A 57,671-nucleotide genomic window follows, 5' to 3' on the forward strand; every position below is an offset into this window, starting at 1 on the left:
AACTGATGGAAAATTAAAATTAGCTAAGAAAGCTAAAGAATTAGGATTAGATGCTATACATGATACAGTTCATGAAATGTGTAAAGATGAAGCTAGACACGGTAAAGCATTCTTAGGATTATTAAATAGACATTTTGGAAAATAATATATAAAGGAAGAAATCTAAATAGGTTTCTTCCTTATTTATTTTCAATATATTAAAGTAAATAGAAAGTATAAATTGCATTATCCAACGACTAAATAGGTAATTTTAGTCGTTGGATGATGTATAAGAAATTAAATTAGTAGATATATTTAAAGGAATAAATATCTTTATATTGTAATAATACTAGTTTAAATATAATATGATTAGAATATAAGGATTTAAATTTAAATAAAGGAATGTTAATATTTTTATAGAATATTGTTAAATATGATGAAAATTTAATATTTTAATATTATAGGTTTTGTTTATAAAATTAATAGGGAAAGAGGTTAAAATCCTCTGCAGCCCCCGCTACTGTTATGCTGATGAAACTTTTGATACCACTGTGACTTAATATAAGTTATGGGAAGGGAAAGTAGTAAGATGAAGCTAAGCCAGGATACCTGCCTATAATATATAAATTAATTTCTTCGGGGTGAAGGAAAATAGTTTAAAGATTATGTACGTAAGTCGACCATGACTATTTTGTATATTAATTATTAAGTTATATTAATCCTAATCCCAATATTAGGATTTTTTTATTTTAAATTCTAATATATAATTAAGCCCCTAATCTTATTAGATTAATATAAATAAAAAAATTATATTTTAGCCTAACTTTAACTCCTTAGATAAAATCTAAGGAGTTTTTATTTAATTATAAAGTGGGTATGATTTTAAATATTACAAATTATGGATATCATTAATATGTAGTATTAATAAATTTGAATTAATATAGATAATAGATTAAAATATACATATAACATTGACTGTAGGAGGTAATTAATGGATATAGATTCACTAAACCCCGCCCAAAAAGAAGCGGTACTTAAAACAGAAGGACCAGTACTTATATTAGCAGGAGCTGGATCTGGAAAAACGAGAGTTTTAACAACTAGAATAGCTCATCTTATGAAAAATAAAGGAGTACATCCTAGTAATATATTAGCAATAACATTTACAAATAAAGCAGCAAATGAAATGAAGGAAAGAGTTGAAGAAACTATAGATTCAGATGTAAAAGATATGTGGATAACAACTTTCCATTCATGCTGTGTTAGAATTCTTAGAAAAGATATAAATAGAATAGGATATAATAGATCTTTTGTTATATATGATAGTTCAGACCAAGTAACTTTAGTTAAAGATTGTTTAAAAGAACTTAATTTAAGTGATAAGGCATTTGAGCCTAAGGTTGTTATAAGTTATATATCTGGAGCAAAAGATAAATTACTAACTCCTAAAGAGTATAAGGATATGCATAGACATGATGCTAGGATGAGTAAAATTGCTGATGTATATACACTTTATCAAGATAGATTAAAAAGAAATAGTGCACTTGACTTTGATGACTTAATAATAAAAACAGTAGAATTATTAAAGACTGAAGAAAGTGTACTAGCTTATTATAGAAATAAATTTAAATATATAATGGTTGATGAGTATCAAGATACAAGCAAAGCTCAATATGAGTTTATAAAATTATTAGCTAAAGAGCATCAAAATATATGTGTTGTTGGAGACGATGATCAAAGTATATATGGTTGGAGAGGTGCAGATATAAGAAATATACTTGAATTTGAAAGAGATTATGAAGATGTTCATGTTGTAAAATTAGAACAAAATTATAGATCAACTCAAGTTATATTAGATGCTGCAAATACAGTTATATCTAACAATATAGAAAGAAAAAGAAAAAAACTGTGGAGTGAGCAAAAAGAAGGAGAAAAAATAAAGATACAAGTTGCAAATGATGAAATGGAAGAAGCTGATTTTGTAGCTGATAATATATGGAGAATCCATAGAAAAGAAAATAAACCTTTCAAAGATTTTGCAGTACTATACAGAGCAAATGCACAGGCACGTGCTATAGAAGATGCTTTAAATAGAAGTCAAATACCTTATAATATATATGGTGGTACTAAATTCTATGAAAGAAAAGAGATAAAGGATTTAGTTGCTTATTTAAGAGTTCTTCAAAATGTACAAGATGATATATCTTTAAAAAGAATAATAAATGTACCTAAAAGAGGAATTGGACTTAGAACTATAGAAAAAATAGAAGATAGAGCAAGTTTAAGACAAGAAAGTATATTCTCTGTACTTTTAGATGTAGATACTAATTCAGATATATCTACAAAGGCTAGAGCGAATATAAATGGATTTGTAGATTTAATAGGAACACTTAGAGTAATAAAGGATGCTTATTCTGTAAGTAAGCTTATAGAAAAGGTACTTGATGTTACAGGGTATTTAGATGAACTTGAAAAAGATAAAAGTGAAGAATCTCAAGATAGAATAGATAACTTAAAAGAGTTTATATCTATAGCTATAGAATTTGAAAATACTAGTGAAGAAAAAGACTTAGAAACTTTCTTAACTAATGTAGCTCTTACTTCTTCAGAAAGTGATGATGAAGAAGACGATAGAGTATCTCTTATGACTATACATACATCTAAAGGACTAGAGTTTCCTGTAGTTTATTTAGTTGGTATGGAAGAAGGATTATTCCCAATATCAAGAGCTGTAAGATCTATGAGTGAGTCAGATATAGAAGAGGAAAGAAGACTTTGTTACGTTGGTATAACAAGAGCTAAAAAAGAGTTATATATGACACTTACAAAGAAAAGAACTCTTTATGGAAAAACTAATCCATCTATACAATCAAGATTTATGGAGGAATTACCAGAAGAATGTATAGAGAAATTAAATAAAGATGAGCATGAGTTAAGTTATTCTAAAGCAAATTACAATATATTAGATAAGTATAAGCAAAAATATATGAAGTCTATGAATAAGGCGAATGTTGCAAGTAAAGTTAATGCTACTATAAAAGAAAGTAAAACTGAATCAAATGTTGATGATATAAAATTAGGTTCTAAGGTTCATCATCCTAAGTTTGGGGTAGGAACTGTAGTGGCAGCTTCTGGTTCTGATTTAACAATAGCTTTTAATAATCAAGGTATAAAGAAAATAAATAAAGAATACACTACATTAGATTTACTATAAAATTTAATATAATTAAGGGGGATTTAATATGAATTCAAAAGAATTTGCTAGAAATTTAATCGGGTTTATAGAGAAAAGTCCAACAGCTTTTCATTCAGTAGAAACCTCAGAGGAATTATTAAGATTGAATGGATTTAAAAAACTTGATGCTAGAGACAAGTGGACTATAGAAAAAGGCGGAAAGTATTACACAACTAAAAATTCATCAGCTATAATAGCTTTTACTGTTGATACTGATAATTTAAAAGAAGATGGATTTAGAATAATAGGTTCTCATTCAGATTCACCTTCATTTAGAATTAAACCAAATCCAGAGATGGAAGTTGAAAAAACTTATTTAAAATTAAATACAGAATGCTATGGAGGACCTATATTAAACACTTGGTTAGATAGACCACTAGCTATAGCAGGTAGAGTTATATTAAAAGGAGAAGATATACTAAGACCTGTTGAAACTTTAATAAATATAAATAGACCTATATGTATAATACCTAATTTAGCTATACACATGAATAGACAAGTAAATGAAGGCGTAGCTTTAAATAAGCAAAAGGATATGTTGCCATTAGTAGGATTATTAAATGATACATTAGAAAAAGATAATTTCTTAATAAAAACTATAGCTAATGAGTTAGGAAGAAAAGTAGAGGAAATACTTGATTTTGATTTATTTTTATATGAATATGAAAAAGGGATGCTAATAGGACCAAATGAAGAAATGATATCTTGTGGAAGACTAGATAATTTATCTATGGCACATGCTAGTTTACATGCATTAATAGATTCTAAACCTTCAAGAGGCGTTAATGTAGTATCGGTATTTGACAATGAAGAAGTAGGAAGTTCAACTAAGCAAGGAGCAGATTCTAATATGCTAATAAATGTATTAGAAAGAATATCTTTATGTTTAGGGCAAAGTAGAGAAGAATTCTTTAGAAGTTTATATTCTTCATTTATAATATCTGCTGATCTTGCACATGCTGTTCATCCTAATGTTTCAGAAAAACATGATCCAACAAATAGACCAGTTATGGGTAAAGGACCAGTTATAAAAATAAATGCAAATCAAGCATATACAAGTGATAGTCAATCTACAGCTGTTTATAAATCTATATGTAAAGAAGCTGGAGTTAACTGCCAAGAATTTGTTAATAGATCTGATGTAAGAGGTGGAAGTACAATAGGACCTATATCATCAACACATATAGATATACCATCAGTAGATGTAGGAAGTCCGATACTTGCTATGCATTCTATAAGAGAACTAGGATGTGTAGAAGATCATATAGATATATATAAGACTTTTAAAACATTTTATGAATTATAAAATTAATAAAAAAAGTTAAAGTTAGGGGATGTATAAAAAGTATTTTACTTTTAGACATCCCCTATAATCATTAATGAAAATAAATATAGGAAAAAGAATAGGAGTGATTTTAGATGAAGACAGGGTTATGCCTAGCAGGCGGAGGGGCTAAAGGAGCATTTCAAGCTGGAGTTATATATGGATTATATGAAAAAGGAATAAAATTTGATGCTATAGCTGGAACATCTATAGGGGCTATAAATGGATATTATATATACACAGAAAATGTTAACAAGTTGAAGGAAATGTGGATAAACATTCAGAAAATTGGTGAAAACGGTGTCAAAATAGTTGATAACACTGTGGATAACTCTTTAGCAATTGATGAATTAAGAGGATTAATCAATAACTCAAGTTATTCAAAACCTTGCTATATCAATTATGTAGAAGTTGAAAATTCAAAATTAGAAGAAAAAATAGTAGATATATCTGAACTAAGTTATGAAGATGCATTATTAAGTATAAAATATAGTTCATTACTTCCATTTAGACCGTCAAAAGAGTTAAAGCCTTTTGAACAATTTGGCAAAGATTTAATAGAGGGGTTATATGATGGATATAAATTAGATGGAGGTATATTAAATAATGTTTTAATAAAGCCCTTAATAGAAGCTAAAATGGATAAAATAATAGTTATAACTATGAAACATGATTATGAATTACCAGAAGATATAAAGAACATATATAAAGAGGAAGATATAATTATTATAAGACCAAATACTATATTTGAAAAAAATGCTACTCTAAGATTTGAAGGTGAGTTTTGTAAGAAGATATTTAATGAAGGTTATGAAATTGTAAAAAATATGGATATTAATTTGTAAATAACTACAATTATATTAAAAACATTGAATAAATTGTTGTATATTAGTATAATAAAAAAGTTCTAATTTTGAAATATAAAATATGGAGTTGATATAAAATATGGCAACTAAAAGAATTGCTGTACTAGGTGGACCTAGATGCGGAAAGACAACATTAATACAACACTTATATGTAGAAATGAAGATATCTGGAGTAGATGTAGGATATGCTTTAGAATACTCTACAGAGTATTTAAGAGATAAAGGCATGATAGAAACTATATCTGAACAGTATGGTATATATTTAGGACAAAAGAAAATAGAAGACGATTTATCAGGATTTGATTATGCACTTACAGATTATGCTACATTTGTACCTTACATATACGCTAGATTTATGCTAGGAGACAGAAAAAGAACTCAAAAAGAGATTCAAATTTTAAAGGATTTATATTGTTTAGCATTAGAAGATATACAAAACTATGATATGATAATATACGTTCCTAGAGAATTTGGATATGTTAAAGATGGCGTAAGATGGCAAGATGAAAGTATAGCTATTAAAATTGATGAAGCTATATTAAGTTTCTTAAAAGCTGAGAATATAAATTATATAGAAGTTTCAGGATCTACAAAAGATAGAGCTAAGCAAATATTAAATTTATTAGATATAAATTATGAAGAAACTGCATTACTAAATGAAAAGTAAGCTACTAAAATAAGTAGCTTATTTTTGTGATTTTTTAGTGTTATTGGTATATAATATAAAATGAGAATATAAAACTCATAAGAAAGGAAGTACATAAAATGGAAAATAAAAATCCTATAGTAACTATAGAAATGGAAAATGGAAAGCAAATAAAAGTTGAGTTATATCCACATATAGCTCCAAATACAGTTAAAAACTTTGTATCTTTAGTAGAGTCAGGATACTATGATGGAGTTACATTCCACAGAGTTATACCTGGATTTATGATACAAGGAGGATGCCCTAATGGAAATGGAATGGGTGGACCAGGATACTCTATAAAAGGAGAATTTACTCAAAATGGACATACTAACAACTTAAAGCATGAAAGAGGAGTTATATCAATGGCTAGAACAATGGCTCCAAACTCTGCTGGTTCACAATTTTTCTTAATGCATGCAAATTCTCCACACTTAGACGGGCAATATGCATCATTTGGTAGAATAATAGAAGGTATTGATGTTGTAGATGAAATAGCTTCTGTTAAAACTGATAGAATGGATAAACCACAAACTCCACAAGTAATGAAAAAAGTTACTGTTGAAACATTTGGTAAAGATTATTCTGACGTAGAAAAAATGTAATTCTATACTAGAATTTATTTGTATAAAAAAGAGATTCTTAAATTTAAGAATCTCTTTTTTTATTTTGTATGTTTAAAAAAATTATATATTTTTCTTAACTGCATCTGTTAAATTTGGAACTAATTGTTTCTTTCTTGAAACAGCACCTTCAACAAATACTCCTTGAGAAGCATTAACTTTAAATGCATCAGATATTATTTTATCTTCAGCTTTGTATATTAAATATGAACCTTCTTTTATTATATCTGTTACTGCTAATAATAACATATCAAAGTCAGTTCCATTTATATAACTTAAAAATTCATCTTGCTTATTAAGAACTGCATCTATATCTAAAGTGAATACTTGTCCTATTCCTACCTTTTTACCTTCCATATCAAATGGTTTAAAGTCCATGTTTACTATTTCTTCAACAGTAAATCCATCTAATGATGTACCAGCTTTAAACATATCCATAGCGTACTTTTCAACATCTACTTTAACTATGTTATTTAATTCTTCAACAGCTTTTTTATCCATATCTGTAGTTGTTGGAGATTTAAATAATAATGTATCTGATAATATAGCAGACATTAAAAGACCAGCTATTTCATAAGGTATTTCAACATTATTTTCTTTAAACATTTGAGTTATTATTGTACAAGTACATCCAACTGGCATTAATCTCATTGATAAAGGAGTATCTGTTTTTAATCCTCCTAATTTATGATGATCAACAACTTCTATTAAATCAGCATCTTCTAGTCCATCTATGCTTTGTCCGTACTCATTGTGGTCAACTAATATAACTTGAGGTTTACCTTCTAGTACTAAGTTAGCATCATCATTGCATATATTTGATATAGAAGTTAATACAGTTGGGGCATCAACTTTGAAGTAGTCTAAAACGAATTGAGCTTCTTTTCTAACTTCTCCTAAAGCATAAGCCTTAGCTGATTGTCCTAATTTATTTTTTAAGTATGCTAAAGATATTGCTGAACAGATTGAATCTGTATCAGGATTTTTATGACCAAAAACTAATAAAGTCATTTTAAGTCTCCTTTCATATTTGAAAAAAATTATGTATTAATTTTTATTTAAGTATACAAATTTAAAACTTTTTAATCGTAACTTATATTATATCAAAAGGAGGGGAAATTTTGTTACAAAAACGTAAAAAAATTAATAACAATAAAGTTTTATTAATATTTATAATTATAGGAATCATATTGGGAATAACACTATCTTTAAAATTAATCTTTTCCGAAAAAGCTCCAAAAGATACATCGAAAGTATTAAATACTATAGAACAAGTATTAGAACTATCAACATCTAAATATAATTACAGCAATATAGTAACTATTAAGAAAGACAGAAGCTTTAAAAATATCAAGATACCTTTCACAGAAAAATCATTTATTATAAAGTACAATGGAGTAGTAAAGGGTGGTGTAAATTCAAAGGATATTACTATAGATAATGTAAAAAAAGACTCTATAACTGTAAATGTAGCAAAGTGTAGTATTATAGATCACTACATAGATGAAGAAAATATATTTATTTATGATGTAAAAAATGCATTATTTAATAGAGTAAAAACAAATGAAGTTATAGATGAATTGGCAAATAGTAAAAAAGAATATGAGAAAAAAATTATAAAAGAAGGCTTTATGAATGATATAAGTCGTAGTGTAAAAAAGAGTTTGGAAAATAGCTTGAAGAATTTAGGTTATGAAGAAGTAATAATTAATTTTAAGTAATAAATATAATATAAAATAAAAAAATCCATCTGATTTTCAATAAATCAGATGGATTTTTTTATTTTAAAATTATAAATTTAATATAAAAAATAATTAGAGTATTATATATTTTGCAATATTAAAAAATGGATAAAAAATTAACAAGAAATGGTTGACATTCTTTTTTGGTAGGTATATTATATAAACATAAAGATTGTTAAATAACTAACATTAAAATAAATAAACAACATCTTGGGAGGATTTTAAAATGAGTAAAGAAGCTAAAAAGGTAGTAAATATGGGAACTAAGAAAGAATTAACAGCAGAAGAAAGAGTAAATGTTTTAGTTGAAAAAGCTAATAAAGCGAAACAAGAAATGTTAAAATTAGACCAAAAAGCTGTAGATAAAATTGTTAAAGAAATGGCAAAGTGTGGTCTTGATAAACATATAGAACTTGCTCAATTAGCTGTAGATGAAACTCAAAGAGGAGTTTTTGAAGATAAAGTAACTAAAAACATATTTGCAACAGAGTATATTTACAATAGTATAAAATACAATAAAACTGTTGGAGTTATAGAAGAAAATGAAGAAGAAAATTATAAATTAATAGCAGAGCCTATAGGGGTTATAGCAGGAGTAACGCCAGTTACTAATCCAACTTCAACAACAATGTTTAAATCTATAATAGCTATGAAAAGTAGAAACCCAATAATATTTAGCTTCCATCCATCAGCTCAAAAGTCTTCATCTGAAGCTGCGAAAGTAGTAAGAGATGCTGCAATAGCTGCTGGAGCTCCAAAAGATTGTATCCAATGGATAGAAGAACCTTCAATAGAAGCTTCAAATGCATTAATGAAAAATGATGGGGTATCATTAATATTAGCAACAGGGGGACCTGGTATGGTAAAAGCTGCATACTCTTCTGGGAAACCAGCACTAGGCGTTGGAGCAGGTAACGTACCTTGTTACATAGAAAAAAGTGCTGACATTAAACAAGCAGTAAATGATTTAATATTATCAAAAACATTTGATAATGGAATGATATGTGCTTCAGAACAAGCAGTAATAATAGATGAAGAAATATATGATGACGTAGTAGCTTTGATGAAATCATATGATTGCTACTTTGTAAATAAAGAAGAAAAGAAATTACTAGAAGGACTAGTTATAAATAAAGAAACTTGCACAATAAATGCTAATATAGTAGGTCAAAGTGCATATAAAATCGCTGAAATGGCGGGAATAAAAAATGCTCCTAAAAATTCTAAAATACTAGTTGCAGAATTAGAAGGTGTAGGACATGATTATCCTTTATCTAGAGAAAAATTAAGCCCAGTTCTAGCTTGCTATAAAGTAAAAGGATATAAAGAAGGAATACAAAGATGTGTTGAAATGACAGAATTTGGAGGGCTTGGACATTCTGCAGTTATTCATTCAAATAACGATGATATAATATTAGAATTTGGAGAGAAAGTTAGAACAGGTAGATTACTTGTTAATGCACCATCAACTCACGGTGCTATAGGAGATATATATAATGTAAATATGCCATCATTAACGTTAGGATGTGGATCTATGGGTAACAACTCAACAACAGACAATGTATCAGCGGTAAATTTAATAAATGTTAAAAAAGTTACTATGAGAAGAAACAATATGCAATGGTTTAGAATACCTGAAAGAGTTTACCATGAATTTGGTTCAGTAAGTTACCTAGAAAAGATGGCAAACACTAATAGAGTAATGATAGTTACAGATAGAATGATGGTTCAATTAGGATATGTAGATAAGTTAACTTACCATTTAAGAAAAAGAAATAATCCAGTGATGATAGAAGTATTTGCAGATGTTGAGCCAGATCCATCAGTAGAAACTGTATTAAATGGTGCAAATGTTATGAGACAATTTAAACCAGATACAATAATAGCTTTAGGTGGAGGTTCATCAATGGATGCAGCTAAAGGTATGTGGTTATTCTATGAAAACCCTGAAGTTGACTTTGATGACTTAAGATTAAGATTTATGGATATAAGAAAAAGAGTATTTAAATTCCCTAAACTAGGAAGACAAGCTAAATTAGTAGCTATACCAACTACATCAGGAACAGGTTCAGAGGTTACATCTTTTGCAGTTGTAACTGACAAAGTTAATAATGTTAAATATCCTTTAGCAGATTATGAGTTAACTCCAGATATAGCAATAATCGATCCAAACTTTGTAATGACTGTACCAAAATCTGTTACTGCAGATACAGGAGTAGATGTATTAACACATGCTATAGAAGCTTATGTTTCTGTAATGGCAACTGATTACACAGATGCATTAGCTATAAAAGCAATAGAAATGGTATTTGAATATCTTCCAAGAGCATATAAAGATGGAAGTGACAGAGAAGCAAGAGAAAAAATGCACAATGCGTCATGTATGGCAGGAATGGCATTTGCAAATGCATTCTTAGGAATAAATCACTCACTAGCACATAAGTTAGGATCAGAGTTCCATATACCACATGGTAGAGCTAATGCAATATTACTACCATATGTTATAAGATATAATGCTACTAAACCAACTAAGTTCTCTGCATTCCCTAAATACAAATCATTTGTAGCAGATAAAAAATATGCAGAAATAGCTAAATATATAGGTCTTAAAGCTAATACAACTGAAGAAGGTGTAAATAATTTAATAGATGCTATAAATAAATTATTAGTTGAATTAAATATACCTAAAACTATAGCTGAATGCGGAGTAAGTGAAAAAGATTTTATGGCATCAGTTGATAAATTAGCATTAGATGCATTTGATGATCAATGTACTCCAGCTAACCCAAGATATCCATTAGTATCTGAATTAAAAGATATATATTTAACTGCTTTTGGAAAAGTTAAAAATAAATAAAGGCTATATAAGAAAATTAGAGTTTTAGAGAAGATAAATTTATTAATTTAAATTATTGAATTTAATTTTATTAACAACATATAAAATTAAAAGGGGCCTATTAAGGCCCCCTTATTATTTTATAGTAAACTTTTATAAAGATAGTTTCTTTTTACTAAATATTACTTTTTCATGATTATTTTTAATACATATACTAGAATCAGCACAATTGATTTCAAAATTTGCAAATGCAGAGAACAAATCTATATCTCTCATAAAGTGAACAGTCATTGTATTGCTAGACTTATTAAATCTTAGTATTATGGACCTAACAAAAGGAAATTGAACTCTAGATGAAAAGAAGCTATTATCAGAGCAATCTATATCTACACTTCTATAATTAACATCAATGAATAAATCAATATCATCATTTTCTTCTCTTATAATTCTATAATCAAAATCTGTATCTAAGTTTAAGTTATATATTTTTATCATAAACAACAGCTCCTTTTTAATAATTACTTAGTAAATTATTATATATTATATATTAAAAATAACAATAGATATAACAAAAAAAGAGCTTTCACAGGGGAATGAAAGCTCATAATTGGGGGAGATTGAGTTAAATATTGTTTATATACTAGTATTATTAACAATATTTATAGTTTTATACATAAAAAATAAAAAAAGTATAAAAATATCCCTAACAAATTGTTAGGGATATAAAACTATCTTTTATTAACAAATTTAGGACCTAAATACTTTCTTATTTCTTCTTCTGGAGAGAAGTCATCTATTAAAATTTCTCTTCCACTATCTTCTAATATAACTAAAACTTCACAGTCACCTTGTAAGAAGAATTTTCTAACAGTTTCTTCTCTTACTTCTCTGATTTTAGTTACATTTTTTTTCTTTTTCTCGTAGTCTTTTGTATAGTAACTTTCCATCATATTTATAACCTTAGTATATCTATTCATATAAAGTACCTCCTATAAAATTCAAAAAAATGTGTTATAATAATTGTTTGTATTAACCTAATAATTATAACAAGGAGTAATAATAATGGCTAGTCTAAAAAAGATTGATATAGAGAAAAGCATAGAGTTTGCTAAAAACAATAATTTAATCAGAGAATTAAATAAAATATATGAAACTGTACCGAGTGGAAATTGTACTGGATGTGGAAAGTGTTGTATGGAATCTGTAGGCATAAACTTAGTAGAGTTTATAAATATATATAATTACTTAAAAGACAATAAAGAACTAAGAAAAAGATGTTTAGATAAGGTAATAGATTATTACTTCTTAGAGTATATAAAAAAGAGTCCATGTCCTTTTAAAGATGAAAACAATAGATGTTTAATATATGAAGTTAGACCTTTAAATTGTAGGATTTATGGACACTGGATTAAAAGTGATTACAATTTAAATTTAGACAATATAAATAAGAGAAATAAAGATTATGCAAATTTAATAAAATCTAAATATGGTTTTGATATTAATGATGATGTTGTAAATTATAAAATAAACTACTGTGAAGATTTTAAACCAAGTGAGAGATACTTAGAAAAACATGAAAGATTAAACTTTTCTGATTTATTAATGATTTTAGATTCTAAGATATATTCAAGCGGAGTTATTGATATAGAATTCAAAGATAGAGGTATCGTTGAATATTTTATAGAGTCTTTATTATATGAAGATGTGGCATATAAAATAAAGATAAAGGTATCAAAAGATGAAAATATTAGAAGTAGGGCATTAAGAAGATTAAAAAAAATAGTATTGTAAGGTGATTCTAATGAGGTTAATAAATATAAAGGGAAACTCTTTTTATATAAAAGGTGGAACTAATACAGGTGTTTATATATTTGACGATAAAAGTGCATTAATTATAGATCCAGGATTACCAGGAGCTAGACCAAGAAATATAATAAGAGACCTTGAAAGAGATGGCATAGAAGTAAAATGGATAATAAATACACATGAACATAATGATCATTATGGTGCAGGTTATCAATTCAAAGATAAATACAAAGATCTGATTAACATGTCTAGTAAAGATAGTAAACCTTATATTGATAATCCAATTTTATTTTCAGCATATATAATGGGTGGAAATACTAATGAATTCTTAAATACTATATTAACAAATAAAAATATGGAAACAGTTAGTATAGATAAAACAATAGAACCAGGTACAATTATAATAAATAATGAATATATAGAGATAATAGATTTAAAAGGACATACACTAGGCTCCATAGGTGTTCTTACTAAAGATAAAGTATTTTTTATAGGTGATACATTAGTAAGTGAAGAGCTGCTAAGTAAATTTGAATTGTTATTTCTATTTGATATACAAGCTTATTTAAAATCATTAAGTATATTAGAAACTATAGATTTTGAGTATGTTGTATTAGGTCATGGGAAAAAAGTATTAAGCAGAAAAGAAGCTTTAGAGTTAGCTAAGAAACATGAACTTTGTGTAACAAAATATTTAAATCAATTAAGAGAATTAACTAAAGAACCTAAAAATTTGGAGTCTATATTAAAAATTATATTAAATGAAAATAAATTAAGTTATAATTATAAAGAATATCATTTTTTTAAGTCAACATTAGTAAGCATGATAAGTCACTTAACAAAATTAGGAGAACTAAATTATGTTTTAAAAGATGGAGATGTTCTTTATTATACAAAATGATTATAAATTATGTTAAAATATAGAAGTTGGTAAATTTGAAAATAAAGGGTGAGAAATAATGGAATACGAAAAGTGGGATAAGATACTTGTTCCTTATGAACACGCTGTTGAAGAACTTAAAGTTAAGTTTAAGAATATAAGAAAAGAGCTTTTAAAAAAAGGAGAATATTCTCCTATAGAGTTTGTCACAGGTAGAACCAAAAAGATAGCATCAATAATATCTAAAGCAAAAAGATTAGATATTTCAGACATAGAGGAAATGGAAGATATAGCTGGTATAAGAATAATGTGCCAGTTTGTTGAAGATATATATACAATAGTTGAACTTATAAGATCAAGAAATGATATGAAAATAGTTTATGAAAAAGACTATATAGAGAATTTTAAAGATAGCGGATATAGAAGTTATCATGTAATAATAAAATATCCTATAAACACAGCACAAGGATATAAGGAAATTTTATGTGAAATACAAATAAGAACATTAGCTATGAACTTTTGGGCAACTATAGAACATTCATTAAAATATAAGTATGAACATTACATACCAGAAGACTTAGCAATGAGATTAAGAAGAGCAGCTGATGCAGCATTTTTACTAGATCAAGAAATGAGTGAAATTAGAGAACATATAATGAAAGCTCAAGTAATGTATCAAGTAAAATCTATAACAGTAAGAGATGTATTAGGTAAGATACAAGAGTTATACGAACTAGGAGAAACTCAAAAGGCTATAATATATCAAAGAAGATTAGATAAAATTGATAGTGAAAAAGATATAACTGAAATAATAGCCCTAAAAAGTGAGATAGATACTTTATTAGAAGGGTATAATAAAAAAAGAAGAGGGTAGAAATCTCGCTTCTTTTTTTAATTTTTAAATAAAGAAAGGACATTAATATGAGTTTATATGCAATAGGAGATTTACATTTTTCAACTGCAGTTAATAAACCTATGAATATATTCGGAGATAATTGGAATAACCACGAAGAAAAAATAATTAATAGTTGGAAAAGTCAAGTTAAAGAAGATGATATAGTATTAGTTGTAGGAGATACATCTTGGGGTATAAATATGAATGAAGCTAAACAAGATTTAGACATAATACATAAACTTCCTGGGAAAAAGATATTTGTAAAAGGAAATCATGACTATTGGTGGACTACTGTAACTAAATTAAATAAGCTTTACGAAGATATGAATTTTTTGCAAAATAACTTTTACTCCTATAAAGATTATGCTATTTGTGGAACTAGAGGATGGATATGCCCAAATGATTTTAAATTTACACAAGAAGATGAAAAAATTTATAAAAGAGAAGCTCATAGATTAAAACTTTCTTTAGATGGAGCGAAAAAAGCAGGATTTAAAAAAATAATTGTAATAACTCATTATCCACCTACTAATGATAAATTACAACAATCATTGTTTACAGACATATATGAAGAGTATTGTGTTGAAAAAGTTATATATGGACATCTTCATGGGAAAGAATCTTTTAAGATGGGATTAGAAGGAATACGAAATGAAGTTGAATATAAATTAGTATCATGTGATTATACAGATTTTAATATAATAAAAATTATGGATTAATTAATATAATCTGGTAAATACTATAAGATATAGTTAACCTAATATATAAAATTTAGGTAAAGGAGTTGTTAATGTGAGATGGGCATTAGTAATTTTAATCTTGTATATATTACCATTATGGACTTTATTTAAGTATAGAGGAGATTTTAAAAGGGCTAGTATGTACGGGAGTATATATATAGTTGTTGCCAGTGTTATAGTAATTAGTAATATATATATAAGTGCTTTAAATAAAATGGAAGATATGTTAGATTATAAAACATATGCATCGGATGAAAAATATATAAATGTAGCAAAAGAAAAAGTTTTAAAAAAAGCAAATGAGAACAAACCTAAAGACAATAAAACAATTTTAGAAAAAGATTTAGAAAATAACAAAATAAATAAAGATGAAAATAAGTTAAAAGATGATATAACAAAAGAAAAAAGTGATAAAGAGCTTGTAAATGAATTTAAAGAAAATATTTACTCTGTAGAAAGAAAAGCTTTAGTTCCTATGAGAGAATGCATGCCAGATATGAAGCATTTAAAAATTAACTCTGAAACTATAAAACATGCAAAAGAAGATGTATCTTATGCTAAAGATATGTGTGCACAAGTAGTTAAAACGTATGAGGGCATGAAGGTTCCAAAGCTTTCAAATGATGAAGGTACTAAGAAATTAGAACAATCAAAGATGTATGTACAAAAAGCATATATCTTAAGAGGAAAGGCTATGGATTCGGCTCAAAATTTATTAAAGAGTAAAAATTTGAAATATGTAGGAGAAATAAAGGAATATTTAAGGTTATCTGATATAGAAATAAAGAGGTTTGTAGATACTATTAAAGAGCTGAAAAATAATTAAAAAATAATGTTGAACGTGAAACATTTTTTGGAAAAACTTGTGGATGCACAAGTTTTTTCTTTTATATACATATACTAATAGTACGGTTTTGATTTATAATATGTATTGTGATATAATGTCTTAACCATAAAAATAAGGTATCAACTGGAGGTAGAAATGGGAAAGTTAAATATATGTATAGATATAGATGGAACAATAACTAATCCATATCATTTTATTCCGTATTTAAATGATATGTATAATAAACAAATAACAGAAGCTGAATGTGTAACTCATAGATTAGAAGAATTATATGAGGTTAAATTAGATGATTTATTAAAGGCTTTTCATACAGATTATATTTACGCATATAAAGAAGCTAATGTGGTAGAAGGAGCAAAAGAAGTAATAAAAGATTTAAATGAAAATCATAATTTATATTTTGTAACAGCTAGAGATGAAATGTTAAAAGATATAACACAAGGATGGCTAAATGATAATGATTTAGGATATATAGATGTACATTTACTAGGAAGCGATTATAAGGTTAATAAAGCTAAAGAATTAGAATGCAATATTTTCATAGAAGACAATCCAAGTAATGCGATACAATTAGCCGAAGAAGGATTGACGGTATTGTTAATAGATAATAATTACAATAAAGATATCGAGAATGAAAATATAATAAGAGTGAGTAGTTGGAATGATATAAAAGACTTTATACTTAATATAAAGTAAATATATAGATTGGGGGGAGGTAAATAATTGTTAGAAGTAAAATTAAAACAAAATCAAGAAACTCTAAATATAAAAAGTATAGATATAAAAGAAATGTTAAATCAACGTGAAGACTTTGCTAGTGTGCAAGATATATCGACTAATATAAAAGAAGATAATATAATGGCATTTGACTGTAAGTTAGATGATACTATATTTTCAGTAGACGAGATAAATGAATTATTAGAAGAATTAGGTGAAGATGCTAATATAGAAGATATCCAAATTTTATTTGAAGATGTAAGAGCTTTTGTAAAAGACGTAACAGACGAAATTGAATCTGATTTGAGAGAGCGATACTTAGATGATAATATAAGATGTTTTTTTAATGTTTATAGTATAGATGAGACATTTACTGATTTTAAATTGGTATTTGTAATAAGTTTTAAGAAAATAAGTATAGCATCACTTACAAGTTTAGCTGATTTGTTAGGTAGAAAACAGTTAAATGGAGCATCTAAATTTTATAGTTAATAAATTAAAATTTAAAAAGGGATGTCTCAAAATGAATAATATTTGAGATAGCCCTATTTTTATGCAATAGTATTTATAGATAAATTGTAATAATGAAAATTTAAAAGTATAATAATATCTATATAAATAAGCAACTAATTAAAGAAAGGATGATAGTTATGCCACAAATTAAAATAAGAGGAATACATGAAAATGATATATGCAAAATAAGTGAAAAAATGATAGATGATTTAGTTGAGGCTGTTAAATGTCCAAGAGATTATTTTGAGATAGAATGCATAAAATCAGTAGCTATAAGAGATGGAAAAATAGCAGATGTTTATCCATTTGTAGAAGTAGCTTGGTTTGATAGAGGACAAGAAGTTCAAGATACAGTAGCCAAAATAATAACTGATAGTATAAGAAAGAATCTAGACGTAGAAAGTATGGATTTAGCATTTACAGTATTTGAGAAAGAAAAGTACTATGAAAATGGAGAACACTTTTAAAAGGAAGGTATAACTTATGGCTAAAAAGCAACGTTTAGATAAGGTACTTTCAAACCTAGGATATGGAAGTAGAGCAGAAATAAAAAGAGATTGTAAAAAAGGATTAGTAAGTGTCAATGGGAAAATTGAAAATAATCCTGGAATTCAAGTAGATACAGATAAAGATACTATAGTATTTGATGGAGAAACTATTGAATATAAAGAATTTATATACTTGATGTTAAATAAACCAGATGGATATATATCAGCAACTTTTGATAAACATGACCCGATAGTTCTTGATTTAATAGATGATAAATCCTTAGTATTTGAACCATTTCCAGTAGGAAGATTAGATAAAGATACAGAAGGTTTATTAGTATTAACTAATGATGGTCAATTAGCACACAGGGTATTGTCTCCAAAGAGTCATGTTCCAAAAACTTATTATGCTAAAATTGATGGAATAGTAACTGATGAAGATATAAATGCTTTTAAAGAAGGTGTAATATTAGATGACGGCTACAAGACTATGCCCGCACATCTTGTAATACTTAAAAGTGATGAAATATCAGAAATTGAACTTACTATAAATGAAGGTAAATTTCACCAGGTTAAGAGAATGTTTGAGAGCGTAGGTAAAAAAGTAATTTATTTAAAAAGGCTATCTATGGGCAAATTGAAATTAGATGAAAATTTAGAGTTAGGAGAATATAGGGAACTAACAGAAGAAGAAATAAAACTTATAGAACAAAGATAGTTTTTAATAACGGAGGATAAAAGCGTGAAGAGAAGAGATATAATAGAATTTGAAGTAGATAAAATGGAGTTTGGTGGTACATCTGTAAGTCGTTTAGGAAATAGAGACATATATATGAAAGGTGGAATAAGTGGACAAAAGGTGAAAGCTTCAGTTAAAAAAACTAGAAGTGGAAAAGCTGAAGTTAAAATGTTAGAGCTATTAGAAAACTCACCTATTGAAACAGAAACTCCATGTAAGCATTTTAATGTATGTGGTGGATGTAGTATATTATCAGTACCATATGAAAAACAACTTGAAATAAAAGAAAGACAAGTAATGGATTTATTTTTAGCACAAGATATATTTGGATTTAAATTTGAAGGAATAGAAAGAAGTCCTCAAGCTAAAGAATACAGAAATAAAATGGAATATACTTTTGGAGATGAGATGAAGGATGGACCTTTAACTTTAGGTCTACATAAAAAAGGAAAACATATAGATATATTAACGGTAGATGGATGTTTTTTAGTAGACGATGATTTTATAAAAGTATTAACTTCAACGGTTGAATATTTCAATGAGAAGAAAGTTCCTTATTATAGAAATATGAGTCATAAAGGATACTTAAGAAATCTTGTAGTAAGAAAAGGTATAAACACAAATGAAATGATGGTAAATATAGTAACTTCATCTCAAGAAGATTTTGATATGACAAAGTATAAGGATATGTTATTAAATCTTGATTTAAAAGCTGATTTAGTAAGTATATTACATACTATAAATGATGGGTTAGCAGATGCTGTTAATTGTGATGAATTAAGAGTTTTACATGGAAGAGATTATATACAGGAAGAACTTTTAGGACTAAAATTTAAAATATCTCCTTTCTCATTTTTCCAAACTAACACTAAGGGAGCTGAAGAATTATACAAAATAGCTAGAGAATTTGTTGGAGAGCACAATAATAAAGTTGTATTTGACTTATACAGTGGTACAGGAACTATAGGTCAAGTAATGGCAGAAAAAGCTAAAAAGGTATATGGGATAGAGATAATAGAAGAAGCAGTAGAAGCAGCTAATAAAAATGCTAAATTAAATGGATTAACTAACTGTGAATTCATAGCAGGAGATGTTGCTAAGACAGTTAATAAACTAAAAGCTAAACCAGATATAATAATAGTTGATCCACCAAGACCAGGAGTTCATAAAGATGCTATAAGAGATATAGCTGGATTTAATTCTAAAGAAATAGTTTATATATCTTGTAACCCCAAGACATTAGTTTTAGATTTAGTAGAATTTAAAAAGTATGGATATGAAGTTGAACGAGTTAAGTGTATGGATATGTTCCCTAATACACCTCATGTTGAAACAGTAGTTAAGATATGTAAAAAGCATTAATAAATTAAGGACTATCTAAAACTAGATAGTCCTTTTATTTTACATAACTATTAATATATTTGATATAAACAGTGTTATATATAAATTTTAAAAATTATTTATATTATTAAGCTTTGTTTATAGAACCAAATAACTCCATTTTTTCTTTTACAGTTTCTTTTATAGCTTCAAATCCTGGAGCAAGAAGTTTACGAGGATCGAAACCTTTACCTTGTAGGTCTTTACCTTCTTCTATATATTTACGAGTTGCAGCAGCAAAAGCTAATTGACACTCAGTATTAACGTTTATTTTAGACACACCTAAAGATATAGCTTTTTTTATCATATCAGCTGGTATACCAGTTCCACCATGTAAAACTAAAGGCATATCTCCTGTAGCTTTATTTATAGAATCTAAAGCATCAAAGTTTAATCCAGCCCAATTTTCTGGATATTGACCATGTATATTACCTATACCAGCAGCTAACATATCAACACCTAAATCAGCTATTAATTTACATTCGTTAGGATCTGCTATTTCACCAGCACCTATAACACCATCTTCTTCTCCACCTATAGAACCAACTTCTGCTTCTACAGATATTCCTTTAGCATTAGCTATTTTTATTATTTCTTTTGTTTTTGCTATGTTTTCTTCTATAGAATAGTGAGAACCATCAAACATAACAGAAGAGAATCCTGCTTCTATTACCTTTAAAGCTCCTTCATAGCTACCGTGGTCTAGATGTAGTGCAACTGGAACAGTTATATTTAATTCTTCTAACATTCCATTAACCATACCAACTACAGTTTTATATCCTCCCATATATTTCCCAGCACCTTCAGATACCCCTAATATAACTGGAGAATTGTTTTCCTGAGCAGTAAGTAATATTGCTTTAGTCCACTCTAAGTTATTTATGTTGAATTGACCAACAGCGTACTTACCTTCTCTAGCTTTGTTTAACATTTCTTTAGCTGAAACTAACATATTAAAAACCTCCATAAGAAAATTAACCCTTAACTAGATTGTTAAAAAGTTATGTATTATCTAATGCATATTATACCCTAAAAAAAGGAAAATGAAAATAAAATATTAAATTACATTTATATGAAAATTAAAATGGTCTTTATAAAAATATTTAATATTGTAGAAAAATAGTAGCTAATATCAATAAACAGGTATACTTAAATTATGAAATATTGTATATTAATAAAGTAAAATAATATTTAAGCAGATTCTCATGTAATTTATAAATAAGGAGGGAATATGTATAAAATTATAAAAAGCTTTAACAATAATGTTATTCTATGTATAGAAGAAAATAAAAATAAGGAGTATATTTTAGTTGGGAATGGAATTGGATTTAAAGCATCTGCAAATTCAATTTTTAAAGATGTAGATAAAATTGAAAAAATATTTGTTATAAATGAAGATAGATATAAAAGTTTAGAGGAATTATACGATACAATTAATCCAAATTATATTGGGGTAGTAACTGAGAGTTTATCTACAATAGATAATAGAATAGATTTAGATATAAATAATAAATCACATATGGCACTACTAGATCATTTGGTATTTGCAATAGAAAGATATTATGATAATATGTGTTTGAAAAATCAATTCAAAGCAGAATTAAAGACTTTGTATGAATATGAATGGGAATTAGCAAAGAAAATCATTGATTTTATAAATAAATCTTTAGATATAACATTAAATGAAGATGAAATAGCATTTGTAACTATGCATATAAATGGAATATTAAATAAAACCAAAGCAGTAGATAGTGCTAAACAAGCTGTAATAATTAAAGAAGCTATCGACTTTTTAGAAAAAGAATTAGACATAAGTATATATAAAGATTCAATATATTACAACAGACTTATAATACATTTAAGACTTGCTATTAACAGATCTATTAAAGGAATTTCTGAAGAAAATAGGTTGTTAGATCATATAAAAGAGAAGCTATATAAATCATATAGTATATCTGAAGTATTATGCAAATATCTAAAATTAAACCACAATATAAATTTAAATGAAGGTGAAGTTGGATTTATAGCACTTCATATAGACAGATTAATGACAAATTATAATAGATAGTACAAAAAAACGATAAGGAAATTGTTTACAAAGTACAATTTACATGTTATACTTAGTTTATAATAAATAGCGTGTTACTGGTAAAGCAGGCAAGAGCTAAATTATTTATATTTATGTGATTATTTTATAGTACGCATAAATATGAATATTTTAGCTCTTTTTTATTTATTATAGTAATAATACATGAAAACTTAACTAAAATTAAATTTAATTACACATATTATAATCAGTAAGGAGGAATTATAAAATGCTTCAATTTTTACAAAGAATCGGTAAAGCTATAATGCTTCCAATAGCAGCATTACCGGTTGCTGGTATTTTACTAGGAGTTGGAGGAGCTTTACTTAATATAGCTGCACTAGATAATGCTCCAGCTATATACCAACCACTTATAAGCTTTGTATCTATTCCAGCAATTACAGTAATATTAAAAATAATGCAAGGTGTAGGGGATATAGTATTTGGTAATTTACCATTACTATTTGCAGTAGGTACTGCAGTTGGTCTTGCTAAAGAAGATAAAGGTACATCTGCACTTGCTTCAGTATTTGGATTTTTAATTATGAATAAAGTTATAAGTGTATTACTAGCTTTAGGAGTTACTAGATTAGGTGTTGTAACAGATGCAAATACACCAGCTCAATATGCAACATATGTAACTTCAACACTAGGAATATTTACTCTTAATATGTCAGTGTTTGGAGGTATTATAACTGGTATAGTAACATCTACATTACATAATAAATACTATAATATACAATTGCCACAGGTTATAGGATTCTTCTCTGGTTCAAGATTTGTTCCAATAGTAGTTTCAGTAGTTATGGCAATTGTTGGTGCAATACTTGCATTTATATGGCCATTTGTTCAAGATGGAATAGCTTATATAGCATTAGGAGTTAACAATGCAGGTATAATAGGAACATTTTTCTATGGATTAATAGAAAGATCTTTAATACCATTTGGATTACATCACGTATTTTATACACCATTTTGGTTTGGTTCTTTTGTAGATGGACATGTTTTAATAGATGGAGCATGGAAAACAGTTCAAGGTGCAAACTATGCGTATTTTGCACAATTAGGTAGTATGCAAGATTTAGTAGGAGCTTCACCAGAAACTATGTCTAAAATAGTTGCAGGAACTACTAGATTTATGGCTGGTAAATTCCCATTCATGATGTTTGGATTACCTGCAGCAGCATTAGCAATGTATCATACAGCTGCTCCAAGTAAGAAAAAAGTAGTAGGAAGTTTATTATTATCAGCAGCAGTAACATCTTTCTTAACTGGTATAACTGAACCATTAGAATTTACATTCTTATTTGTTGCACCAGTATTATATGCAGTTCACTGTGTACTTGCAGGACTTTCATTCTTATTAATGGATTTATTAAATGTATTTATAGGAATGACGTTCTCTGGAGGATTTATAGATTTCTCATTATTTGGTATACTTCCAGCAGGAGCAGGAGTACCAACTAATTGGTTAAGAGCTATAATGGTTGGAATTGTATATGCAGTAGTTTACTACTTCTTATTCAAATTCTTAATAATTAAATTTAACTTAAAAACTCCAGGTAGAGATGAAAACGAACAAGAAACTAAGTTATATACAAAAGCTGATTATCAAGCAGGAAAAGCTGATAAATCAGGAAGTAGTGAAATAGAAGAAAATGCACCGTATGTATTAGAAGCATTAGGTGGAGAAGAAAATATAGTTTCAGTTGATGCTTGTATAACTAGATTAAGAGTAGAGGTTAAAGATAAATCTAAGGTAGAAAAAGATAAGTTTAAGTCATTAGGTGCTGTTGGGGTTATGGAAGTCGGCAATGGCATCCAAGTTATATATGGAGCTAAAGCAGATGCATATAAAAATCAAATAAATAAAATATTAAAAAAATAATAAAAAAGTCTTGAAGAATATTCTTCAAGGCTTTTTTTATTTAAATAAAAATATTTCCAAAATATTAATATAATATTTTTAGGATATAATCAAAAAATAATATATATTACAGATTAGGAGGAATATATATTATGATTTATAGAAAAAGATTTATATTCTTGACAACACTTATTACAATAGTATTATCTATTTTTTATATAAATTTAAGAATTAAAGGAGAAATTGATTTTAATACCTTAAAAACATCTATAATACAAGGATTTAAGAATGTAAAAGTAATAGAAGATAAATCAGTTATAGAATACGATGGAATTAAATTTATAGTAAATATGCCTATAGTAAGTTATGAAAATAAGGATGTAGAAAGGTATATAAATACATATATAAGGAAAAATATAAATCAATTTATAAACTCAAAGAAACAACAAAAAGATATTTCTTCAAACAATAAAGATTTAGAAATAAAGATAAATCACCATATAGCATTTGAAGATAAAAATGTACTAAACATTATAATTTATAAAGATATAATCATAAAAGGTAAAAATTATGAAAGAATTAAAGATAGTTATGTATTTGACTTAAAAACTGGACAAAGAATATATATAGATAATTTTTTAAAAAGCAATAAAGATTACGACTATGTACTAGAAAATTATGTTTTAAACAAAATAGATAAAGAAAATCTTAAAATAAATAAAGAAAAAATTCAAATAAATAAACATACTAATTACTATATAACAGATGAAGGAATAGCTATATATTTTAATCCTTATCAAATTAGTAATAGGAAAGAACTTTATGAATTTAAAATACCTGTTACGGCATTTAACAAAAAGATAAAGACATTAGATACTAATCCAATAGTAGCTCAAATAGATACACAGACTATAACTAAAAATACTGAATATATAAATAGTATAATTAATATTCCTATGATAATAATTGAAAACAAAGAAATTGAAAAAAATATAAATGAGAAAATAAAAAATGAAATAATGAAATCTTATTATAGTGTAGAAGAAGATGCTAAATCATATCTTTCGAATACACCTAAAGAATATATAAAACCATATATATATAATGTTAATTTTGATGTTAAAAAAAATAGTGATAATATGCTAAGTATTTTAATTAAATATTATCAGCATAGTGGAGGAGCTCATGGATTTTATGAAAATAAATCTTACAACATATATATAGAAGATGGAAAAAACCTAAGCTTAAAAGATTTATTTAAGGAAAGTTCAGATTATGTAAAAGTAATAAATGAGATAATAAGAAAAAAAATAAAAGATGGTCAAGATGGAGCATACAGCTTTAAAAGCATTTCTGATAATCAAAAGTTTTATATAGAAGATGATAAGTTAGTTATATATTTTGATTTATATGAAATTGCGCCTTTTGCAGCAGGTATACCTGAATTTAATATAGATATAAATGATATAAGCCATATATTAAATGAAAAATATATAGATATATTTAAATAGTGTAGTAATTTTACTACACTATTTAAATGAATAAATTAGATTGTGGGATTTAGTGAAGCTATCTTTGTAACAGCTACATAAACTCTAGATATCTCATACCATGTTTTAAAATCTACAACTCCTGATTTAGGAAGACCAAATATACGTTGAAACTCTTTGACTGAATTAGCAGTAGCACTACCATATATACCATCTTCTTTAACCTTAGGAATAGCAGGATATCCTCTTGATATTGAATTTAATTGATTTTGAATAGTTCTTACATCCTTTCCTTTAGAACCTATTTGTAAAACTTCACCAGGAAAAGATACAGGAACACCACTTACTATAGGTGCTTTTTCAAACACAACATTATTACCATAAAAAGATCTTATAATTTCCTCATAGCTAAGCCCTTGATCACCTAGATTTTTACTTCCCCATTGAGTCATTTGACCAGGACATTGAGTTTGAACTCCATCACAGTATTGAGCCAATAAAGGTTGTCTAGCTGTAGGAGGTCTTTTTATATACGTATTAAATATTTCATCAACTGCGATGCTTATAGTATCAAATACATTTCTTTCATGAATATATTTATGATCAAATGCTGTAGTTGAAGTTATAGTAAAACTATATCCCTTACTTCTATACCATTCAGTAAACACCCTATTTAAAGTAAATGATATTATAGCTACAACATTAGCTAAAATAGTTTCTCTAGACCATGTAGAGTAAATTTCTGAAGATGCTACATTTTTTATATAATCTTTGAAATAAATCCAATAATCAGGAGCACTCTTATCCTCAGGTCTACCATCGTGAACTACTATAAATTCAGGAACAACAGGGTTATCTAAAACGACAAATCCAGTTGGAGGTGGTATTGGTTTTAAATCACTTTCTGGAATCTTTGGAGGATAATTACCCCATAAAGTATGTTCTCCTATATCAATTATTATTTCATTTTGTCTAGAGTATAAGCGTCTGCTTCTTTGAAGAGGTTGCATTCTAATACCTTGCTCAGCTATAACAGTAGCTAAAATTTGAGTTCCATTTATTAATGTTGTCTCGTAACCATCTTTTATAACCTCTATAGTATACTGACTGTAAGGTCTAACATCGCTTGGCTGTTGAGAATAAATCAAATCAGGAGCTTCTAGATTTAAACCTACAATTTGGCCTGATATATCTGTTTTTAAATTTTGAAATACAGGCCTAGATACTTGATCTTCAGTATCCATAGAGTAAACATTAACAGTAGCATCAACAATTGGAAAATTGTTAGTACTATCAACTACACTCACAGTTAAAAAACCATCTTGCATAAAAAAACTCCTTTCTTACTTAAAATGATGTTATCAATACATAGTATGAATAAATAGATTATTTTGTTAAGAGATTTGGAAATAATATATTAGAAAGCTATTTAATCAGAAAGGTAATGAGTATATGAAATTAAATTTATTAATTATATCTATAGCACCTAGTTTAGCATTTTTAATGTGGATATACTTTAAAGATAAATATGAAAAGGAACCCATAAAATTGTTAGCAAAGCTATTTTTTATTGGAGTTTTAATAAGTATTCCAGCAATAGCAATAGAAGATTTATTACTTGAAGTTAATATTAATAATGAATATTTAAATTTATCTTATGTATCATTTATAGTAGCTGCATCGACTGAAGAAATTTTAAAATATATTGTATTAATAGCTTACGCATTAAAAAGCAAATATTATACAGAAAAACTAGATGGAATAGTATATAGCATATTTATAACACTTGGATTTGCGACAGTTGAAAATATAATATATATATTTTATGAAAATTATTTAAGTTTACTTGAAATTGGATTAAGTAGAGCAATTATAGCTATACCAGGGCATATAATGTTTGCTATAGCTATGGGATATTATTTATCTATGTATAAATTTAATAGCAAAAACAAGAATGAAAAGAAAATTAATTTACTTAAAATCATATTTATTCCGATAATACTTCATGGAGTTTTCGATTTTATATTAATGATAAAAACAACTTGGGCTACGATATTATTTCTTTTATATTTGATATATTTGTGGAAAATAAGTTTAGACAAAGTAGATATTTATACTGATTATGCAAGAAAAAGATTTATAAGATTAAGAAAAAACAACAAAAGAAAATGATTAATAGGAGTGGTTATATGAGATATATAAATAAAAGTCAAGAATTAGTTATATGTAAGTTCTTACAAAGATATGACTATGATGGAGTTTTAGATATATTAATTGAGACAGGTATAGAAAGTGGAGATTTATATAATTTGTTAAATTCATGCAAATACGCTACTAATTTTGATTTTAAGACAGCACTTAGCATTGCTAAAAATTTAAGCGAACCTATGCTAGAAAGAAAAGAAATTAAAAATCTTATATCTAATTTAGAAAACTTAAATGATGGAGATCCAGAGGATATATTATCAGAGTTAATAGAGAATATAAAAATTCAGATAGTCAATGAAGAATACATAGATTTTTTAGGTAGACTTTATAGATTAAAAGAAGCTTTATTTAAATATATATTTGTTAATTCTAAAGAAGATAAAAAATATGTAGTTTCAATGCATGGACATATGGTATCTAAGAAAAATATACTATATACTCTTAAAAAGAAGTATAATATATATAATGGTAATCTAATACATGGTGTAACTCAATATATAAAGAGATATCTTAAACAAACTAAGCGTATGGATAAAGTTTTAGAAATATTAAATGGAGAAAAACTTGAAAACTTAATAAAATTAAGAAATGAAAGTCCAGTAGGTCATGGATTCAGAGGTGTTAGTAGGGAAGATATAGAAGCTATATATGGAAGTCCTATGGAAGTTGTACATGATTTAATTAAGGCATGTGAACTTTTAGATTTGGGCATAAATATTAAAAAGTATGAACATATAAACGATATAATTATAGAGCTTTTATCTAAGTATGTAGAGCATGAAGGAGATGAAGAATTTGAGCAAAAACATTAAAAAAGAGATAATTGAGTGGATTAAAATAATAGCTGTATCATTAGTTATTGCTTTTATAATAACTCACTTTGTTAGACCAACATTAGTGCAAGGATCATCTATGTATCCTACACTAGAAGAAAAGGATTATTTAATAATAAATAGAGTTGCATATGACCATAAAGAACCTAAAAGAGGAGATATAATTGTTTTTAAGACAGATTTATTACAAGATAATGGAAAAGAAAAGGATTTAGTAAAAAGAGTTATAGCAGTTCCTGGAGATCATATAAAGATAACTGATGATAAAGTATATATAAATGGAAAGCTTCAGAATGAAAAATACATACATGGGGCAAAAACAGAAGGAGATATAGACATGACTATTCCAAAAGGATATGTATTTGCTATGGGTGATAATAGAGAAAATAGTATGGATAGTAGAGATCCGCAAGTAGGAATAGTAAAAGAAAGTGATATAATGGGAAAAGTTATGGTTAGATTGCTACCATTTAATAAAATAGGAAAGATTTCATAGAGGTATAAATATGAGAATAGGTATACCAGCATTAGTTCATGAAATAAGTAAAGCTATTGATATATGCAAGTGTAATAAATACATAAATCATATAGAGATAGGAATTGACAATTTAGATGAATGTAAGCAAGTTATTAAATATGCTAAAGAATTTGAAGAAAATAATATAAGTATAGGTATACATATTCCTATGGAACTTAATACTTGTGAAAATATAGATTATATAAGAGGGTCTTGGATAAAATTTATATTAGAACTAAACAAGAACTTAAGTAATATAGACGTAAAATATTTTAATATGCATATAGGGTATGTGATAACAAATAGGTTTAAAAAAAATAAAGAAAAATACTTAAATAATAGTATTAAGTTTTTCAAAAACTTAGATATAGATACAAAAATATACATTGAAAACACTTATACAAAAGGTGGAGATATATGTAATGTAGGAACAACATCGTATGAATTTGAATATATATTTAATAGCATACCTAAGATTGGATTTTGTTATGATACAGGACATAACTTAATAAATAAAGATGATTTTATATCAAATTTAAAAGATAAATTAAACTTAATTCATCTAAGTGATAATGATGGTATAAAAGATTTACACATTGGACTTGGAAAAGGAATATTAAGTATTGATAGCATAAAAGATTTAATAAAATTAAATCCTCAATTTATTATATTAGAAATAAATTACAATGATATAAATGAATCTGTTAAATTATTAGAACGATTTATATAATATAAATCGTTCTAATAATAGTATAAGGATTAAAAAGACAGGGAGGATTCTATGTGTAATATAAATGTCAAAATTGGTGAATCTAATTATAAATATAAAAAAGGCGTAATCTTAGAAAATATAGCTAAAGATTTAAGCAGTAAGTATAAAGGGATAATAACATTAGGAAAAATAGATAATAAATTGAAAGATTTAAGTACTGAGTTAAATAAAGATTGTAACCTTGAATTTATAGATACTACAATTGCTGATGGTATGAGGGTTTATACAAGAACATTATCTTTCATTTTTATAAAAGCATGTGAGGAGTTATATCCTAATTGTAAAGTTACTATAGAACACTCTTTATCTAATGGTTTATATTGTGAGGTTAAAATTGGAAAACAAAATCTAAATGATGAAATTTTAGATAAAATAAAAGCACAAGTTAAGTCTATAATAGATAGAAATGAAAATATAGAAAAGATAGTTACTAATAGGGAAAACGCTATAAAAATCTTTGAAGAAAGACATGATTATATAAAAGCTGAGCTTTTAAAATATAAAGAATACGATGACGTGAAAATATATAAATGTGGAAGTTATATAAATCATTTTTATGGACATATGTTACCATCGACAGGTTGTGTAACTGTATTTGATATAAAAAAATGGAAATCTGGCGTTGTTATACTAGGACCTAGTAAACTTGATAAAACTAAAGCTCAAGAATTTATACCTCAGCATAAATTATCAAATATATATAAAGAATCTGAATTATGGTCAGATCTTATAGGTGTAGGTGAAGTTGTAAGTCTTAACAAAGCTATAACAGAAAATAAATATAGTGAGATAATTAGAATAGTAGAAGCTTTACATGAAAAAAAGATATCTCAAATTGCAGATATAATAAAAGAAAATAATAAAAGAGTTATATTAATAGCAGCTCCATCATCATCAGGAAAAACAAGTTTTGCTCATAGATTGTCAATTCAATTAAAAGTAAATAATTTACATCCAGTACCTATATCTCTAGACGACTATTTTGTTAATAGAGAAGATACACCATTAGATGAATTTGGTAACTATGATTTTGAATCTATATATGCTATAGACTTAGATTTGTTTAATAGTGATTTAGAAAAATTACTTAAAGGAGAAGAAATAAAGCTTCCTAAATTTAATTTTAAAACAGGTAAAAGAGAATTTAGCGGGAAAACATTAAAAATAGATAAGGATCAACCAATTATTTTAGAAGGTATACACGCTTTAAATCCTATGCTTACTAAAAGTATAGATGAAAAAGATAAGTTTAAGATATATATAAGTGTTCTTACTCAAATAAATCTAGATAATCATAATAGAATACCTACGACTGATTTAAGGTTAATAAGACGAATAGTTAGAGATTACAACTTTAGAGGTTATAGTGCGGAGAAAACTATTTTAAATTGGGATTCTGTAAGAAGAGGAGAAGATAAAAATATATTCCCTTATCAAGAAGAAGCGGATATAATGTTTAACTCAGCTTGTTTATACGAACTAGCTATACTAAAAAAATATGCTAAGCCACTTTTAGAAGAGATAAAAGATGATAATGAAGCTTTTATAGAAGCTAATAGGGTTCTTAAATTTTTACAATACTTTGTAGAATTAGATGATGAACTAGATATACCACCTACGTCTATAATAAGAGAATTTATTGGAGGTAGTAGAATCGTTGATTAAGATTGAAATCCTGGGAAGTTGACATAATCCCAGGATTTTTTGTATTATATTTAAAAGAGTATTGAAGCGTTATAAAAAAATAAGGAGGAATGCGTATGGAAAATGTATTAGAAAAAATACTTGAAGATAACAGAAAATATGCAAATTATGGACAGGTAGCATCATATATACCTGAGCTTAAAAAAGCAAGACAAGATGATTTAGGAATATGTATGATAGATATGAACAATGTTGTTCATACGGCTGGAAACTATGATAAAAAATTCACTATACAGAGTATATCTAAACCTATTGTTTTAGCTTTAGTACTTAGTGAAAGTGATTGGGAACATGTATTTTCTAAGGTGGGAATGGAGCCTAGCGGAGATCCATTTAACTCAATAATGAAATTAGAAACTAATAACACTAAAAAGCCATGTAATCCAATGATAAATGCAGGGGCTATAGTTACAACTTCTATGATAAAAGGTAAAGACCTTAAAGAAAAAGAAGAAAAAATGTTAAATTTCTTTAGAAAATTAGCTAAAAACGATAATTTAAAAATAAATTATGATGTATATGAGTCTGAAAAGGCTACGGGAGATAGAAATAGAGCTATGGCATATCTTTTAAAAAATGATGGATTTATAGAAGGTGATGTGGAAGAAGTATTAGACTTATATTTTAAACAATGTTCAATAGAAGTAGATTGTGTAGATTTAGCTAGAATGGGAGTTAATCTAGCATCATATGGATTAGATATTGAAACTGGAAATAGACTTATAGATGAGAGAATATCACGTATAGTTAAAACTTTTATGGTTACATGTGGTATGTATGATGCATCAGGAGAATTTGCAATAAAAGTAGGAATACCTGCAAAATCTGGTGTTGGAGGCGGTATAATGGCTTCTGTACCTAAGAAGATGGGGATAGGTATATATGGTCCTGCTCTTGACAAAAAAGGCAATAGTATTGCTGGTATAAAAATACTACAAAACTTGAGTGAAAAATATAAAATAAACATATTCTAAAATAGAGAATTTTTTGACAATTACTGCTTGGTAATATATAATTATTTATATAATTAAATATTTTTATGGGTGGTGGGGGAATGAAAGAAGTATTAGTACTAAGAGATTTAGAGTGTATAAAAGCTATTGCACATCCAAGAAGAATAGATATATTAAAAGCATTCAAGGCAACTCCATTATCAGCAAAACAATTATCTCAATTATTAGACGAACCACATGCAAAGATAAATTACCATATAAAAACTTTATATAAAGTTGGAGTTTTAGATTTAGTAGAAGAAAAAGTTAAATCTGGAATTGTGGAGAAATATTACTATCCTACAGCTAAACATATTGTAATAGGTAAAAAAGCTTTGGATTTTAATGATGACCTAGAAGAAATGGATATGGGGGATATCTGTATATCTAAGTTTGAAAATATGAGTAATTCTTTTTATAAAGCTATTGAAGAAAATACTATAGAGGATGAAAATATAGCTAGCTACAACCAAGTATCTTTAAATAAAGATGAGATTAAAGAACTAGTAGAAACCATGGATTTAAAAATAAAAGAAATTATATTAAATAGAAAACATGAAGAATCGGAAACTAAATATAATTTATCTTTAATTACTATACCCGTAGAAGAAAAATGTAGAGTATAAAGTATCAACAAACTTGTTGATACTTATTTTTTTGGGTATATTAATAAAAATGAATATAAATTAGTAGGAGGAAAATTAGTGATAGTAATAGGACCACATATATCAATAGCAAAAGGATTTTCAAAAGCAGCTCAAAGTGCTGTAGACATGGGAGCTAATACTTTTCAATTTTTTAGCAGAAATCCAAGAGGAGGAAATGCTAAAGCTTTTGATGAAAGAGATATAATGAAATTTCAAGAAATAAGAAAAGATAATAAATTTGGGCCACTACTAGCGCATGCACCATATACTATGAACTTAGCAGGGGTTAAAGAAGAAGTATATGAATTTGGGAGAAAGGTAATTAAAGAAGATATACAAAGAATGGATTTACTAGGAATAGAATTTTTATGCTTTCATCCAGGAAGTCATGTAGGTTCAGGTGTAGAAGTTGGAATAGATAAGATAGCTAGTGCATTAAATGAAGCGATAACAGGAAATGAAAATATAACTGTTTTACTTGAAACTATGTCTGGTAAAGGCAGTGAAATAGGATTTACTTTTGAACAAATAAGAGAAATTATAGATAAGGTAGAACATGATGAAAAAATAGGAGTATGCTTAGATACTTGTCATATATTCTCTGCAGGGTATGATATAGTAAATGATTTAGATTCAGTGATAGATAAATTTGATAAAATAATAGGTTTAGAAAGGTTAAAAGCAGTACATCTTAATGATAGTATGATGCCTTTTAAATCTAAAAAAGATAGACATGCATGTATTGGTGAAGGAGAAATAGGATTAGATGCAATTATAAGATTTATAACACATCCAAAATTAAAACATTTACCATTTTATCTAGAAACACCATTAGAAGATGAAGGGCACAAAAGAGAGATTTTAATGATAAAAGATATTGTTAAACAAATACAATAAATTAATATATAATATATGTAGGGAATAAGACGATATTTTAATTAAAATATCGTCTTAATTTATAATATGAAAAATTAATAATGGGGTGAATATGTGAGAAAGTTAGGAAATACTGAAATAAAAATTAATAGAGTTGGATTTGGGGGGATTCCTATACAAAGAATAACTCAAGAAGATACCAATTTAGTTATAAATGAGTTGATAAATCAAGGAGTTAATTTTATAGATACAGCTAGAGGGTATACTATAAGTGAAGAATATATAGGTAACGCTATAGATGGAAAACGAGATAAGTTTATATTAGCAACAAAAAGTATGGCTAGAACTTATGATGCTATGGTGGAAGATGTAAAAAAAAGTTTAAAAAATCTTAAAGCTGATTATATAGACTTATATCAATTTCATAATGTTAAGCCAGAAGAATATGATAAAATATTTAATGATGATATGGCTTATAAAGCACTTTTAGATTTTAAGAAGAAAGGTCAAATAAGATATATAGGAATAACAAGTCATAGTATAGATACTATAAAGAAAGCTGTATATAGTGGAAAGTTTGATACAATACAATTTCCATACAATATAATAGAAGATCAGGCAGATGAAATATTTAAGGAAGCTAATAAAAGGAATATAGGTATAATTGTTATGAAACCTTTAGCTGGAGGAGCTATAGATAATGCTAAACTGGCTATAAAATATATTTTATCTAAGGATTATATAGATGTTGTAATTCCAGGTATGGATAGTGTAAATCAAGTTATAGAGAATACATCTGTGCTTAAGGATTTAAATATAACAAAAGAAGAAGAAACACTTATTGAAGAAATAAGAAATAATCTAGGAGATAAATTTTGTAGAAGATGTGAATATTGTATGCCTTGTCCAATAGGAATAAATATTCCACTAAACTTTTTATTAGAAGGATATTATAGTAGATATGGTTTAAAAGAGTGGTCAAAAGGTAGATATAAAGGTTTAGAAATAAAAGCATCTGATTGTATTGAGTGTGGTAAATGTGAAAGTAAATGTCCGTACAATTTACCAATTAGAGAAATGTTAAAGGATGTATCTAATAAATTAGATTAAAAGTAAATCCACCTAATGATTTTTAGGTGGATTTAACTATAGTTTTGAAATAGTATAATCTACTTTATATTGAGATAAAGGATATAACTCTATCTCAACACGAGGATTTTCTTTATCTATAAAATCAAATAAAAGTACAGGTTTTAATTGTTTATCATTTTTTATAATGCCACTTTTTTCTATACCATCACATATACTTTTAGGATAGTTATGTAAGTCACCCATTCTTTTATTTGGAAAATATAACTTTAATATAGTAATAAGATCTTCTTCTATGCAAGGACCATCATACTGAGTATTTATATATCCTGCAATCATATTTTCATAAGCTAAATATTTAGAGTGCTTACCTTTAGAAGGCATCCATGATTGACCATGAATATTATGAAGCTTAAAGTTAGACTTGCTTATTGGTCTTCCTGGAATTACTAATTTTATCAATAATATCACCATCCTTTATACTTTAGTTATTATAAATGTAAATATACATTAATGAAAGGAAAACTTATGAATAGTAAAGATTTAAAAGAGTTTTGTTATAGTATAGGTATTAAATGTGTCGGAATTGCAGGAATAGGACCATACTATGATTTAGAAGAAATAATAAAAGATAAATTAAAAAAAGGGTACTTTACAGGAATGGAAGAGTCATGTATAGAAAAGAGAATTGACCCAAGAAAAACTATGATAAATGCGGAGTCTATAATTGTTTGTGCTTTCCCTTATTATGTAAAAGATATAGAAGATTCTAATATTTCTAAGTATTGTTATGGAAAAGATTATCATATAGTAGTAAAGGAAAAGTTAGAACAAATTGCACAATATATAAAAAGTAAACATCAAAACTTTGAATATATGATGTTTGCAGATAATGGACCACTTGTAGACAGATACTTAGCTAGTATATCTGGAGTTGGTTATTATGGAATAAATAATAACATAATAACCGATGAATTTGGGTCATATGTATTTATAGGATATATAATAAATAACTATAAATTTGAAAATGATAATGTGGAAAAAAGAACTTGCTTACAATGTAAAAAGTGTATAAATAGTTGTCCGGGTAAAGCAATTTTAGGAAATTTTGAAATGAATCCAAAATTATGTTTATCTTATATAACACAAAAAAAAGAAGAACTAAGTGAAGATGAGATAAAGGTTTTAAAAGAAAATAAAAAAGTATTTGGATGTGATGTATGTCAAGATGTGTGTCCCCACAATAAAAATATATCAACAACTAATATAAAAGAGTTTTATGAAGATTTAATGTTTAATTTGGATAAAGATGAAATTGACAGTATATCTAATAAAGAATTTAAAAGAAGGTATAAAGAAAAAGCTTTTAGTTGGAGAGGTAAAAAAATAATACAAAGAAATATGGAGATTTTAGAAAAGTAAAACTTTTAACTTTTATAGTTAGAAGTTTTTTATTTTTTACTTAACATTTAATATATATAAAACATATTATATAAAAAGGAATTGAAAGGGGGATGAATATGATTAAATATTCTAATACCTCTGAACTAGAGGGCTTAGGGGAAATAATAGGGCAAGAAAGTGCTATAAAAGCTATGGAACTTGGACTTAAAATAGATAACCCTGCATATAACATATTTGTGGCTGGAGACAGTGGAACTGGAAAAACTACTTATGTACTTAATGCTTTAAATACTTATGCACAAGAAAAAAATGATCATAAAGATTGGTGCTATGTATATAATTTTGAAAATAGTAGAGAGCCTATAGTGGTGGCTTTAGATAAAGGTATAGGGAAATTATTTAAAAAAGATATGGAAAAACTTATAGAAACCTTACTTGATGAACTTAAAGATGCATTTGAAAGTGAAGAATTTGAAATGAGTAAAAATGAATTATTAGATGATTATGAAATTGAAAAAGAAGCATTACTTCAGAAAATAAAAAAATATGGAGAAGAAAAAGGATTTAAATTAAAAAGTAGTAAAGTTGGAATGATATTTACCCCAGAAGATGAATCTGTAGATACGTCTTCTGAAGAATTTTACAAGGTAAAAAAAGAACTAGAAAATGCTGCTATACAAGTTGCTTATAAAATTAGAGACATAGAAGAAGATGCAAAAGAAGCTTTACTAGATTTAGAAAATGAGATAGGTAAATATATAGTAAATCCACATATAGAAAATTTAATAGATAAATATGGAAGCTTTGATAAAATAAAAAAATATTTAGAGGACACTAGAGATGATATATTAGAGTATGTTTATTTATTTTATATGGATGAAGAAGAATTAAAAGATAAATACGACAAAGAACATTTTACTAAATATAAAGTTAACTTATTAGTTGATAATGGGCTAGATAAATCTGGAGCACCAGTAGTAGTTGAAATAAATCCAAGTCCTAGTAATTTATTTGGTAAAGCTGAATATGAATATTATAATGGAACTGTAAAAACAGATTTTACAAAATTATTACCTGGAGCAATGCATAAAGCAAATGGAGGATATTTAGTTTTATATGTAGATCAATTACTAAGATATAATTTATCTTGGGATATATTGAAAAAAACAATTCAACAAGGTGAAATAACATTAGATACACAAACAGCAATAAAACCTGAGAAAATACCTGTAAACGTAAAAGTAGTTTTAATAGGTAGTAATTATATGTATAATTTAATGTATAATTATGATTCTGAGTTTAATAAGTATTTTAAGATATTTGTAGATTTTGATAATGAGATGAAAAAAGATGAAAATAATGAAATGAGGTTATCAAGATTTATAGCATCATATTGTAATAAAAACAACTTAAAGCACTTAACTTATAGTGGAGTAGAGCAAATTATAAAATATAGTACTAGAATAACTGGGGATAGAGAAAAATTATCAACTAAATTTAATAAAATAGTAGAAATCTTAGTTGAAGGAGATGCATATGCAAAAATAAGAGGTGCTGAGTTTGTAGATAAAGAAGATATACTAAAAGCTATAAGAGAAAGAAGAGAAAGATTTAGTAAAATAGAAAAGAAAATGGATGAATCTCTTGAAAAAGGTTTTACTCTTATATCAACTGAAGGTTCTAAAGTTGGAGTAATAAATGGATTATCAGTACTTAATATGGGAGAATATTCTTTTGGAAGACCATCGAGAATAACTGTAACAACAGCTCCTGGAAGTAATGGTATAGTTAATATTGAAAGAGAAGTTGAAATGAGTGGACCTATACACAGTAAAGGAGTTCTTATATTAAATGGATTTTTACTAGAAAATTTATCTCAAGAGTTTCCGTTATCTTTAAATGCCAATATTTGTTTTGAACAAAATTATGGAGGCGTAGATGGAGATAGTGCATCGGGAGCAGAGTTATATGCTTTATTATCATCGTTAAGTGAAATACCTATAAAACAAAATATAGGAGTAACTGGTTCTATAAATCAAAAAGGTGATATACAAGTAGTTGGTGGAGTGACTGAGAAAGTAGAAGGATTTTATTATACATGCAAGAAAAAAGGTTTAACAGGAAAACAAGGAGTTATACTTCCTAGAAATAATTTAAGAAATTTAGTGCTTTTAGATGAAATAAATGATGCTATATTACAAGGTAAATTTCATATTTATCCTGTAGATAGAATAGAAGAAGCAATTGAAATCTTAACTGATAAAACATTTGATGAAGTAAAGCAAGCTGCTATATACAAGTTAAAAATATATAGTGAATTAGATAAAAAATAATTTTTAAATGGATTGTGTATTTTTAATACGCAATCCATTTTTTTTTAAAATAACAAAATATTACTAATCAATAAGTTAAATTATATCTATATTATGATAAATTTTGATAAATAATATAATTAGATACATCAAAATTAATTTCATATGTTTAAATAATAAATAAAGTTGTTATATATTATTATATATCAATCACAATATAAAGGGGATTTTTTAATATGGCTAAAGCAAAAAAGAAAAACAGAGAGAATATAAAAAAGATATTAGATATATTAGAACAAACATATCCGGATGCTGAATGTGAGTTAAATTACACAAATGCATTTGAGTTGCTTATTGCTACTATATTATCTGCACAATGTACTGATGTAAGGGTAAATAAAGTTACAGAAGAATTATTTAAAAAATATAATAAACCAGAAGATTTTGCTAAATTAAGTACAGCTGAAATTAGTGAAGAAATTAAAAGTTGTGGATTGTTTAAAAGTAAAGCTCAAAAAATAAAAGAAACATCAGTAATACTTTGTTCTAATTATGGTGGAGAAGTTCCAGATAATATGGAAGAGTTAATAAAATTACCTGGAGTAGGAAGAAAAACTGCTAATGTAGTATTAAGTAATGCTTTTGGAGTTGATGCAATTGCAGTAGATACTCATGTATTTAGAGTATCAAATAGAATAGGATTAGTAAAAACTGATACTCCAGAAAAAACAGAGTTTGAACTTATGAAAGTATTACCTAAAAAAAGATGGTCTAAAGCTCATCATCTAATAATATTTCATGGAAGAAGAATATGTAAAGCAAGAAAACCAGAATGCAATGTATGTCCAATAGTTGAATATTGTGACTATTATCAAGAAGGGAATGACTGATATTGAAGAGACATAAAATTTATTTTCTATTAATAATATCCATACTATGTTATTTTGGATTAATTGGAAAATCTTATGCAATTAATAAGGAAAGTAAGATATGTAAAAATGTATATATTGAAAATATTGATGTCTCGGGATTAACAAAAAGTGAAGCTGTAGATAAAATAAATAGATTGGTGTGTAAAAGTAATAATATTAATTTATTTTATAAGGATAAAAATTATAATCTTAAATTAGAAGATATAGGATTTTACTACAAAGTTGAAGAAGTTATAAAAAAAGCTCATGAAGTAGGTAGAAATAAAGATATTTTATCTGATATTAAAACAAAGATGAATTTATATTTAGGCGAAAAAGTAAACTTTAAACTAGATGTAGGTTATGAAAAAAATAAGCTAGAAACATATATATCTAATTTAGCTAAAGATATATATGTAAGCCCCATAGATTCTGAGATTAAATTAAATGAAAATAAATTTAAAGTCAGCTATGAAAAGAATGGTGTTGAAGTAAATAAAAAAGAATTATTTACTTTGCTTGATAAGAAAATAATAAATAAAGATTACTCTAAATGTTATATACCTACGTCTATAATTACTCCTAAATATACATTTGAGAAATTATCTAAGATAAATACTATTTTAGGAACGTATGAAACGGAATTTAATTCTAAAAATAAAAACAGAGTTAATAATATTACAATTGCTACAAATAAAATTAACAATACATTAATAGATTCTAATGAAAAGTTTTCTTTTAATGAAACCACAGGAAAAAGAGATATAGAACAAGGCTTCAAAGAAGCTCCAATTATATTAAATGGAAAATTAGAACTAGGAATGGGTGGAGGTATATGCCAAGTTTCCAGTACTATATATAATGCTGCACTTTATTCAGGATTAGAAATAATACAAGCTAAAAATCATAGTATTCCAAGTAGTTATATACAAAAAGGAAGAGATGCAACGGTATCATATGGAAATATAGATTTGATATTTGAAAATAAATTTGATTCTCCTATACTAATACAAAGCAAAGTTGAAAATAATAAGATAATATCTACGATTTATGGCAATCATGAAGATAAAAAATATATAGATATAAAAACAAATATAGTTGAAACAATACCTCAAGAAATAATAGTTAAGAGAAGTGATAAATTATATGAAGGGAAGACTAAGGTTGGGGAAAAAGGTAGAAGAGGATATAAAGTTAACACATATAGAATTTATAAAAATGAAGATGGAAGTGTAAATAAAGAAGAACTTATAAATGAATGTTATTATCCACCTAAAAATAAAGTTATTGTAAAGGGGACAAAGAAAAAACATAATGATTTAAATAAAACAGATGTTAAAATAATATAAATCTCCATAATTTGATGGAGATTTATATTATTTTAATGTAAAGAAGTTTTTAGAAATACAAACTTTTTGATATAATTATTTTTATAAAGCATTAAGGAGGATTTTTTATGTCTTTAAATATAGTATTAGTAGAACCTGAAATACCACAAAATACAGGGAATATAATAAGAAGTTGTGCAGCTACAGGAACAACACTTCATTTAGTAAGACCATTAGGGTTTTGTATGGATGATAAATATTTAAAAAGAGCTGGTTTAGATTACTGGGATTTAGTAGAAATAAAATATTATGATAGCTTTGATGAAGTAAGAGAACAAAATCCAGATGCTAAGTTTTTTTATTCAACAACAAAAGCTAAACAAACACACTCTGATGTAAAATATGAAGATAATTCATTTTTAGTATTTGGAAAGGAAACAAAAGGACTACCGGAAAGTTTAATAATGGAAAACTTAGAAACTGCAATAAGAATACCTATGGTAAATATAGAAAAAGCAAGATCGCTTAATTTATCAAATAGTGTAGCTATAGTATTATTTGAAGCATTAAGACAAATAGGGTATCCTGATTTAAGATAAAGTGTGTAATAAATAAATATATTGTGTACAATAAAGAAGGTAAGAAATCTAATTATGATTAAGAAAAAGGTTTCTTATCTTCTTATTTTTTTAAATTGTATGTAATATATAGTGAAAAATTGAATAAAATTTGAAATAAATGTAGAAAAAATTTTTTATATAGTGTAAAATTTAGGTAAGAAATCATAATCGTTATATACAGGAGGTAATATATGAAGTTTAAAAAGTTGTTAACTTTAGGTCTTGTTACAGTGTTATCGGGGTCTATGTTAGTTGGTTGTGGAGCTTCTAAAGGTTCATCAGGAGACAAAGAAAATGGGAATAAAAAGATAAAGGTAACTATGATAACTGATGTTGGGGGAGTTAATGACCAATCTTTTAACCAAAGTGCATGGGAAGGATTAGAAAAAGCTAAGAAAGATTTAGGAATAGAGGCTAATTACATAGAATCTAAACAAGAATCAGATTATGCTACTAATGTTGAAACAGCAATAGATAATGGTGCTGATTTAGTAATAGGGGTTGGATTTAAATTAGAAAAAGCAATAGGAGATGCAGCTAAAGCTTATCCAGAAGAGAAATTTGCTTTAATAGATGCAGATTTTGGAGGAAAACCTCCTAAAAATGTAGAGAGTATAATGTTTAATGCTCAAGAAGCTTCATACTTAGTAGGATTAGTTGCAGGTAAATTAACAGAAAGTAATAAAGTAGGATTTGTTGGGGGAATGGAAAGTCCATTAATAGAATCTTTTGAGGTTGGATATGAGGCAGGAGTTAAAGCTGTTAAGCCAGATGCAGTTGTAGTTGCTCAATATGCAAACAACTTCGCAGATCCAGCAAAAGGAAAATCTATAACAAATCAAATGATATCTAATGGTGTAGATATAGTATTCCATGCTGCAGGAGATACTGGAAATGGTGTTATAGAAGCTGCTAAAGAAGCTGGTAAAAAAGCTATAGGTGTTGATAGAGATCAAAATAGTATTGCACCAGAAACTGTAATAACTTCTGCTGTAAAGAGAGTTGATGTTGGGGTTTACAACACTGTTAAAAATTTAGTTGATGGAAAATTTGAAGGTGGATCAGTAGTTACTTATGGATTAAATGAAAATGGTGTTGGGGTAGCAGAAACTACAAAAGAAGACGTTGCTCCAGATATATTAGAATTTGTTAATCAACAAGGTGATAAAATAAAGAGTGGAGAAATAAAAGTTCCAGCTACAAAAGCTGAGTTAGAAAAAACACAAAAATAATAGGGAAAAAAGACTAGCATAAGCTAGTCTTTTTTTTATCCCTAAAATATTTACAAATATTAAAAATAAAATGAAAAATAAAATGAAATTTAAGTATCGTTTATAATTATAAAATATATCATTATTAAGTCTTAAACATAGAAAAAAATGTCATAATGTGTAATAAATATATAAAAATTATATTTTTAAATTGCAAAATATAACAAAAAACAACAAAAAGTATGTGATATAATTAAAATATTACACACTAATTATCAAAATTAAATTGTTATTAATGTTGTTTTTTAGTATAATAAAATTGGCGATTATTTAAAGAGGAGGGATATAGTTAACTATGGTTAATAGTAATGTAGATTACAGTCGAAAAGTTGTAGAGATGAAAAATATAACTAAAAAGTTTGGGAACTTTATAGCTAATGATAATATAAATTTGACTGTGCATAAGGGAGAAGTACATGCTCTTTTAGGAGAAAATGGGGCAGGGAAGTCAACATTGATGAATATATTATATGGTTTGTATCATCAAACTTCAGGGGATATATATATAAATGGTGAGAAGGTAGAAATGGCAAATCCAAATGTTGCAATATCTCATGGAATTGGTATGGTTCATCAACATTTCATGTTAGTACAACCTTTTACAGTTGCTCAAAACATAATACTAGGAACAGAGCCTACAAAGGGAACTGGAGTAATAGATATGAAAAAGGCTATACAAGATGTAATCGACATATCTAAAAAGTATGGATTACATGTTGATCCAAATGCAAAGGTAGAAGATATAACTGTAGGTATGCAACAAAGAGTAGAAATATTAAAAGCATTGTATAGAGGGGCAGATATATTAATATTAGATGAACCTACTGCAGTACTTACGCCTCAAGAAATAAATGAACTTATGCAAATAATAAGGAATTTAACTAAAGAAGGTAAGTCAGTTATAATAATAACTCATAAATTAAAAGAAATAAAAGCAGCGGCAGATTATTGTACGATTATAAGAAGAGGTAAATATATAGGGACAGTAAAAGTTGAAGAAACTTCAGAAGATGAACTAGCTGCAATGATGGTAGGTAGAGAAGTTAGCTTTAAAGTTGATAAGCAAGAGGCTAATGTTGGGGATGTAGTACTTAAAATTGAAAATTTAAAAGCTAAAGATAGTAGAAAAGTACAAGTACTAGATGATTTATCACTAGAAGTAAGAGCTGGAGAAATACTAGGAGTAGCTGGGGTTGATGGGAATGGTCAATCAGAATTGGTAGAAATATTAACTGGATTAAGAAAAGCTGACTCAGGTAGCATTAAAATAAATGGGGAAGAAGTATTTAACAATAAACCAATTGATATATTTAAAAAAGGAATAAAAAATATACCTGAAGATAGACATAAAAGGGGTCTTATACTTGATTTTACAGTTGCTGAAAATGCAGTACTTCAAAGATATAAAGAAAAAAGATTTTCTAATAAAGGTGTATTAAATAACCAAGAAATAGAAAAGCATGCAAAAGATATAATAGAAGAATTTGATGTAAGACCAACAGATTATACTTTGAAAGCTAGAGCATTATCTGGTGGTAACCAACAAAAAATAATAATAGGTAGAGAAGTTGACAATATAAGGGTAGATAGAAAAAATACAGGAAAAGCACAATTATTAATAGCAACTCAACCAACAAGAGGATTAGATGTTGGAGCTATAGAATTTGTTCACAAGGCATTAGTAGATCAAAGAGATGAAGGTAATGCAGTTTTATTAGTTTCTTTAGAACTTGATGAAGTTATGAATGTATCAGATAGAATAGCAGTAATATATGAAGGAAAAATAGTTGGAATTGTAGATGCAAAAGATGCTGATGAAAATACTTTAGGATTTATGATGGCGGGAGGTGCAGAGAATGTGTAATAATACTAAAACTAAAAGGAAGATATCTTTAGCTAATAATACTATAGTATTTTCTTTGATATCTATATTTCTTGGATTAATAGTAGGAGCTATAGCTTTAGCAATAGCAGGATTTAATCCTATAGAAGCTTACTCTGTAATGATTGATGGTATAATTGGTAAACCAAAATATATAGTATGGACTTTTATAAAAGCAACTCCGCTTATATTAACAGGTCTATCAGTAGCCTTTGCATTTAAAACAGGTTTATTTAATATAGGAGCAGAAGGTCAATTTATTGTAGGTGCATTAACCGCAACTTTAGTAGGATATGGACTTCACTTACCAGCAATAATCCATATACCACTTACTTTAATAGCAGCAGCTTTGGCAGGAGCATGTTGGGGTGGATTTGCAGGATTTTTAAAATCAAAGTTTGGAGTTAATGAAGTTATATCGACTATAATGTTAAACTGGATTGCATTTTATTTAAATAATTATATGATAATGAAACCTTGGTTAAGAGAAGGTAATAGTGAAGCATCTCATTTAATAAATGAAAGTGCTAGTATAAGCATAGATTGGTTAACGGGACTTATTGGTCCGTCAACTAAGGCTAACTGGGGTATAATAATCGCAATAATATTAGTATTTATAATAGCATTTGTATTATTTAAAACAACTTTAGGATATGAGTTAAGAGGGGTTGGATACAATAAATTTGGAGCAGAATATGGAGGAATAAATATAAAATCATCTATATTTAAATCTATGGCTATAGCAGGAGGTCTTGCAGCTTTAGCGGGTGCAGTACAAGTTCTAGGTGTAACTCATAATATAACAGTACTTGCAGCACCAGAAGGTAACGGATTTGATGGTATAGCAGTTGCTCTTATAGCAAATAGTAATCCAATTGGGGTTATATTCTCAGGTATATTATTTGGAGCACTTAAGTATGGTGGGACAAAGATGCAAACTATACAAGCTCCTTCTGAAGTAATAAATATAGTTATAGGTTCTATAGTTTATTTTATAGCTTTAAGTAGTGTTATAAGAATGTTATTTATGAAATATAAGAATAAGAAAAAGCAAGGGGGAATTGAATAATGGAAGATTTAGCTTTAATTTTAAGTACAACTTTAATGTACTCTACACCCCTTATATTTACAGCATTAGGTGGAGTATTGTCAGAAAACTCAGGTATAGTTAATATAGGGTTAGAAGGTATGATGACTATAGGAGCATTTGCAGGAGCAGCTGCAGGTGTTTTAGTAGGAAATCCGTGGATAGCATTTTTAATAGGTGGTTTAGCAGGTGGATTATTTGCATTAATACATGCTATTGCAACTATAAGTTTTAATGCAGACCATACTATATCAGGAGTTGCAATAAACTTGCTTGCTCCAGGTGTAGCATTATTCACATCTAAAATGTTATTTGATGGAGCTACTATGACTCCTACAATAAGCATGGAAGATAAAATGCCAAGACCTTTAGATGGTTTATTTGCAGATGGAAGTATATTAAATACTATATTTAATACATATGCAACAGTATTTTTAGCATTTATATTCGTTGCTATAGTATGGTATGTTTTATATAAAACTAAGTTAGGTCTTAGAATAAGAGCAGTTGGAGAGCATCCAGGTGCAGCAGATACGCTTGGAGTTAATGTAGCTCGTATTAGATATATTGCAGTAATAGCTTCAGGGGTACTTGCAGGATTCGGGGGAGCATCTATGAGTTTGGCTATAGTTTCTTCGTTTAGACCTACATTAATTTCAGGACAAGGATATATAGCTATGGCAGCTGTTATATTTGGTAAATGGAAACCACAAGGAGCTATGGGAGCGTGCTTGTTATTTGGATTTTCTACAGCATTATCTGTATTCTTTGGAAATCCAGAATTACCATTTAGAATAAATGAAAACTTACTATCAATGATACCATATATAATAACATTAATAGTATTAGTTTTATTTATAAAAACTTCTAAAGCACCAGCGGCACTTGGAAATCCATATAGAAAAGGTGAAAGATAAAAATGGTAGCACTAGCTACCATTTTTTTTATTCTAAAAAAGTTATAGTATAACAAAGTATATATAATAAAATACTATATAAGATAAATAAAAAGGAAGGTAAATATGAGTACGAAATATAGTAGAGAGTCTTTTGTAATTAATGAGGATTTATGTCTAGCATTGGTAGATAAACGAATTACTTGCGATATGGAACTAGAATTAAAAAGAAGAAATATACAAATAATAAAAACAACAGAATGTAGAGAATGTTATGATGCTATAAAATATCATCCAGACATAAGTATATGTAATTTAGGAGAAGGAAATATAGTTATAGCACCAAATGTTTATGAATATTACTTTGATATTTTAAAAAAACTTGGGTTTAATATTTTAAAAGGGGACAGTTATATAAAAAGAGATTATCCGCATAATATACAATATAACGTAGCTATATTTGGAAATTATGCAATACATAATTTTGAATATACAGATAAAAAGATTTTAGATTATATAAATAAAAAGAAATTAACAAAGATAAATATAAAACAAGGATATTCAAAATGTTCTATATGCATAGTTGATGAAAATTCAATAATAACTTCTGATGTGGGTATATATAAAACTGTTTTAAAATATGGAATAGATTGTCTTTTAATACAACCTAAAAATATAGACTTATTTGAATTGAATCATGGATTTATAGGCGGTTGTACAGGACTTATAAGTAAAGATAAACTTGCATTTTTTGGAGATATAACAAAACATCCTGATTATGAAAATATTAGGAAATTTTTAAAATTAAAGAATAAGGAAATAGTAAATTTAAGTAAAGAAAGATTATTGGATTTAGGTTCTATAATTCCTCTTATGATCAGAAAGGAGTGATGACTTTGAATAACAAAGAGATTTATTTGAGTTTATTACCTAAATATGAATTAGTTGCAAATGAATTTGTAAAATCTAGTATATTTAAAAATAAAATTAAATATAATAAAGATTTTATAGAAATTAAAATAAGCATGGATGATGAGAATGAGAGTCTAAAATTAGATGTAGTAAAAGAGATAACAAGTTTTTTAATGAAAGTAATGAAAGAAACTATATTAAAAGAGTACATACATAAGACATACAGTGAAATATATAAAGAACAAGAATTTAGCATATATGATAAGTCTTTAGAAATCTTTGATAAAAAAGATGTATTAATTAGAGAAGCTATATTTCATAAATTAAATAGTTATATATCAAACAATAATCACATAGATATTGATGGATTTGTTAGATTCAGAATGAGAGAATTAATAGAATATGTATCTAATATAGGTGATATTGCATTAGAAGAATATCTTATGAAAAAGGATTATGATGAGTTTATAAGTATTTTGAAATATTTTACAAAAGTTCAAGATACTAAAATAGATACACTTAAAGTTTATATAAGAAAAGATAATTCATTTATACTATATGATGAAAATGATAACATAATAGAAAATGAAAATGATGAAGAACTTATGAATATGTTCATAAAAGAAAATTTAAATTATGAAGATTTTTTAATAAGTACTTTATTATCTTTATGTCCAAATCATATAATTATATATGATTCACTAAAAACAAACTCATCTAGAGAAATAGTTGATATGATAAAGGCAATATTTGAAGAAAAGGTAGAAGAGACAAATAAGTCTTAAATATTTAAAATATATATTGAAAAAAATTTATTAAAGTATAAAATATATATTGTTTCTTATTAAATAAAATAGTTAAGGAGATATTTAAAATGAACAATATATATATAATTCTTATTATGGGAATTATAGGAGGTATAATTGGATATATAACAAATAAATTAGCTATAAAGCTTATGTTTAGACCTATAGTTCCTATAAAAATTCCAATATTAAATTTAGAAATAATAGGATTAATACCAAAGAGGAAAAAAGAAATAGCAGTAAAAATAGGTGAGATAATTCAAGATGAATTCATATCACTAGATGATATACTTAAGGACTTAGTAACTGATGAAGATAAAGAAAAAGCTGTAGATTATATAAAAGTTAAAGTTAGAACTATAATTGATGAAAAAGCAGCTTTAATACCTAGTTATATAAAATCAATTATAAAAGGATATATAGATGAAATTATAGAGAAAGAAGTAAATGATTCTATAGATGAGTTAAGTGAAGAGATAATACAAAAGGCTCATCAAAGAGTGAATATAAAAGAAATTGTTGAAAATAAAGTAAATGACTTAGATTTAATTGAATTAGAAAATATAATTTTAAGTGTTGCAGATAAAGAATTAAAACATATAGAATTATTAGGTTTAATACTAGGATTTTTAATAGGTATAGTTCAAGGAATAATAACTATATTTATATAATAATTTTAGTTGCCATAATGAATTGAATTTGTTATAATGTAAATAATTATAAATAATATAGCGATGAAAAGGAAGAGTAAAATAGAAACAATTTACAGAGAGGATATATCAGAGGCTGTGAGTATATCTAAATATGACTATTTGAAAACTACCTTGGAGCTGAGTTTAGTAGCTTGCAAGTGAAAGTGCTCGGATGACTACCTTATAGTCAACAAGAGGGTAATGTACATCACATACCAACTTGGGTGGAACCGCGAATTATACTCGTCCCATGATTTTCATGGGCCGAGTTTTTTTATTTTATACAAAAATTTTAAGGAGGTAAAGACATGATAAAAGTTACTTTAAAAGACGGATCTGTAAAGGAGTACGCTAAAGGTACAACTGTTATGGATATAGCGAAGTCTATAAGCGAAGGTTTAGCTAGAAGTATAGTAGCTGCATCTGTTAATGGAGAAGTTGTGGGGTTAAACTTTGAAGTTAATGAAGATTGTGAGTTAAATTTATTTAAGTTTGATGATGCAGAAGGTAAGGATGTATTTAGACATACATCAGCTCACATGTTAGCTCAAGCTATAAAGAGATTATACCCAGAAGCTAAATTAGCTATAGGGCCAAGTATAGAAAATGGATTCTATTATGATATAGATTTAGAGTATAGATTAACTCCTGAAGATTTAGAAAAAATAGAAGCTGAGATGAAAAAAATAGCTAAAGAAGATTTAGCTATAGAGAGATTTGAATTAAGTAGAGAAGAAGCAATAAAATTAATGGAAGAACAAGGGGAAAACTATAAAGTAGAACTTATATCTGAATTACCAGAAGGTGAAGTTATATCATTCTACAAACAAGGTGATTTTACAGATTTATGTAGAGGACCACACTTACCAACTACTAAAAAAGTTAAAGCTATCAAATTACAAAATGTAACTGGAGCTTATTGGCGTGGAGACGAAAAGAACAAGATGTTACAAAGAATATATGGAACATCTTTTGAAAAAAATAAAGATTTAGAATCTTACTTACACTTATTAGAAGAAGCTAAGAAGAGAGATCATAGAAAATTAGGTAGAGAATTAGAATTATTCTTTATACCAGAAGAAGGACCAGGATTCCCATTATTCTTACCAAAGGGTATGGAACTTAAAAATGAATTATTAAAATTCTGGAGAGAGTTACACAGAAAAGACGGATATGTAGAAATAGAAACTCCAATAATATTAAATCAAAAATTATGGGAGACTTCAGGACACTGGTATCACTACAAAGAAAATATGTATACTGTAGATATAGATGAGCAACAATTTGCTATAAAGCCAATGAACTGTCCAGGTGGTATGCTATACTACAACTTCAAGCAACATTCTTATAAGGATTTCCCTATGAGAGTTGCTGAATTAGGTAGAGTTCATAGACATGAATTATCAGGAGCTTTAAATGGACTTAAGAGAGTTAGAGCATTTACTCAAGATGATGCACATATATTCATGTTACCAAATCAAATAAAAGATGAAATAAAAGGTGTTGTTTCATTAATAGATAAAGTGTATTCTGCATTTGGATTTGAGTATCATTTAGAATTATCAACTAGACCAGATGATTCAATGGGAACTGATGAAGAGTGGGAAGCTGCTGAAAATGGATTAAGAGAAGCTTTAGAAGAGTTAAATCTACCTTATGTAATAAATGAAGGAGATGGAGCATTCTATGGACCTAAGATAGACTTCCACTTAAAAGATTGCTTAGGAAGAACTTGGCAGTGCGGAACTATACAATTAGACATGCAATTACCTCAAAGATTTGATATCAGTTATATAGGTGAAGATGGAGAGAAACATAGACCTGTTATGATACACAGAGTTGCATTAGGAAGTATAGAAAGATTTATAGGTATATTAATAGAGCACTATGCTGGTAAATTCCCAACTTGGATAGCTCCAGTTCAAGCTAAGATATTACTTGTATCTGATAGATTCAAAGATTATGCTGAAGAAGTTAAAAATGCATTATTTGATAAAGGTATAAGAGTAGAGTTTGATGATAGAGCTGAGAAAATAGGATATAAGATAAGAGAAGCTCAACTTCAAAAAGTTCCTTATATGCTAATAGTTGGTGAAAAAGAGCTTAATGAGAAGAAAGTATCTGTAAGATCTAGAGATAACGGAGAAATGGGAGCTATGGATGTTGAAGAATTTATAGCTAATGTATTAAAAGAAGTAGAAGGAAGAACTAATGTAATTCAAGCATAGTTAGTAAAAAAAGTTAGCCTTAGGGCTAACTTTTTTTATACACATTCTTTTCTTATTATATCTTTAAGTTCCTCATGAGTCATAGTTTCTTTATCAAATAGATGTTGTGAAACTAGGTGAAGATCGTTTAAATTAGAGTTTAAAAGATTTAATGTTTCTTCATAACAACTATCTATTATATTAGTCGTTTCTTCTTGGATTTTCTTTGATAAGAAATTCTTTTGATGAGAGTCTATGGTCATTGCGCCAAGGCTACTCATACCATATTCACATACCATTTGAGTTGCAATATCTGTTACTTTTTTTAGGTCATCTTTGGCACCAGTAGATTTATGTCCAAATATAATTTCTTCTGCAGCTTTGCCAGCAAGTAAGATTTTTATTTTTCCTAAAAGTTCATCTTTAGTATAAATGTATCTATCTTCATCTGGTAGTTGAAGAACATATCCAAGAGCTTGACCTCTAGGTATTATAGAAATCTTTTGTATTGGATTTATTCCAAGAGCATTACTAACAAGTGCGTGTCCTGCTTCGTGATAAGAAACTATACGTTTTTCTTTTTCTATAAGTTTAGCATTTTTAGATTCAAGTCCAGCTATAACTCTTTCTATTGCTTTATCAAAATGAATACTATTTATAGTTTTGCTGTTGTCTCTAACTGCAAAAATTGCAGCTTCATTTGCTATATTTGCTAAATGTGCCCCGTTAAATCCATGAGTTTTTCTTGCTAATATATCTAAGTCTACAGAGTTATCAATAGGCTTATTTTTAGTATGAACTTTTAGAATTTCTAATCTAGTATTATAGTTAGGGTCTCCTATATGAACGTGTCTATCAAATCTACCAGGTCTAAGTAATGCATCGTCCAATAAATCTAGTCTATTTGTTGAGCCAACTATAAGTATGTTAGAATCTTTATTAAATCCATCCATTTCAACTAATAATTGATTTAAAGTTTGGTCTTTTTCATTATTGCTTTCTAAATGTCTTTTTGCACCTATGGCATCAATTTCATCTATAAATATTATACTAGGTGCATCTTTTCTAGCTTTTTCAAATAATGTTCTAACTCTTTTTGCACCAACACCAACATATTTTTCTACAAACTCAGAGCCGGTTACATTAAAAAATGATGCATTTGTTTCTCCAGCCATAGCTGAAGCTAGTAATGTTTTACCTGTTCCTGGAGGTCCATAAAATAATACACCTTTAGGAATTTTAGCTCCCATTTTTTTATACTTATCAGGACTTTTCATAAAATCTACTATCTCAAAAAGTTCTTCCTTGACTTCTTCTAGTCCAGCTACATCATTAAATGTAGTTTTTGGTTTAGATGAATCAGAGTTGTCATTAGGAGTTTCTTTTTCAAGTTTCGTCTGATTAAACGCAGGAGCTGGTTTATTAATTTTTTTAAAAAAATTATCTAACATTTTCATAGTCAAACACCTCAGTTATAAAAAATTGTTGTTACTACATATATTTGCCGTTTTTTGAATTAATATTATTAAAATTTTATATTTAGAAATTTAAATAGTAATTTTATTAAAAGTATAACCATAAAGGGAAGAATTAATTAACAAAAAATCAAAAAAAGTAATTGACATAAATTTTAAACAATGATATATTAGTTAAGTAATGAAAAACAAGAAGAAGCCCGCTTCTCACCTTACGACAAAATAAGTTAGTAAGGTAAATATAAGTTACGATTTTAGATTAGGTTTATTAATTGAGATAACTTATATGGCGGATGATAATATCATTCGCCTTTTTTAATATAAAATTGGAGGTGTCCTACTATTAGTAAGGAATTAGCAATCAATGATGAAATAAGAGATAAAGAAATAAGAGTTCTCTCAGAAACAGGTGAGCAACTTGGAATAATGTCTTCTAGAGATGCTCAAATAATTGCAAATAACAAGAATTTAGATTTAGTTAAAATATCACCTAACGCTAATCCACCTGTATGTAAGATAATGGATTACGGTAAATATAAGTATGAACAAGCTAGAAAAGAAAAAGAATCTAAGAAAAAGCAAAAGGTCGTAACTGTTAAAGAAGTTAGATTAAGACCAGGTATAGAAACAAACGACTTAAACACAAAAGCTAATCAAGCTATGAAATTCCTTAAAAAAGGAGACAAAGTTAAAGTCGAGCTTAGATTTAGAGGTAGAGAATTAGGACATAAAGACTTAGGAAAACAAGTAATGCTTAAATTTATAGAACTAGTAAAAGAGTTTGGAGAACCAACTAAAGCCCCAGCATTTGAGGGTAATAATATGGTTGTAATGATAGATCCAAAAAAATAGATATATATTTGAGAGGAGGATATTAATATGACTAAAATGAAAACTCACAGAGGTGCAGCTAAGAGATTCAAAAAAACTGCAAGTGGAAAATTAAAGAGAGCTAAAGCTTTCAGAAGACATATACTAACTAAGAAGGATGCTAAGACTAAGATGCAATTAAGAAAGTCTGGAACAGTTAGTGAAGGAGATGCTAGAAGAATAGCACAATTATTACCATACCTATAAGAACGAAAAAATATAGATAAAATTTATTAAAAGAGAGAAACGAAGGAGGTTACGACGATGGCAAGAGTTAAAAAAGCTATGAACGCTCGTAAGAAGCATAAGAAAATATTAAAACTTGCAAAAGGTTTTAGAGGATCAAGAAGTAAATTATACAGACCAGCTAACGAATTCGTTATGAAAGCATTAAAGCATGCTTATGTTGGTAGAAAATTAAAGAAAAGAGATTTCAGAAAGCTTTGGATACAAAGAATAAACGCAGCTGCTAGAGCTAACGGAATGTCTTACTCAAGATTCATGAACGGATTAAAATTAGCAGGTGTTGAAGTTAACAGAAAAATGTTATCTGAAATGGCTATAAACGATCCTCAAGGATTCGCTAAGTTAGTTGAAGTTGCTAATTCAAAATTAGCTTAATCATATAAAAAACTCTGAGTATTAACTCAGAGTTTTTTTGTGCATAATAAGATAATATTTAAAAAATTCTAAATTTCAATTTTTATGTAGATATATTTAAGGACTAGGTATATAATGTATTTTATTATAAATATAAGTATAATAAAATAAGTGAATGCAATACGTAATTTAATATTAAGATGGAGAGGAGAAAATAGAGTATATGAAAGATATTATTTCAAATATAAAAAAGTCGATAAATAAATTGAATCCATCTCAAATAATGGTTATTGGATTTGCCACTGTAATATTAATAGGAGCAATTTTATTATCCTTACCTATTGCGACCAAAACAGGAGAGAGTATCCCTTTTGTAGATGCTTTATTTACATCTACATCGGCTGTTTGTGTAACGGGACTTGTAGTAGTAGATACAGCTACGTATTGGAATTTATTTGGACAGATTATAATAATTATTTTAATTCAAGTTGGTGGTTTAGGATTTATGACTATAACCACATTATTTGCATTAATAACTAAAAAAAGAATAAATCTTAAAGAAAGACTTCTTATACAAGAAGCTTTAAATCAGATAGATTTATCCGGACTAGTTAAATTAACTAGATATGTTTTATTAATGACCTTTATTATAGAAGGAATAGGGGCATTAGCGCTATCTACTGTTTTTATACCAGAGTTTGGACTAATCAAAGGAACATGGTATAGTATTTTCCACTCTATATCTGCATTTTGTAATGCAGGTTTTGATCTTATGGGAACTGTAAGTGGTCCATTTACATCTTTAACTAGATATGTAAACAATGTGACAATAAGTCTTACAGTATCAATGCTTATAATACTTGGAGGGATAGGATTCCCTGTAATTTTAGATGTAGTAAAAAATAAAAAAATTTCTAAATTAAATATACATTCAAAAATTGTATTAATAACTACATCTGTATTACTATTAATAGGTACGATACTTATATTACTTATAGAGTATTCTAATAAAAAAACATTAGGAAACCTTTCAGTAGTAGGAAAACTATTAGGAGCATTTTTCCAATCTGTTACGCCAAGAACAGCTGGATTTAATACAGTAGATTTATCAGCAATGCATCAAGGTAGTTTATTTATAATGATTATATTGATGTTTATTGGAGCATCTCCATGTTCAACAGGAGGTGGAACAAAAACAACTACACTTGCTACTATAATACTTTCAGTAAGAAGTTTTATATTTGAAAAAGAAGATATAGAAGTTTTTGAAAGAAGAGTAGGCGTATCTACTGTAAGAAAATCTATAGGTATATTTTTTATAGGTATATCAGTAGTTATTGCAGGTATCATTTTAATAAATTTAACTCAAGATTCATTTGATTTAATAGAATCTGCATTTGAAGTAGTTTCAGCATTTGCGACAGTAGGATCAAGTATAGGTGGAAGTCCTAACTTAAATATATTTGGTAAGATCATAATTATGATGTATATGTTTATGGGAAGAGTTGGATTTTTAACTATATTTATAGCAATAATATCTAACCATAATACAAAAAAACAAGTTATAAGATACCCTGAGGGTAAAATTATAGTAGGATAAAAGATTAGGAGAGATCAGATATGAAACAATATATAGTAATAGGGTGTGGAAGATTCGGATCATCGGTAGCAACAACAATGCATTTATTAGGACATCAAGTAATGGCTATAGACAAAAATGATGACGCAGTTCAAGCTCTAGCTGAAAAAGTGACACATGCAGCAATAGTTGATGTTACAGATGAGCAAGCTTTAAGAGCATTAGGAATGGGAAATTTTGATGTAGCAATAATAGCGATAGGTTCTGATATAAGAGCATCTATAATGGCTACTTTAATAGCTAAAGAAATGGGTGTAGAGCAAATTGTATGTAAAGCTAAAGATGAATTACAAGCAAAAGTTTTATATAAAATAGGTGCAGATAGAGTCGTATTTCCAGAGAGAGATATGGGAGTTAGAGTTGCACATAATTTAGTATCAAATAATATACTAGATCATATAGAATTAGACCCAGATTACTCTATAGTGGAAATTGTAACTCCTAAAGAATGGGAAGGTAAAACTCTAATAGAACTAGATCTTAGAGCAAAATATGAAATAACTGTTTTAGCTATAAAAAGTGGTAAAAGTATAAATGTAACTCCATCTCCAGAAGAACAATTAAAATCAGGAAGTATATTAGTTGTTATAGGACAAAATAGTAAAATAAGTACAATAACAGCAGATACAGACTTTACATTTAGGAGAAAACAAATATGATAACATCTATAACAAGTAAAGATAATGAAAAAGTTAAGTTAACTAAATCTCTTTTAAAAAGTAAAAATAGAGTAAAAGAGTCTAAATTTTTAATAGAAGGCTTTAGAATATTAACTCAAGCTATAGATTGTAAAGCTGACTTAAAATATGTTTTTATAAATGAAAACTTTGAAGATAAAAAAGAACATGTAGAGTTTTTAAAAATATTACAATCTAAAAATATAAAAATATATAAAACTACAAATAAAATATTTAGTGATTTTGTAGATACAGAAAATACTCAAGGTATAGTAGGAGTAGTTGGAATTAAAGAGAATAAAATCCAAGATATTTTAGATGAGAGTTGCAAGTTTATATTAATTTTAGATAGAATACAAGATCCTGGTAATATGGGAACTATAATAAGAACAGCAGATGCAGCTGGAGTAGATGCTATTATAAATTTAAAAGGATGTGTGGATATATATAATAGTAAAGTTACAAGATCTACAATGGGGTCAATATTTGATATGAAGATAATAAATATGACTCAAGATGAGGCATTGAAAGAATTAAAGCTTAGAAATTTTGATATAGTATCTAGTTATCTAAATACAGATAATTTTTATGATAAGGTAAATTACAATTGTAAAACTGCACTTGTTATAGGAAATGAAGCTAACGGAGTTAATGATGAACTTATAAAAAACTCAGACACTTTAGTTAAGATACCTATATATGGAAAA

At 27.2% G+C, this 57,671-nt stretch carries 55 protein-coding genes, 1 pseudogene, 1 riboswitch and 1 other annotated feature (1 of these 58 running past the window's edge); of the genes and pseudogenes, 49 read left to right on the plus strand and 7 right to left on the minus strand.

Features of this window, described 5'->3' with window-relative positions; all coding sequences use genetic code 11:
* The 6 genes and pseudogenes from ABFX13_RS05870 to ABFX13_RS05895 all read left to right on the plus strand — a co-directional run.
* Positions 1-145, plus strand: a pseudogene (locus tag ABFX13_RS05870) (NADH peroxidase); the annotation flags it as partial.
* A 279-nt stretch (positions 146-424) separates the two neighbouring features.
* Positions 425-610, plus strand: a riboswitch (cobalamin riboswitch).
* Positions 611-970: 360 nt separating this feature from the next.
* Positions 971-3,193, plus strand: coding sequence for a DNA helicase PcrA (gene pcrA, locus ABFX13_RS05875; RefSeq protein ID WP_346043801.1), 2,223 nt, complete (start codon positions 971-973; stop codon positions 3,191-3,193).
* A gap of 28 nt (positions 3,194-3,221) precedes the next feature.
* Positions 3,222-4,520 (plus strand): M18 family aminopeptidase, encoded by a 1,299-nt coding sequence (locus ABFX13_RS05880; RefSeq protein ID WP_346043804.1) that lies wholly within the window; start codon positions 3,222-3,224, stop codon positions 4,518-4,520.
* A gap of 113 nt (positions 4,521-4,633) precedes the next feature.
* Complete coding sequence (locus tag ABFX13_RS05885) at positions 4,634-5,383, plus strand: patatin-like phospholipase family protein (RefSeq protein ID WP_346043806.1); 750 nt, start codon at positions 4,634-4,636, stop codon at positions 5,381-5,383.
* A gap of 100 nt (positions 5,384-5,483) precedes the next feature.
* Complete coding sequence (locus ABFX13_RS05890; RefSeq protein ID WP_346043808.1) at positions 5,484-6,071, plus strand: AAA family ATPase; 588 nt, start codon at positions 5,484-5,486, stop codon at positions 6,069-6,071.
* Between the two features lie 98 nt (positions 6,072-6,169).
* Complete coding sequence (locus ABFX13_RS05895; RefSeq protein WP_346043810.1) at positions 6,170-6,694, plus strand: peptidylprolyl isomerase; 525 nt, start codon at positions 6,170-6,172, stop codon at positions 6,692-6,694.
* An 81-nt stretch (positions 6,695-6,775) separates the two neighbouring features.
* Here ABFX13_RS05895 and ABFX13_RS05900 read toward each other — a convergent pair whose 3' ends face one another.
* The gene (locus ABFX13_RS05900) at positions 6,776-7,723 is read right to left on the minus strand and encodes a manganese-dependent inorganic pyrophosphatase (RefSeq protein WP_346043814.1); all 948 of its coding nucleotides are present in this window, start codon (positions 7,721-7,723) and stop codon (positions 6,776-6,778) included.
* A 110-nt stretch (positions 7,724-7,833) separates the two neighbouring features.
* Here ABFX13_RS05900 and ABFX13_RS05905 point away from each other — a divergent pair, with 110 nt between their 5' ends.
* Both ABFX13_RS05905 and adhE read left to right on the plus strand, forming a co-directional pair.
* Positions 7,834-8,433 (plus strand): DUF4230 domain-containing protein, encoded by a 600-nt coding sequence (locus tag ABFX13_RS05905; protein WP_187006441.1) that lies wholly within the window; start codon positions 7,834-7,836, stop codon positions 8,431-8,433.
* A gap of 247 nt (positions 8,434-8,680) precedes the next feature.
* The gene (adhE, locus tag ABFX13_RS05910) at positions 8,681-11,311 is read left to right on the plus strand and encodes a bifunctional acetaldehyde-CoA/alcohol dehydrogenase (RefSeq protein WP_346043818.1); all 2,631 of its coding nucleotides are present in this window, start codon (positions 8,681-8,683) and stop codon (positions 11,309-11,311) included.
* Between the two features lie 132 nt (positions 11,312-11,443).
* On the opposite strand, the gene ABFX13_RS05915 is transcribed toward adhE, so the two are convergent.
* The gene (locus tag ABFX13_RS05915) at positions 11,444-11,785 is read right to left on the minus strand and encodes a hypothetical protein (protein WP_346043821.1); all 342 of its coding nucleotides are present in this window, start codon (positions 11,783-11,785) and stop codon (positions 11,444-11,446) included.
* 233 nt (positions 11,786-12,018) lie between these two features.
* Positions 12,019-12,267, minus strand: a complete 249-nt coding sequence (locus ABFX13_RS05920; RefSeq protein WP_187006443.1) for a hypothetical protein — start codon at positions 12,265-12,267, stop codon at positions 12,019-12,021.
* Between the two features lie 85 nt (positions 12,268-12,352).
* Between ABFX13_RS05920 and ABFX13_RS05925 the strand changes: the two genes are divergently transcribed.
* From ABFX13_RS05925 to rlmD, 10 genes are all read left to right on the plus strand, one after another.
* Positions 12,353-13,081 carry a YkgJ family cysteine cluster protein gene (locus ABFX13_RS05925; protein ID WP_346043824.1) on the plus strand — a complete coding sequence of 243 codons (729 nt, stop codon included), beginning with the start codon at positions 12,353-12,355 and terminating at the stop codon, positions 13,079-13,081.
* 10 nt (positions 13,082-13,091) lie between these two features.
* On the plus strand, positions 13,092-13,997 hold the full coding sequence (locus ABFX13_RS05930; RefSeq protein ID WP_346043828.1) for an MBL fold metallo-hydrolase: 906 nt from the start codon (positions 13,092-13,094) through the stop codon (positions 13,995-13,997).
* A 58-nt stretch (positions 13,998-14,055) separates the two neighbouring features.
* Complete coding sequence (locus ABFX13_RS05935; protein ID WP_346043831.1) at positions 14,056-14,850, plus strand: GTP pyrophosphokinase; 795 nt, start codon at positions 14,056-14,058, stop codon at positions 14,848-14,850.
* A gap of 47 nt (positions 14,851-14,897) precedes the next feature.
* Positions 14,898-15,590 (plus strand): metallophosphoesterase, encoded by a 693-nt coding sequence (locus ABFX13_RS05940; RefSeq protein WP_346043834.1) that lies wholly within the window; start codon positions 14,898-14,900, stop codon positions 15,588-15,590.
* Between the two features lie 73 nt (positions 15,591-15,663).
* Complete coding sequence (locus tag ABFX13_RS05945; protein WP_346043836.1) at positions 15,664-16,437, plus strand: hypothetical protein; 774 nt, start codon at positions 15,664-15,666, stop codon at positions 16,435-16,437.
* A 156-nt stretch (positions 16,438-16,593) separates the two neighbouring features.
* Positions 16,594-17,154, plus strand: coding sequence for a 5' nucleotidase, NT5C type (locus tag ABFX13_RS05950; protein WP_346043838.1), 561 nt, complete (start codon positions 16,594-16,596; stop codon positions 17,152-17,154).
* Between the two features lie 27 nt (positions 17,155-17,181).
* Positions 17,182-17,667, plus strand: a complete 486-nt coding sequence (locus ABFX13_RS05955) for a hypothetical protein (RefSeq protein WP_346043842.1) — start codon at positions 17,182-17,184, stop codon at positions 17,665-17,667.
* A 158-nt stretch (positions 17,668-17,825) separates the two neighbouring features.
* Positions 17,826-18,155, plus strand: coding sequence for a DUF1904 domain-containing protein (locus tag ABFX13_RS05960; protein ID WP_147546980.1), 330 nt, complete (start codon positions 17,826-17,828; stop codon positions 18,153-18,155).
* A 16-nt stretch (positions 18,156-18,171) separates the two neighbouring features.
* Positions 18,172-18,894, plus strand: coding sequence for a pseudouridine synthase (locus tag ABFX13_RS05965; RefSeq protein ID WP_346043846.1), 723 nt, complete (start codon positions 18,172-18,174; stop codon positions 18,892-18,894).
* A gap of 24 nt (positions 18,895-18,918) precedes the next feature.
* Positions 18,919-20,277, plus strand: a complete 1,359-nt coding sequence (gene rlmD / locus ABFX13_RS05970; protein WP_346043849.1) for a 23S rRNA (uracil(1939)-C(5))-methyltransferase RlmD — start codon at positions 18,919-18,921, stop codon at positions 20,275-20,277.
* Between the two features lie 106 nt (positions 20,278-20,383).
* Here rlmD and fba read toward each other — a convergent pair whose 3' ends face one another.
* Entirely contained in the window at positions 20,384-21,247 is an 864-nt protein-coding gene (fba, locus tag ABFX13_RS05975) for a class II fructose-1,6-bisphosphate aldolase (protein WP_346043852.1), read from the minus strand.
* Positions 21,248-21,526: 279 nt separating this feature from the next.
* Here fba and ABFX13_RS05980 point away from each other — a divergent pair, with 279 nt between their 5' ends.
* The 3 genes from ABFX13_RS05980 (at position 21,527) to ABFX13_RS05990 (ending at position 25,759) form a co-directional block, all read left to right on the plus strand.
* Positions 21,527-22,363: a PRD domain-containing protein gene (locus tag ABFX13_RS05980; RefSeq protein WP_346043855.1), complete on the plus strand. Its 837-nt coding sequence runs from the start codon at positions 21,527-21,529 to the stop codon at positions 22,361-22,363.
* Positions 22,364-22,610: 247 nt separating this feature from the next.
* Complete coding sequence (locus ABFX13_RS05985; RefSeq protein WP_346043857.1) at positions 22,611-24,269, plus strand: PTS transporter subunit EIIC; 1,659 nt, start codon at positions 22,611-22,613, stop codon at positions 24,267-24,269.
* 131 nt (positions 24,270-24,400) lie between these two features.
* Positions 24,401-25,759, plus strand: coding sequence for a DUF3298 domain-containing protein (locus ABFX13_RS05990; protein WP_346043860.1), 1,359 nt, complete (start codon positions 24,401-24,403; stop codon positions 25,757-25,759).
* Positions 25,760-25,794: 35 nt separating this feature from the next.
* Here the strand turns inward: ABFX13_RS05990 and sleC are convergent, their stop codons facing one another.
* A complete protein-coding gene (gene sleC, locus ABFX13_RS05995; RefSeq protein WP_346043863.1) occupies positions 25,795-27,066 on the minus strand; it encodes a spore cortex-lytic germination protein SleC in 1,272 nt (423 codons plus the stop codon).
* A 124-nt stretch (positions 27,067-27,190) separates the two neighbouring features.
* On the opposite strand from sleC, the gene ABFX13_RS06000 reads away from it, so the two are divergent.
* The 9 genes from ABFX13_RS06000 (at position 27,191) to ABFX13_RS06040 (ending at position 35,397) form a co-directional block, all read left to right on the plus strand.
* Positions 27,191-27,910, plus strand: coding sequence for a PrsW family intramembrane metalloprotease (locus ABFX13_RS06000; protein ID WP_346043865.1), 720 nt, complete (start codon positions 27,191-27,193; stop codon positions 27,908-27,910).
* Positions 27,911-27,927: 17 nt separating this feature from the next.
* Positions 27,928-28,758, plus strand: coding sequence for a hypothetical protein (locus tag ABFX13_RS06005; protein ID WP_346043868.1), 831 nt, complete (start codon positions 27,928-27,930; stop codon positions 28,756-28,758).
* On the plus strand, positions 28,733-29,275 hold the full coding sequence (lepB, locus tag ABFX13_RS06010; protein ID WP_428833863.1) for a signal peptidase I: 543 nt from the start codon (positions 28,733-28,735) through the stop codon (positions 29,273-29,275). The genes ABFX13_RS06005 and lepB overlap by 26 nt, the downstream gene beginning before the upstream one ends.
* 10 nt (positions 29,276-29,285) lie before the next feature.
* Entirely contained in the window at positions 29,286-30,026 is a 741-nt protein-coding gene (locus ABFX13_RS06015; RefSeq protein WP_346043873.1) for a sugar phosphate isomerase/epimerase family protein, read from the plus strand.
* A 51-nt stretch (positions 30,027-30,077) separates the two neighbouring features.
* Entirely contained in the window at positions 30,078-31,733 is a 1,656-nt protein-coding gene (locus tag ABFX13_RS06020; protein ID WP_346043875.1) for a nucleoside kinase, read from the plus strand.
* Between the two features lie 95 nt (positions 31,734-31,828).
* Positions 31,829-32,746 (plus strand): glutaminase A, encoded by a 918-nt coding sequence (gene glsA / locus ABFX13_RS06025; RefSeq protein WP_346043878.1) that lies wholly within the window; start codon positions 31,829-31,831, stop codon positions 32,744-32,746.
* Positions 32,747-32,826: 80 nt separating this feature from the next.
* Positions 32,827-33,390 (plus strand): helix-turn-helix domain-containing protein, encoded by a 564-nt coding sequence (locus tag ABFX13_RS06030; protein WP_346043880.1) that lies wholly within the window; start codon positions 32,827-32,829, stop codon positions 33,388-33,390.
* 78 nt (positions 33,391-33,468) lie between these two features.
* Positions 33,469-34,308, plus strand: a complete 840-nt coding sequence (locus ABFX13_RS06035; RefSeq protein WP_346043883.1) for a deoxyribonuclease IV — start codon at positions 33,469-33,471, stop codon at positions 34,306-34,308.
* Positions 34,309-34,401: 93 nt separating this feature from the next.
* A complete protein-coding gene (locus tag ABFX13_RS06040) occupies positions 34,402-35,397 on the plus strand; it encodes an aldo/keto reductase (protein WP_346043885.1) in 996 nt (331 codons plus the stop codon).
* 36 nt (positions 35,398-35,433) lie between these two features.
* Here the strand turns inward: ABFX13_RS06040 and ABFX13_RS06045 are convergent, their stop codons facing one another.
* Complete coding sequence (locus ABFX13_RS06045) at positions 35,434-35,838, minus strand: RusA family crossover junction endodeoxyribonuclease (RefSeq protein ID WP_147547016.1); 405 nt, start codon at positions 35,836-35,838, stop codon at positions 35,434-35,436.
* 66 nt (positions 35,839-35,904) lie between these two features.
* On the opposite strand from ABFX13_RS06045, the gene queG reads away from it, so the two are divergent.
* The 13 genes from queG (at position 35,905) to thrS (ending at position 51,724) form a co-directional block, all read left to right on the plus strand.
* On the plus strand, positions 35,905-36,798 hold the full coding sequence (queG, locus tag ABFX13_RS06050; RefSeq protein WP_346043889.1) for a tRNA epoxyqueuosine(34) reductase QueG: 894 nt from the start codon (positions 35,905-35,907) through the stop codon (positions 36,796-36,798).
* Between the two features lie 98 nt (positions 36,799-36,896).
* On the plus strand, positions 36,897-39,113 hold the full coding sequence (locus ABFX13_RS06055) for a Lon protease family protein (protein ID WP_346043891.1): 2,217 nt from the start codon (positions 36,897-36,899) through the stop codon (positions 39,111-39,113).
* A 215-nt stretch (positions 39,114-39,328) separates the two neighbouring features.
* A complete protein-coding gene (nth, locus tag ABFX13_RS06060; RefSeq protein WP_346043893.1) occupies positions 39,329-39,982 on the plus strand; it encodes an endonuclease III in 654 nt (217 codons plus the stop codon).
* A gap of 2 nt (positions 39,983-39,984) precedes the next feature.
* Positions 39,985-41,352, plus strand: a complete 1,368-nt coding sequence (locus ABFX13_RS06065) for a VanW family protein (protein WP_346043896.1) — start codon at positions 39,985-39,987, stop codon at positions 41,350-41,352.
* Between the two features lie 107 nt (positions 41,353-41,459).
* Positions 41,460-41,930 carry a tRNA (uridine(34)/cytosine(34)/5-carboxymethylaminomethyluridine(34)-2'-O)-methyltransferase TrmL gene (trmL, locus tag ABFX13_RS06070; protein ID WP_346043898.1) on the plus strand — a complete coding sequence of 157 codons (471 nt, stop codon included), beginning with the start codon at positions 41,460-41,462 and terminating at the stop codon, positions 41,928-41,930.
* Between the two features lie 212 nt (positions 41,931-42,142).
* Complete coding sequence (locus ABFX13_RS06075; protein ID WP_187527308.1) at positions 42,143-43,183, plus strand: BMP family lipoprotein; 1,041 nt, start codon at positions 42,143-42,145, stop codon at positions 43,181-43,183.
* A gap of 334 nt (positions 43,184-43,517) precedes the next feature.
* The gene (locus tag ABFX13_RS06080; RefSeq protein ID WP_346043901.1) at positions 43,518-45,086 is read left to right on the plus strand and encodes an ABC transporter ATP-binding protein; all 1,569 of its coding nucleotides are present in this window, start codon (positions 43,518-43,520) and stop codon (positions 45,084-45,086) included.
* Entirely contained in the window at positions 45,079-46,173 is a 1,095-nt protein-coding gene (locus ABFX13_RS06085) for an ABC transporter permease (RefSeq protein WP_346043903.1), read from the plus strand. Before ABFX13_RS06080 ends, ABFX13_RS06085 begins: the two co-directional genes overlap by 8 nt.
* Positions 46,173-47,108, plus strand: a complete 936-nt coding sequence (locus tag ABFX13_RS06090) for an ABC transporter permease (protein WP_346043905.1) — start codon at positions 46,173-46,175, stop codon at positions 47,106-47,108. The genes ABFX13_RS06085 and ABFX13_RS06090 overlap by 1 nt, the downstream gene beginning before the upstream one ends.
* Positions 47,109-47,212: 104 nt before the next feature.
* A complete protein-coding gene (locus tag ABFX13_RS06095) occupies positions 47,213-47,977 on the plus strand; it encodes a DUF6873 family GME fold protein (protein ID WP_346043907.1) in 765 nt (254 codons plus the stop codon).
* A 5-nt stretch (positions 47,978-47,982) separates the two neighbouring features.
* Positions 47,983-48,783, plus strand: coding sequence for a putative sporulation protein YtxC (locus ABFX13_RS06100; RefSeq protein WP_346043909.1), 801 nt, complete (start codon positions 47,983-47,985; stop codon positions 48,781-48,783).
* Positions 48,784-48,872: 89 nt separating this feature from the next.
* Positions 48,873-49,475, plus strand: a complete 603-nt coding sequence (locus tag ABFX13_RS06105) for a DUF445 domain-containing protein (RefSeq protein ID WP_346043911.1) — start codon at positions 48,873-48,875, stop codon at positions 49,473-49,475.
* Positions 49,476-49,529: 54 nt separating this feature from the next.
* Positions 49,530-49,750 (plus strand) — a binding site (T-box leader).
* Positions 49,751-49,804: 54 nt separating this feature from the next.
* Complete coding sequence (thrS, locus tag ABFX13_RS06110; protein WP_346043914.1) at positions 49,805-51,724, plus strand: threonine--tRNA ligase; 1,920 nt, start codon at positions 49,805-49,807, stop codon at positions 51,722-51,724.
* A 35-nt stretch (positions 51,725-51,759) separates the two neighbouring features.
* Here thrS and ABFX13_RS06115 read toward each other — a convergent pair whose 3' ends face one another.
* On the minus strand, positions 51,760-53,160 hold the full coding sequence (locus ABFX13_RS06115) for an ATP-dependent metallopeptidase FtsH/Yme1/Tma family protein (RefSeq protein WP_346043916.1): 1,401 nt from the start codon (positions 53,158-53,160) through the stop codon (positions 51,760-51,762).
* A 378-nt stretch (positions 53,161-53,538) separates the two neighbouring features.
* Here ABFX13_RS06115 and infC point away from each other — a divergent pair, with 378 nt between their 5' ends.
* The 6 genes from infC to ABFX13_RS06145 form a co-directional block, all read left to right on the plus strand.
* Positions 53,539-54,030, plus strand: coding sequence for a translation initiation factor IF-3 (infC, locus tag ABFX13_RS06120; RefSeq protein ID WP_330594196.1), 492 nt, complete (start codon positions 53,539-53,541; stop codon positions 54,028-54,030).
* A 27-nt stretch (positions 54,031-54,057) separates the two neighbouring features.
* Entirely contained in the window at positions 54,058-54,255 is a 198-nt protein-coding gene (rpmI, locus tag ABFX13_RS06125) for a 50S ribosomal protein L35 (protein WP_346043918.1), read from the plus strand.
* Between the two features lie 57 nt (positions 54,256-54,312).
* Positions 54,313-54,669: a 50S ribosomal protein L20 gene (rplT, locus tag ABFX13_RS06130; protein WP_147547051.1), complete on the plus strand. Its 357-nt coding sequence runs from the start codon at positions 54,313-54,315 to the stop codon at positions 54,667-54,669.
* A 202-nt stretch (positions 54,670-54,871) separates the two neighbouring features.
* The gene (locus ABFX13_RS06135; protein WP_346043921.1) at positions 54,872-56,248 is read left to right on the plus strand and encodes a TrkH family potassium uptake protein; all 1,377 of its coding nucleotides are present in this window, start codon (positions 54,872-54,874) and stop codon (positions 56,246-56,248) included.
* Positions 56,249-56,268: 20 nt separating this feature from the next.
* Positions 56,269-56,946 (plus strand): potassium channel family protein, encoded by a 678-nt coding sequence (locus ABFX13_RS06140; protein WP_346043924.1) that lies wholly within the window; start codon positions 56,269-56,271, stop codon positions 56,944-56,946.
* Positions 56,943-57,671, plus strand: partial view of a TrmH family RNA methyltransferase gene (locus ABFX13_RS06145; protein WP_346043927.1) — the 5' portion only. 69 nt of this gene lie beyond the right edge of the window; only the first 729 of its 798 coding nucleotides appear in the window; it begins with the start codon at positions 56,943-56,945; its stop codon lies beyond the right edge, outside the window. The genes ABFX13_RS06140 and ABFX13_RS06145 overlap by 4 nt, the downstream gene beginning before the upstream one ends.

Origin of the sequence: Paraclostridium tenue (assembly GCF_039521565.1) — a bacterium.
Taxonomy (GTDB): domain Bacteria; phylum Bacillota; class Clostridia; order Peptostreptococcales; family Peptostreptococcaceae; genus Paraclostridium; species Paraclostridium tenue.

Excerpts from the sequence above, each read along its gene's own strand:
- pcrA (WP_346043801.1), top strand. The coding sequence starts at position 971 with ATGGATATAGATTCACTAAACCCCGCCCAAAAAGAAGCGGTACTTAAA.
- ABFX13_RS05880 (WP_346043804.1), top strand. The coding sequence starts at position 3,222 with ATGAATTCAAAAGAATTTGCTAGAAATTTAATCGGGTTTATAGAGAAA.
- ABFX13_RS05885 (WP_346043806.1), top strand. The coding sequence starts at position 4,634 with ATGAAGACAGGGTTATGCCTAGCAGGCGGAGGGGCTAAAGGAGCATTT.
- ABFX13_RS05890 (WP_346043808.1), top strand. The coding sequence starts at position 5,484 with ATGGCAACTAAAAGAATTGCTGTACTAGGTGGACCTAGATGCGGAAAG.
- ABFX13_RS05895 (WP_346043810.1), top strand. The coding sequence starts at position 6,170 with ATGGAAAATAAAAATCCTATAGTAACTATAGAAATGGAAAATGGAAAG.
- ABFX13_RS05900 (WP_346043814.1), bottom strand. The coding sequence starts at position 7,723 with ATGACTTTATTAGTTTTTGGTCATAAAAATCCTGATACAGATTCAATC.
- adhE (WP_346043818.1), top strand. The coding sequence starts at position 8,681 with ATGAGTAAAGAAGCTAAAAAGGTAGTAAATATGGGAACTAAGAAAGAA.
- ABFX13_RS05915 (WP_346043821.1), bottom strand. The coding sequence starts at position 11,785 with ATGATAAAAATATATAACTTAAACTTAGATACAGATTTTGATTATAGA.
- ABFX13_RS05920 (WP_187006443.1), bottom strand. The coding sequence starts at position 12,267 with ATGAATAGATATACTAAGGTTATAAATATGATGGAAAGTTACTATACA.
- ABFX13_RS05925 (WP_346043824.1), top strand. The coding sequence starts at position 12,353 with ATGGCTAGTCTAAAAAAGATTGATATAGAGAAAAGCATAGAGTTTGCT.
- ABFX13_RS05930 (WP_346043828.1), top strand. The coding sequence starts at position 13,092 with ATGAGGTTAATAAATATAAAGGGAAACTCTTTTTATATAAAAGGTGGA.
- ABFX13_RS05935 (WP_346043831.1), top strand. The coding sequence starts at position 14,056 with ATGGAATACGAAAAGTGGGATAAGATACTTGTTCCTTATGAACACGCT.
- ABFX13_RS05940 (WP_346043834.1), top strand. The coding sequence starts at position 14,898 with ATGAGTTTATATGCAATAGGAGATTTACATTTTTCAACTGCAGTTAAT.
- ABFX13_RS05950 (WP_346043838.1), top strand. The coding sequence starts at position 16,594 with ATGGGAAAGTTAAATATATGTATAGATATAGATGGAACAATAACTAAT.
- ABFX13_RS05960 (WP_147546980.1), top strand. The coding sequence starts at position 17,826 with ATGCCACAAATTAAAATAAGAGGAATACATGAAAATGATATATGCAAA.
- ABFX13_RS05965 (WP_346043846.1), top strand. The coding sequence starts at position 18,172 with ATGGCTAAAAAGCAACGTTTAGATAAGGTACTTTCAAACCTAGGATAT.
- fba (WP_346043852.1), bottom strand. The coding sequence starts at position 21,247 with ATGTTAGTTTCAGCTAAAGAAATGTTAAACAAAGCTAGAGAAGGTAAG.
- ABFX13_RS05980 (WP_346043855.1), top strand. The coding sequence starts at position 21,527 with ATGTATAAAATTATAAAAAGCTTTAACAATAATGTTATTCTATGTATA.
- ABFX13_RS05985 (WP_346043857.1), top strand. The coding sequence starts at position 22,611 with ATGCTTCAATTTTTACAAAGAATCGGTAAAGCTATAATGCTTCCAATA.
- ABFX13_RS05990 (WP_346043860.1), top strand. The coding sequence starts at position 24,401 with ATGATTTATAGAAAAAGATTTATATTCTTGACAACACTTATTACAATA.
- sleC (WP_346043863.1), bottom strand. The coding sequence starts at position 27,066 with ATGCAAGATGGTTTTTTAACTGTGAGTGTAGTTGATAGTACTAACAAT.
- ABFX13_RS06000 (WP_346043865.1), top strand. The coding sequence starts at position 27,191 with ATGAAATTAAATTTATTAATTATATCTATAGCACCTAGTTTAGCATTT.
- ABFX13_RS06005 (WP_346043868.1), top strand. The coding sequence starts at position 27,928 with ATGAGATATATAAATAAAAGTCAAGAATTAGTTATATGTAAGTTCTTA.
- lepB (WP_428833863.1), top strand. The coding sequence starts at position 28,733 with ATGAAGAATTTGAGCAAAAACATTAAAAAAGAGATAATTGAGTGGATT.
- ABFX13_RS06015 (WP_346043873.1), top strand. The coding sequence starts at position 29,286 with ATGAGAATAGGTATACCAGCATTAGTTCATGAAATAAGTAAAGCTATT.
- ABFX13_RS06020 (WP_346043875.1), top strand. The coding sequence starts at position 30,078 with ATGTGTAATATAAATGTCAAAATTGGTGAATCTAATTATAAATATAAA.
- glsA (WP_346043878.1), top strand. The coding sequence starts at position 31,829 with ATGGAAAATGTATTAGAAAAAATACTTGAAGATAACAGAAAATATGCA.
- ABFX13_RS06030 (WP_346043880.1), top strand. The coding sequence starts at position 32,827 with ATGAAAGAAGTATTAGTACTAAGAGATTTAGAGTGTATAAAAGCTATT.
- queG (WP_346043889.1), top strand. The coding sequence starts at position 35,905 with ATGAATAGTAAAGATTTAAAAGAGTTTTGTTATAGTATAGGTATTAAA.
- ABFX13_RS06055 (WP_346043891.1), top strand. The coding sequence starts at position 36,897 with ATGATTAAATATTCTAATACCTCTGAACTAGAGGGCTTAGGGGAAATA.
- nth (WP_346043893.1), top strand. The coding sequence starts at position 39,329 with ATGGCTAAAGCAAAAAAGAAAAACAGAGAGAATATAAAAAAGATATTA.
- trmL (WP_346043898.1), top strand. The coding sequence starts at position 41,460 with ATGTCTTTAAATATAGTATTAGTAGAACCTGAAATACCACAAAATACA.
- ABFX13_RS06075 (WP_187527308.1), top strand. The coding sequence starts at position 42,143 with ATGAAGTTTAAAAAGTTGTTAACTTTAGGTCTTGTTACAGTGTTATCG.
- ABFX13_RS06080 (WP_346043901.1), top strand. The coding sequence starts at position 43,518 with ATGGTTAATAGTAATGTAGATTACAGTCGAAAAGTTGTAGAGATGAAA.
- ABFX13_RS06085 (WP_346043903.1), top strand. The coding sequence starts at position 45,079 with ATGTGTAATAATACTAAAACTAAAAGGAAGATATCTTTAGCTAATAAT.
- ABFX13_RS06090 (WP_346043905.1), top strand. The coding sequence starts at position 46,173 with ATGGAAGATTTAGCTTTAATTTTAAGTACAACTTTAATGTACTCTACA.
- ABFX13_RS06095 (WP_346043907.1), top strand. The coding sequence starts at position 47,213 with ATGAGTACGAAATATAGTAGAGAGTCTTTTGTAATTAATGAGGATTTA.
- ABFX13_RS06105 (WP_346043911.1), top strand. The coding sequence starts at position 48,873 with ATGAACAATATATATATAATTCTTATTATGGGAATTATAGGAGGTATA.
- thrS (WP_346043914.1), top strand. The coding sequence starts at position 49,805 with ATGATAAAAGTTACTTTAAAAGACGGATCTGTAAAGGAGTACGCTAAA.
- ABFX13_RS06115 (WP_346043916.1), bottom strand. The coding sequence starts at position 53,160 with ATGAAAATGTTAGATAATTTTTTTAAAAAAATTAATAAACCAGCTCCT.
- rpmI (WP_346043918.1), top strand. The coding sequence starts at position 54,058 with ATGACTAAAATGAAAACTCACAGAGGTGCAGCTAAGAGATTCAAAAAA.
- rplT (WP_147547051.1), top strand. The coding sequence starts at position 54,313 with ATGGCAAGAGTTAAAAAAGCTATGAACGCTCGTAAGAAGCATAAGAAA.
- ABFX13_RS06135 (WP_346043921.1), top strand. The coding sequence starts at position 54,872 with ATGAAAGATATTATTTCAAATATAAAAAAGTCGATAAATAAATTGAAT.
- ABFX13_RS06140 (WP_346043924.1), top strand. The coding sequence starts at position 56,269 with ATGAAACAATATATAGTAATAGGGTGTGGAAGATTCGGATCATCGGTA.